At 61.7% G+C, this 56,909-nt stretch carries 50 protein-coding genes and 3 pseudogenes (1 of these 53 cut by a window edge); 23 read left to right on the top strand and 30 right to left on the bottom strand.

Annotated elements, in window-relative coordinates:
- From ACZ41T_RS03290 to ACZ41T_RS03370, 17 genes and pseudogenes are all read right to left on the bottom strand, one after another.
- Nucleotides 1–541 carry the 5' end (the start) of a right-handed parallel beta-helix repeat-containing protein gene (locus tag ACZ41T_RS03290; protein ID WP_464923053.1) on the bottom strand. It extends 1,736 nt beyond the left edge of the window, so 541 of the gene's 2,277 nt are visible here — the first part of the coding sequence; the start codon lies at nt 539–541; its stop codon lies off the left edge, out of view.
- 22 nt (nt 542–563) lie between these two features.
- Complete coding sequence (locus ACZ41T_RS03295; RefSeq protein ID WP_464923054.1) at nt 564–1,328, bottom strand: glycosyltransferase family 2 protein; 765 nt, start codon at nt 1,326–1,328, stop codon at nt 564–566.
- Nucleotides 1,329–1,391: 63 nt separating this feature from the next.
- Nucleotides 1,392–2,237 (bottom strand): class I SAM-dependent methyltransferase, encoded by an 846-nt coding sequence (locus tag ACZ41T_RS03300; protein ID WP_464923055.1) that lies wholly within the window; start codon nt 2,235–2,237, stop codon nt 1,392–1,394.
- Nucleotides 2,238–2,454: 217 nt separating this feature from the next.
- Nucleotides 2,455–3,684, bottom strand: a complete 1,230-nt coding sequence (locus tag ACZ41T_RS03305) for a glycosyltransferase family 4 protein (protein WP_464923056.1) — start codon at nt 3,682–3,684, stop codon at nt 2,455–2,457.
- Nucleotides 3,681–5,189 carry an oligosaccharide flippase family protein gene (locus ACZ41T_RS03310; RefSeq protein WP_464923057.1) on the bottom strand — a complete coding sequence of 503 codons (1,509 nt, stop codon included), beginning with the start codon at nt 5,187–5,189 and terminating at the stop codon, nt 3,681–3,683. Before ACZ41T_RS03310 ends, ACZ41T_RS03305 begins: the two co-directional genes overlap by 4 nt.
- A gap of 1 nt (nt 5,190) precedes the next feature.
- Entirely contained in the window at nt 5,191–6,600 is a 1,410-nt protein-coding gene (locus tag ACZ41T_RS03315; RefSeq protein ID WP_464923058.1) for an O-antigen ligase family protein, read from the bottom strand.
- Nucleotides 6,601–6,820: 220 nt separating this feature from the next.
- A pseudogene (locus tag ACZ41T_RS03320) lies at nt 6,821–7,507 on the bottom strand (GDP-L-fucose synthase family protein); the annotation flags it as partial.
- Nucleotides 7,504–8,049, bottom strand: a complete 546-nt coding sequence (locus ACZ41T_RS03325; RefSeq protein WP_464923059.1) for an ORF6N domain-containing protein — start codon at nt 8,047–8,049, stop codon at nt 7,504–7,506. The gene ACZ41T_RS03325 and the pseudogene ACZ41T_RS03320, both read right to left, overlap by 4 nt.
- A 3-nt stretch (nt 8,050–8,052) precedes the next feature.
- Complete coding sequence (gene gmd, locus ACZ41T_RS03330; protein ID WP_464923060.1) at nt 8,053–9,138, bottom strand: GDP-mannose 4,6-dehydratase; 1,086 nt, start codon at nt 9,136–9,138, stop codon at nt 8,053–8,055.
- Between the two features lie 47 nt (nt 9,139–9,185).
- On the bottom strand, nt 9,186–9,881 hold the full coding sequence (gene epsI, locus ACZ41T_RS03335; protein ID WP_464923061.1) for an exosortase-associated protein EpsI, B-type: 696 nt from the start codon (nt 9,879–9,881) through the stop codon (nt 9,186–9,188).
- On the bottom strand, nt 9,878–10,798 hold the full coding sequence (gene xrtB / locus ACZ41T_RS03340) for an exosortase B (protein WP_464923062.1): 921 nt from the start codon (nt 10,796–10,798) through the stop codon (nt 9,878–9,880). Before xrtB ends, epsI begins: the two co-directional genes overlap by 4 nt.
- 177 nt (nt 10,799–10,975) lie before the next feature.
- Nucleotides 10,976–11,863 carry a chain length determinant protein tyrosine kinase EpsG gene (gene epsG / locus ACZ41T_RS03345; RefSeq protein ID WP_464923063.1) on the bottom strand — a complete coding sequence of 296 codons (888 nt, stop codon included), beginning with the start codon at nt 11,861–11,863 and terminating at the stop codon, nt 10,976–10,978.
- 277 nt (nt 11,864–12,140) lie between these two features.
- A complete protein-coding gene (gene epsF, locus ACZ41T_RS03350; protein ID WP_464923064.1) occupies nt 12,141–13,529 on the bottom strand; it encodes a chain length determinant protein EpsF in 1,389 nt (462 codons plus the stop codon).
- 12 nt (nt 13,530–13,541) lie between these two features.
- Nucleotides 13,542–14,336, bottom strand: a complete 795-nt coding sequence (gene epsE / locus ACZ41T_RS03355) for a polysaccharide export protein EpsE (RefSeq protein ID WP_464923065.1) — start codon at nt 14,334–14,336, stop codon at nt 13,542–13,544.
- Between the two features lie 448 nt (nt 14,337–14,784).
- Nucleotides 14,785–16,143 carry an XrtB/PEP-CTERM-associated polysaccharide biosynthesis outer membrane protein EpsL gene (gene epsL / locus ACZ41T_RS03360; RefSeq protein ID WP_464923066.1) on the bottom strand — a complete coding sequence of 453 codons (1,359 nt, stop codon included), beginning with the start codon at nt 16,141–16,143 and terminating at the stop codon, nt 14,785–14,787.
- Nucleotides 16,121–16,261 carry a hypothetical protein gene (locus ACZ41T_RS03365; RefSeq protein ID WP_464923067.1) on the bottom strand — a complete coding sequence of 47 codons (141 nt, stop codon included), beginning with the start codon at nt 16,259–16,261 and terminating at the stop codon, nt 16,121–16,123. Before ACZ41T_RS03365 ends, epsL begins: the two co-directional genes overlap by 23 nt.
- Before the next feature lie 95 nt (nt 16,262–16,356).
- Nucleotides 16,357–17,319 (bottom strand): EpsD family peptidyl-prolyl cis-trans isomerase, encoded by a 963-nt coding sequence (locus ACZ41T_RS03370; protein WP_464923068.1) that lies wholly within the window; start codon nt 17,317–17,319, stop codon nt 16,357–16,359.
- A 722-nt stretch (nt 17,320–18,041) separates the two neighbouring features.
- Between ACZ41T_RS03370 and ACZ41T_RS03375 the strand changes: the two genes are divergently transcribed.
- Both ACZ41T_RS03375 and ACZ41T_RS03380 read left to right on the top strand, forming a co-directional pair.
- Nucleotides 18,042–18,926 carry a class I SAM-dependent methyltransferase gene (locus ACZ41T_RS03375; protein ID WP_464923069.1) on the top strand — a complete coding sequence of 295 codons (885 nt, stop codon included), beginning with the start codon at nt 18,042–18,044 and terminating at the stop codon, nt 18,924–18,926.
- A gap of 358 nt (nt 18,927–19,284) precedes the next feature.
- Nucleotides 19,285–19,878, top strand: coding sequence for a hypothetical protein (locus ACZ41T_RS03380; RefSeq protein ID WP_464923070.1), 594 nt, complete (start codon nt 19,285–19,287; stop codon nt 19,876–19,878).
- A gap of 3 nt (nt 19,879–19,881) precedes the next feature.
- Here ACZ41T_RS03380 and ACZ41T_RS03385 read toward each other — a convergent pair whose 3' ends face one another.
- The 5 genes from ACZ41T_RS03385 to ACZ41T_RS03405 all read right to left on the bottom strand — a co-directional run bounded on the left by ACZ41T_RS03385 (nt 19,882) and on the right by ACZ41T_RS03405 (nt 25,233).
- Nucleotides 19,882–20,424: a YaeQ family protein gene (locus ACZ41T_RS03385; protein ID WP_464923071.1), complete on the bottom strand. Its 543-nt coding sequence runs from the start codon at nt 20,422–20,424 to the stop codon at nt 19,882–19,884.
- Nucleotides 20,425–20,721: 297 nt separating this feature from the next.
- Complete coding sequence (locus ACZ41T_RS03390; RefSeq protein WP_059758104.1) at nt 20,722–20,928, bottom strand: cold-shock protein; 207 nt, start codon at nt 20,926–20,928, stop codon at nt 20,722–20,724.
- A 164-nt stretch (nt 20,929–21,092) separates the two neighbouring features.
- On the bottom strand, nt 21,093–21,569 hold the full coding sequence (locus tag ACZ41T_RS03395) for a retropepsin-like aspartic protease family protein (protein ID WP_464923072.1): 477 nt from the start codon (nt 21,567–21,569) through the stop codon (nt 21,093–21,095).
- Nucleotides 21,570–21,756: 187 nt separating this feature from the next.
- Nucleotides 21,757–22,242, bottom strand: a complete 486-nt coding sequence (locus tag ACZ41T_RS03400) for an aminoacyl-tRNA deacylase (protein WP_464923073.1) — start codon at nt 22,240–22,242, stop codon at nt 21,757–21,759.
- A 549-nt stretch (nt 22,243–22,791) separates the two neighbouring features.
- Complete coding sequence (locus ACZ41T_RS03405; RefSeq protein WP_464923074.1) at nt 22,792–25,233, bottom strand: Lon protease family protein; 2,442 nt, start codon at nt 25,231–25,233, stop codon at nt 22,792–22,794.
- A gap of 244 nt (nt 25,234–25,477) precedes the next feature.
- Here ACZ41T_RS03405 and ACZ41T_RS03410 point away from each other — a divergent pair, with 244 nt between their 5' ends.
- The 4 genes from ACZ41T_RS03410 to ACZ41T_RS03425 all read left to right on the top strand — a co-directional run bounded on the left by ACZ41T_RS03410 (nt 25,478) and on the right by ACZ41T_RS03425 (nt 27,648).
- On the top strand, nt 25,478–26,638 hold the full coding sequence (locus ACZ41T_RS03410; protein ID WP_464923075.1) for an MFS transporter: 1,161 nt from the start codon (nt 25,478–25,480) through the stop codon (nt 26,636–26,638).
- Nucleotides 26,639–26,692: 54 nt separating this feature from the next.
- Nucleotides 26,693–26,980 carry a hypothetical protein gene (locus ACZ41T_RS03415; protein WP_464923076.1) on the top strand — a complete coding sequence of 96 codons (288 nt, stop codon included), beginning with the start codon at nt 26,693–26,695 and terminating at the stop codon, nt 26,978–26,980.
- A 63-nt stretch (nt 26,981–27,043) separates the two neighbouring features.
- Nucleotides 27,044–27,325, top strand: coding sequence for a type II toxin-antitoxin system RelE/ParE family toxin (locus tag ACZ41T_RS03420; protein WP_464923077.1), 282 nt, complete (start codon nt 27,044–27,046; stop codon nt 27,323–27,325).
- 5 nt (nt 27,326–27,330) lie between these two features.
- Nucleotides 27,331–27,648: an addiction module antidote protein gene (locus ACZ41T_RS03425; RefSeq protein ID WP_464923078.1), complete on the top strand. Its 318-nt coding sequence runs from the start codon at nt 27,331–27,333 to the stop codon at nt 27,646–27,648.
- A 39-nt stretch (nt 27,649–27,687) separates the two neighbouring features.
- Here the strand turns inward: ACZ41T_RS03425 and ACZ41T_RS03430 are convergent, their stop codons facing one another.
- On the bottom strand, nt 27,688–29,412 hold the full coding sequence (locus ACZ41T_RS03430) for an adenylate/guanylate cyclase domain-containing protein (protein WP_464923079.1): 1,725 nt from the start codon (nt 29,410–29,412) through the stop codon (nt 27,688–27,690).
- Between the two features lie 249 nt (nt 29,413–29,661).
- Entirely contained in the window at nt 29,662–30,774 is a 1,113-nt protein-coding gene (gene aroC / locus ACZ41T_RS03435; protein ID WP_464923080.1) for a chorismate synthase, read from the bottom strand.
- A 370-nt stretch (nt 30,775–31,144) separates the two neighbouring features.
- Here aroC and tal point away from each other — a divergent pair, with 370 nt between their 5' ends.
- The 5 genes from tal (at nt 31,145) to ACZ41T_RS03460 (ending at nt 36,921) form a co-directional block, all read left to right on the top strand.
- Nucleotides 31,145–32,224: a transaldolase gene (tal, locus tag ACZ41T_RS03440; RefSeq protein WP_464923081.1), complete on the top strand. Its 1,080-nt coding sequence runs from the start codon at nt 31,145–31,147 to the stop codon at nt 32,222–32,224.
- A gap of 96 nt (nt 32,225–32,320) precedes the next feature.
- Entirely contained in the window at nt 32,321–33,430 is a 1,110-nt protein-coding gene (locus ACZ41T_RS03445) for an S-(hydroxymethyl)glutathione dehydrogenase/class III alcohol dehydrogenase (RefSeq protein ID WP_464923082.1), read from the top strand.
- Between the two features lie 8 nt (nt 33,431–33,438).
- Nucleotides 33,439–34,293 carry an S-formylglutathione hydrolase gene (gene fghA / locus ACZ41T_RS03450; protein ID WP_464923083.1) on the top strand — a complete coding sequence of 285 codons (855 nt, stop codon included), beginning with the start codon at nt 33,439–33,441 and terminating at the stop codon, nt 34,291–34,293.
- Between the two features lie 173 nt (nt 34,294–34,466).
- On the top strand, nt 34,467–35,060 hold the full coding sequence (locus tag ACZ41T_RS03455; protein WP_464923084.1) for a CBS domain-containing protein: 594 nt from the start codon (nt 34,467–34,469) through the stop codon (nt 35,058–35,060).
- 196 nt (nt 35,061–35,256) lie between these two features.
- Nucleotides 35,257–36,921 carry a thiamine pyrophosphate-binding protein gene (locus tag ACZ41T_RS03460; RefSeq protein WP_464923085.1) on the top strand — a complete coding sequence of 555 codons (1,665 nt, stop codon included), beginning with the start codon at nt 35,257–35,259 and terminating at the stop codon, nt 36,919–36,921.
- A 128-nt stretch (nt 36,922–37,049) separates the two neighbouring features.
- Here the strand turns inward: ACZ41T_RS03460 and ACZ41T_RS03465 are convergent.
- Nucleotides 37,050–37,232 (bottom strand): annotated as a pseudogene (locus ACZ41T_RS03465) (transposase); the annotation flags it as partial.
- Between the two features lie 48 nt (nt 37,233–37,280).
- On the opposite strand from ACZ41T_RS03465, the pseudogene ACZ41T_RS03470 reads away from it, so the two are divergent.
- A pseudogene (locus ACZ41T_RS03470) lies at nt 37,281–38,339 on the top strand (IS3 family transposase).
- Nucleotides 38,340–38,507: 168 nt separating this feature from the next.
- Here the strand turns inward: ACZ41T_RS03470 and ACZ41T_RS03475 are convergent.
- Together ACZ41T_RS03475 and ACZ41T_RS03480 are read right to left on the bottom strand one after the other, a co-directional pair.
- The gene (locus ACZ41T_RS03475) at nt 38,508–39,794 is read right to left on the bottom strand and encodes an FCSD flavin-binding domain-containing protein (RefSeq protein ID WP_464923086.1); all 1,287 of its coding nucleotides are present in this window, start codon (nt 39,792–39,794) and stop codon (nt 38,508–38,510) included.
- Between the two features lie 7 nt (nt 39,795–39,801).
- Complete coding sequence (locus ACZ41T_RS03480) at nt 39,802–40,122, bottom strand: c-type cytochrome (protein ID WP_464923087.1); 321 nt, start codon at nt 40,120–40,122, stop codon at nt 39,802–39,804.
- A gap of 548 nt (nt 40,123–40,670) precedes the next feature.
- Here ACZ41T_RS03480 and ACZ41T_RS03485 point away from each other — a divergent pair.
- A protein-coding gene (locus ACZ41T_RS03485) for an IS3 family transposase (RefSeq protein ID WP_464923088.1) occupies nt 40,671–41,818 on the top strand; the annotation gives its coding sequence in 2 pieces (ribosomal slippage) (nt 40,671–40,932 and nt 40,932–41,818; 1,149 coding nt in all).
- Nucleotides 41,819–41,916: 98 nt separating this feature from the next.
- A complete protein-coding gene (locus ACZ41T_RS03490; protein ID WP_464923089.1) occupies nt 41,917–42,774 on the top strand; it encodes a toll/interleukin-1 receptor domain-containing protein in 858 nt (285 codons plus the stop codon).
- A 259-nt stretch (nt 42,775–43,033) separates the two neighbouring features.
- On the opposite strand, the gene ACZ41T_RS03495 is transcribed toward ACZ41T_RS03490, so the two are convergent.
- The 3 genes from ACZ41T_RS03495 to ACZ41T_RS03505 form a co-directional block, all read right to left on the bottom strand.
- Complete coding sequence (locus ACZ41T_RS03495; RefSeq protein ID WP_464923090.1) at nt 43,034–44,587, bottom strand: IS1182 family transposase; 1,554 nt, start codon at nt 44,585–44,587, stop codon at nt 43,034–43,036.
- 243 nt (nt 44,588–44,830) lie between these two features.
- Complete coding sequence (locus tag ACZ41T_RS03500; protein ID WP_464923091.1) at nt 44,831–47,890, bottom strand: efflux RND transporter permease subunit; 3,060 nt, start codon at nt 47,888–47,890, stop codon at nt 44,831–44,833.
- Nucleotides 47,887–48,930, bottom strand: a complete 1,044-nt coding sequence (locus tag ACZ41T_RS03505) for an efflux RND transporter periplasmic adaptor subunit (protein ID WP_464923092.1) — start codon at nt 48,928–48,930, stop codon at nt 47,887–47,889. The genes ACZ41T_RS03500 and ACZ41T_RS03505 overlap by 4 nt, the downstream gene beginning before the upstream one ends.
- A 352-nt stretch (nt 48,931–49,282) precedes the next feature.
- Between ACZ41T_RS03505 and ACZ41T_RS03510 the strand changes: the two genes are divergently transcribed.
- From ACZ41T_RS03510 to ACZ41T_RS03550, 9 genes are all read left to right on the top strand, one after another.
- Complete coding sequence (locus tag ACZ41T_RS03510) at nt 49,283–50,881, top strand: GGDEF domain-containing protein (protein WP_464923093.1); 1,599 nt, start codon at nt 49,283–49,285, stop codon at nt 50,879–50,881.
- Between the two features lie 328 nt (nt 50,882–51,209).
- Complete coding sequence (locus ACZ41T_RS03515) at nt 51,210–51,926, top strand: flagellin N-terminal helical domain-containing protein (protein ID WP_464923094.1); 717 nt, start codon at nt 51,210–51,212, stop codon at nt 51,924–51,926.
- A 72-nt stretch (nt 51,927–51,998) separates the two neighbouring features.
- Complete coding sequence (locus tag ACZ41T_RS03520) at nt 51,999–52,361, top strand: flagellar protein FlaG (protein WP_464923095.1); 363 nt, start codon at nt 51,999–52,001, stop codon at nt 52,359–52,361.
- Nucleotides 52,362–52,376: 15 nt separating this feature from the next.
- Entirely contained in the window at nt 52,377–53,795 is a 1,419-nt protein-coding gene (fliD, locus tag ACZ41T_RS03525) for a flagellar filament capping protein FliD (RefSeq protein ID WP_464923096.1), read from the top strand.
- A 15-nt stretch (nt 53,796–53,810) separates the two neighbouring features.
- On the top strand, nt 53,811–54,245 hold the full coding sequence (gene fliS, locus ACZ41T_RS03530) for a flagellar export chaperone FliS (protein ID WP_464923097.1): 435 nt from the start codon (nt 53,811–53,813) through the stop codon (nt 54,243–54,245).
- A 13-nt stretch (nt 54,246–54,258) separates the two neighbouring features.
- The gene (locus tag ACZ41T_RS03535; RefSeq protein WP_464923098.1) at nt 54,259–54,588 is read left to right on the top strand and encodes a flagellar protein FliT; all 330 of its coding nucleotides are present in this window, start codon (nt 54,259–54,261) and stop codon (nt 54,586–54,588) included.
- A gap of 11 nt (nt 54,589–54,599) precedes the next feature.
- Nucleotides 54,600–55,673: a flagellar hook-length control protein FliK gene (gene fliK / locus ACZ41T_RS03540; RefSeq protein ID WP_464923099.1), complete on the top strand. Its 1,074-nt coding sequence runs from the start codon at nt 54,600–54,602 to the stop codon at nt 55,671–55,673.
- A complete protein-coding gene (locus ACZ41T_RS03545) occupies nt 55,657–55,950 on the top strand; it encodes an EscU/YscU/HrcU family type III secretion system export apparatus switch protein (protein WP_464923100.1) in 294 nt (97 codons plus the stop codon). Before fliK ends, ACZ41T_RS03545 begins: the two co-directional genes overlap by 17 nt.
- Before the next feature lie 4 nt (nt 55,951–55,954).
- Nucleotides 55,955–56,716, top strand: a complete 762-nt coding sequence (locus tag ACZ41T_RS03550) for a flagellar brake protein (RefSeq protein ID WP_464923101.1) — start codon at nt 55,955–55,957, stop codon at nt 56,714–56,716.
- Nucleotides 56,717–56,909 lie beyond the last annotated feature (193 nt).

A 56,909-nucleotide genomic window follows, 5' to 3' on the forward strand; every position in this document is an offset into this window, starting at 1 on the left:
CCAAACCCCGGTTGCGAATGGACTCCAGTCCGGGGTCGTGGATCGTTTTGGCCGAGGGCCCCGACAATTGCGCGGCACGTAGCCAGCCTGTGCGGGGATAGCGCGCTGGCGGCAGGTAGTGGCCGTCGACATACAAATCCGCAACGTCGAAATCCACCTTTGCGGCATAGATGCTCCCACCCACATGGCGCCAGCCGGTCAGCGGCACCGCTGCGTCGATCACGGGGTCGCCTTCCGCCTCACAGCCCTTTCCGTACGGCCTGACGACAATCGGCCGCTCCGCCGCACCGCCACGGGTCAGGGCAAGCGTCTCGCGCCAGACACTGCCGCACTTGAGATGGATTGTGTCTCCAGGTTCCAGCGGCGCGGTGCCGACACGGCGCAGGCTGCGCCATGGCCCGTCGTCAGCAGAGGCGTCTTCTCGCTGGCCTGACCATGTGTCGTTGCCTGCTTGTGCATCCACGAAATAAGCGGTGGCACACTGCGCAGGTAGTCCGATCCCGCAAGCAACCGTGGTGAGAAGAAGGAGAAAACCCTTCATCCACCCGGCAGGCTGGATACACTCAGGAACCCGCATAGGACGTGAATTCCGGGTGACCAAGCCGGGCCAGCACTTTGCGCCGCAGCCGATAGCCCAATTCCCCGATCCGGTATGCCGGCTGATTGGTGAACTGCAGCCGCACCCGCATCCGTTCTGCACGGGTAAGGCCGAGGTTTGCCGCACTGAGTCCGCCCGTGTCGTAATTGACGATGGCGCGCGGCAGATAACGCACCTGGGCGCCCCCCCGGAATACCCGCAGCATCCAGTCGTAATCGGCATTGATGCGGTATTCCAGATTGAACCGGCCAAAGCGTTCGAACACGCGCTTGCGTGCGAACACCACCTGATGGCACAGATCGCCGTACAGCAGATTGCGCGCATTCACCCGCTTGAACCGGCGGAGGAAGGCACCCTCTGCGGTTCGATAGACTGCATCACCGTACACCAGATCGATTGCCGGATCGGCCATGAAAACAGCCAGCGCAGCCTCGACCACCCCCGCGTCCACAAAGCTGTCGTCGGCATTCAGGAAGTGGATGATCTCGCCCCGCGCCAGGTCGATGCCCTTGTTCATGGCGTCGTAGACGCCCCTATCCGGCCCGGAGACCATCGTGCCGGTGATGTCGGCATAGCCTTTCACGATATCCTGGGTGCCGTCTTTGGAGCCGCCATCCACCACCACGCTTTCCAGCGGGCGCCAGGTCTGGGCGCGCACGGAATCCAGCGTCGCGGCAATGGTGCCGGCCGCGTTGTAGCAGACGGTGATGACGGTAACCAGAGGTTTCATGTAGACGCCAGATTGACTTTAAACGAACCAACCAAGAGTTTGAAACCGTCATCAAATATCAAATTAATTCCCACGTACGGCCTCAATGTAAATTGAATCAGGCTTTCTGGGCACGCCATCTACTGTATCAAGTAGATACGTATTAAATAAGACAATCTGGCTTTGATGCGCCTGTACTAAATTGATCTCCGAGAACCCATGGCTTTTGAGAAAACGCGCCAAGCTATATCTGTCATACATAACACGGTGTATTTCCCCGGAGTTTCTGAACATGCCTTGCCTAAATGATTGAAGTGCACCTTTTCCCATAATTAATCTGATTGACAACTCCACGGCTTTGGTTCTGAGTTTCTTTGTAATCCGCCTTATCTTTCCTGTATATGAAGTCATCCTCGTGTTGTTTATTTGCTTTTTTCCATGCATCCCCTTGCTGGATTCAATTGCCTCAATCGCATCTAATCCGCCTCGCGATCGAACAAAAGCCAAATCCTGAATCTTTTCAGATGACCATAAAGCACCTAGTTCCCCACCAGGCGTCTCTCTTGTCAATTGATCATACATTTCAAGAATCGTATAGTCATACCTGAACTCGTGATCGTGGTTTGTTACAACCAATTCATCGAGATATCTCAAATAATTTCTGCATATGGCTTCGAGATCAGGCACCACTAGACGTAGCACTCCACCAGCCTTCAATACACGCTTACACTCAGAAACAAAATAATCAGCCTCGTTTTTTCTCAAATGTTCTAGCACATGAGATGAGTAACAGACATCGATAGATTTATCATCGAAGGGTAGCCCTTGGGTAAGATCGTGTTCAGTTACTTCAGGGAATCTTGAAACAATGTCAATGTTTACCCAGCTGGAATGAAATACATTCCCACATCCAACGTTAATCATTTTCATTGCCATTACCAGCCTTTCTTAATTCGTGTTCTGCAAACTTCTCAAGTCTGAGAATTTAGTAATGTGTATCAGTGAATTTATTCCGGTACATAATCAGAATATGAGGCAAGATGTTCTCCACGCTAGTCCGAAAAGAGGCATCGCACGCCATCGACCCTGCGCTCTAGGCGACGGATATCGGCAACGCCCGAGCTGACGTGTTCAAATGTCGTACTGTTCATTGCGACCGCCCATGACGATAAACCGCTTCCACTTCGGCCAGACATGCACGAACATCGCCGGCAACTTCCTCTGCAAGCCCTGCGACCGGCCTCTCAACCGTATCAGGCAATGCCTCCACCAGTGCTTTCATATTGTCAAAAAGGCTCAATTGCCCGAGATACTGTTCATAGGCCTTCAACTCCGGCGTGCCGCCCCGCGCTAGCGTGAGCACCGGCCGGCCGAGAATAAGCGCTTCAAGCGTCGTTTGCCCAAAAGGCTCCTCCCACACCGAGGGCACCACCGCCACCCTCGCCCCCTGGGTCAGGCGCACCACTACGCTGTAAGGCGTCCAGCCGAGGAATTCGACCCAGTTGCCGGCAAAGCGCTGCCGCAGATGGTCCAGATCCGGCCCGTCGCCGGCCACGGTCACCCGCCGCCCGGGCGGCAGACGCCCCTCCAGCGCGGCCAGGAAGACGCCCACGCCCTTCGCAACGTCCACCCGTGCGGCGATAAAGATATCAGGCTTGGCCGGTCTGCCGTCGCTTCCGGCCAGCGCCGCAGCAAGCACCCGGCGGTCGATGAAGTTATGCACCACATGCGATTGGGTCCCATTCAGCGGCCCCAGAGCGCGGGCGAGGTTGTCGCGCAGGAACCGCGACACGAAGATGACCTTGTGGCGAACGAAGGCCTGCTTGACCGCGGCCCGCCAGCGCCTGACGCTGGCCGCGGACAATGTGCGCTGGATCAGGTTGGGATGGGCGGTTGCACACCCTGCGCAGACACGTGGATCGGTCTCGCGGCACACGTCGCCGTTGCGGAAACGGGTATGGGTCAGGCAGTCGCTGCCCTGGTCGTGACGCGTCTGCACGAAATTGACGTGCGCCGGAATGTAGTTGGCCACGATGGGCAGGTGGCCGTGGTAGTGGATGACGTCGTAGCGGTCGGCCACCTTGAGGATGGCGCGGGCGAAGCGGCGGGCAAGAAAGGCGCGGCGGTAATAGTTGAAGAAGCCGAGCTGCTTTTCCTTCCAGTGGGCATGCTTGACGTTGAGCGCCGGGAAAAACCGTCCCTGAAAGGCCACATCGCCGGCCTGGTCCTCGTAAGGCCAATGGTTGTTGCCGAACAGATCGACCTGATGCCCCGCCGCGATCAGGGCGTTGCCCAGGGCGACGGCATGCTTGCCCAGGCCGCCCAGCTTGGGATGGGGAATGTCCTCGGAAACCAGCAGGATGCGCATGCCGCTCATGCCAGCCGCCGGCGCAGAAGCCAGTTGCGCAGGGTGGCCTTCTCTTCCTGCCGCAAGACCACCCAATAGCCCAGCAGGCCGATGAGCGCCACCATGGCGCAGCCGGTCATCAGGCTGCCTGCCAAACCGGATCCCAACGCGTGACTGCACCACCAGCCGAGCAGGCCGATCCCCACGATGCTCGTCAGGACGGACAGGTAACCCTGCAGGAACAGTTCGGTAAGCGTTATCGGTATGGTTCTGCCATGGGCATAGATCAGGAAACCCGGGGCTATCAACAATGCAGCCACGAGTTGGCTGACGGCCGCACCCAATATGCCCCATTGCCCGACCATCACATAGGCCAGACTCGCCCCCAGAATGGCGCGGGTGACGGCAAACAAGCCCGTGACCTTGGGATGGCCCAGTCCGTCGTTGATCATCGAGGGCAGATTGGTCAGGGAATCCACGAATGTCGCCATCGCCAGCAGGGCGAGCACGGTGGCGCTACGCCGGGCGAAATCCTCCCCCATCCAAACCGTTAACAGCGAATCGGCCAGGACGACCAGGAGAATCATGATCGCGCCATTGAGAAACACGGTATAGCGGACAGCCACCAGGTAAAGCCTGCGCAGCCGATCGATTTCGTCCCGGGCTGCCAGGGTGCTGGATGCCGGAAACATCACCGCGCTGATGCGGAACGTCAGGTTGAAAACGCGGCTCACCAGTGTGTAGGCCACGACGTAGAAGGTCAGCCACTGCATGCCTGCCAGGGCGCCGACGATCAGTTTGTCCGCCTGCGCGTAGGTGACCGCGGCAATGCGTTGCAGGTAGGCAAAGCCGCTGAAGCTCAGAACGGTGCGCGTGATCTCGGCCCGTGGTGCAAGCCATCGATATTCGGGAAGCAATTTGCGTATCCGGTGCCAGAGCAACCCGACGTTGAGAACGCTTGTAACCACCCGCAGCATGACCACCGCCACCAGATCCCCCCCCAGCACGACCACGACCACGGTAAGAAGAGGAATGAGCATGCCGAAGCCTGCCTCGAATCTTGCCGATATGTCGTAGCGGCCCAGGCTTTGGGGAATGCTTTGCAGGTATAGCTGGAGCTGGCTGAGCAGGAAGCCGACGCCGCCGATGCGCATGGCGTCGGTCGCCATTTCGTGCAAAGCGGGCGGCACCTTGAACACATGACCCACCAGCCAGGGCGCCGCAGCCACGATGACTATTCCACCGATCAAACCAATGCCGACGTAGATCGCCGTGCCCAGCGAAACCACCTGGTTGATCTTTGCCTTGTCCGCCTTGGCGTGATACTCGGCCAGATATTTCACCGAACCCGCGGTGATGTTGATATCGATGATGGCAAAGTAGCCGACGATGGCCACGATGAGGGCGAAGATGCCGTAGGCGTCCTCGCCAAGGCCGGACACGATGATCGGCAGCGTCACAATCGTGACCAGTGCCGGAAGCGCCCCTCCCAGGAAGTTGGCAAAGGAGTTGCGCATGACCTCGGCCCGCTTCATATCATGCCGCCTTGTGCGCCGCGGCAGCCGACATGGCCAGATAAGGCAGGACCAGCACCAGGCCCAGCAGTTGCATGGTTCGGTATTCGATGACGGGGGTGCCGAACGCGAGCGTCGGCATGAACATCAACAGCCCGGCCAGGCCTGTGGCCGCAAGGGCGCGCCAGCGCGGCGACTGCATGGTGTATTGGGCCTTGATGGCATCCTTGGCGGACGTCAGCAGCACCGCCACGAACAGCACCAGCCCGATCAGTCCGGTCTTGAGCCAGACATGCAGAAACCCGCTGTGCATGAAACTGAAATAGCCGCGGTGGAAGGCCACGCTCGGGTCGCGGGAGTAAGCATATTCCCCCCAGGAGCCGACGCCGAGGAAGATATTCTGATAAATGGTGCTCATCGCCAGTTTCAGTTCATACAGGCGCCTCGACTCCAGCGACAGGCTTCCGCCGACGGTCGCCTCCGGGAACATCATCGCGATCAATCCCGCATGCCCCCCCCCCTCATAGCGTTGGGCCCAGCCGAACGCGAGCGTGACCAGAACTGCAATGACCACTGGAGTGAACACCAGGAAATTGATGCGCTTGCGATGCAGGAGGACAAACACCAGCCCCATGAGCAGCAAGCCCAGCCAGGCCGTGCGGCGATACGAGAACAGGATGGTGAAGAGGGAGGCGACGACGACCAGCCAGTAGAACCATTTTGCACGGGTGTCGAGGCCGGTCTCGCACTCGACCAGCCTCCAAGCCGCCAGGAAACCTGCAATGGCCGCCAGAATGCTGTAATTGATATCGAAGAAGGTGAGCTTGACGGCAATCTGCTGCACGTTTTGATAGAAGTTGGCCGGGTCACCGCCCAGAAAGGCAAAGCGGAACAGGCCCCACAGTTCGACCGCAACAATGCACACGAGCATGAGGGTGACCAGTTCATTGACTTGCCGCTCGCCACGGAAGACCCGCAACATGACATAAACGAATACAGCCATGTTGATCAGGTACAGGACGCCGGATTTCGAGACGATCAGAAAGAAAGGGATCTCGTGGAAAAGGCCCACGACGACATGCCCGGCGAACAGTACGACATACGCAAACAGATATTTCCGGATGGCGGCCTGGGGCGCCGCGCTCCGGGTCCATAGAGAATGGAAAAAGACTGTCAGTGCCAGCCACCAGAGGTACAGGTTGACGAAGCCGAAATAAGTCTTACCGGCGCCTCGACCGTAAATCGTCCTGGTCAATTCATCGCTGACTATCCCGTAGGTCGAACCGGTGAATACGATGAGCACCAGGAGGTAGATGTATACGAGATACTTTAAATATCTTCCGCCCAATACCGCCGAGCTGACGATGGTGAAGCCCAGCACCAGCGGCACTAGAATCAGACCCGTCATGAACGCGATCTGAAATGCACTCATGGCCTGCTCCGCTCGACTGTTTCAGGGAAATTCAGCATATCGTCAATGCGCGCCATTGCTGAAAACAGAACGTTTGAACCCGTCAACCACGCCCATGACGGGCTGGTCGAGCCTGTTGACCCGTGACAGTCGTTGCAGCCTTGCTGAGAGCTCATCACGGTGTTGATGGGCCAGTTGATTGAACCGCGCAGTCACCCAATCGTACAGTTCGATATCCAGGCGGTTGGTTTCCCGGGTGGACGCAGGCATCGGCCATGTCTTCGCTGTAGAGGAATTCGCGTTTAGGTGTACCGCTGCCCCAAACCGTGACGCTCGGCGCATTCGCCAGCTTCGCTTCGTGGAAGCGGCGGATCAGTGCGGGGATGACGTGGGAGTTTTCCGGGTGGTAGTTGTCGCCTGGGCCGTACAGATTGGTCGGCATGACAGCGAGATACTGGGTTTTGTATTGCCGGTTGTAGCTCCAGCACATTTCGATGCCGGCAATCTTGGCCAGGGCATAGGGGCGGTCGGTGGGTTCAAGCTCGCCGGTGAGCAGGTGCTCTTCCTTCATCGGCTGCGGCGCCAGCTTGGGGTAGATACAGCTGGAGCCGAGAAACAACAGGCGCCTGACGTTGTTCTTATACGCAGCGTGGATGATGTTGGTCTGGATGGCGAGGTTGTCACGGATGAATTCAGCAGGGTAGGTATTGTTGGCGTGGATGCCGCCGACCCTGGCTGCGGCGAGAAAGACGTAGTCGGGTTTCTCGGCGGCGAAGAAGGCTTCGACCGCGGCCTGGCTGGTGAGGTCGAGCTCGGCGTGGGTACGGGTGACGAAATTGTCGAAGCCACGGGCAGCGAGGTTGTGCATGAGTGCGGTGCCGACGAGACCGCGGTGGCCGGCGACATAAATCTTGTCTCCAGCTTTCATTTTTTTGCCTTTCCAGTGGTATCGCTGGTGATAAAACCGATGGGGCGCTTGCTTTGCTCAGGCGGGGTCATAAGTTGCCGGATTGCATCAATAAGCCCGGCAATCGCTTGGTCATGGCTACCGACTTTTCTCTCAAGGGCTTCGAGCTTAGCTGCCAGCTCCTTATGAGTGGAGAGCATTTCACGGAGCTTGACGAAGGTGCGTACTACGAGAATGCCAACATCGGCAGCTGTTTCAGAATTCAGCACGCTGGAAAGCATCAGTGCACCATGCTCGGTAAAGACATACGGTGCGTAGCGACGGCCACCTCGACCCTTTGAGGTCACAAATTGTGATCTCAAAGCCGTCCATTCCTCATCCGTCAACTGAAACATGAAGTCGGGCGGGAAGCGCCGGGAATTGCGTTTGACCGCCTGCACCAGAACACGAGTCTCGACGCTGTATAGGGAAGCCAGATCAGCATCCAGCATAATCTTGTGCCCACGCACAAGGTGAATGCGCTGGGCAATCTCCTCCGGAACAAGACTGCTTGGTTTATTCATGGATCACTCGTGATAATCCATGGTCTTGTAACCGTGCTTCTTCACCAGTTCGTCGCGCTCGGCGGCTTTCAAATCTTCGCGCACCATCTCAGCCACCAGTTCGTCGAAGCTGATCTTCGGGGTCCAGCCGAGCTTGTTCTTGGCTTTGCTGGGGTCGCCGAGCAGGGTTTCGACTTCGGTGGGGCGGAAGTAGCGGGGATCGACGGCGACGATGCATTTGCCGTGGGCGTCGTAGCCCTTTTCTTCTACGCCCTGCCCTTCCCAGCGGATGTTCATGCCGAGCTCTTTGGCGGCGGCGTTGACGAAGTCCCGGACCGAATACTGCACGCCGGTGGCGATGACGAAGTCTTCGGCCTGGTCCTGCTGCAGCATCAGCCACTGCATTTCGACGTAGTCCTTGGCGTGGCCCCAGTCGCGCTTGGCGTCCATGTTGCCGAGGAAGAGGCAATCCTGCAGGCCGAGCTTGATCCGGGCGAGCGCGCGGGTGATCTTGCGGGTGACGAAGGTTTCGCCGCGCACGGGGGATTCGTGGTTGAAGAGGATGCCGTTGCAGGCATACATACCGTAGGCTTCGCGGTAGTTGACGGTGATCCAGTAGGCGTAGAGCTTGGCGACGGCGTAGGGGCTGCGCGGATAGAAGGGGGTGGTTTCCTTCTGCGGGGTTTCCTGGACGAGACCGAAGAGTTCGCTGGTGGACGCCTGGTAGAAGCGGGTTTTCTTTTCGAGGCCGAGGATGCGGATGGCTTCGAGGATGCGCAACGCGCCGAGGGCGTCGGAGTTGGCAGTGTATTCGGGTTCTTCGAAGCTGACGGCGACGTGGCTTTGTGCGGCGAGGTTGTAGATTTCGTCGGGCTGCACCTGCTGGATGATGCGGATCAGGCTGGACGAATCGGTGAGGTCGCCGTGATGCAACACGAAGCGCCGTGTTTTGACTTCCGGGCCTTCATACAGGTGGTCGATGCGGTCGGTGTTGAACAGCGAGGTGCGGCGCTTGATGCCGTGGACTTCATAGCCTTTTTCCAGCAGAAATTCGGCAAGATAGGCGCCGTCCTGGCCGGTAACGCCGGTGATGAGGGCTTTTTTGGTCATGGTGTTTTCGTTGTTATGAATTGGGATGTGGGACGCTGTGCCAATTTTCAGGTGGCCGGGGTCAGGTTGCCGATGATGCGCTGCCGGCCTTCGGGCGACATCGCCTTGAGCATGTCGCGCGCGAATGCATCCTGGGTTTGATAGGCCTTGGCATCGTCGGCCTGAATGCTCGAAATCCTGAACAACAGCCCGTCGGGTATTTTGCCCGTAAGGCCGTATTTCAGTTGCTGCAGCTTCCACTTCGTACCACTAATAGCAACGGTATCGCCAACGGTCGTCCAGTAGGTAATCGGCTCGATGCGTTGTCCCTGCGTTGCCACCAGCCGCTTAACGGGAATGCTGCCATCTACACTAGTAAAGGTACTGACGGTGGGGCTCCTGAGAATCTGGAACCCTTGGGCGGGATAGCAGACCTCCGGTTTGTGCACCGCCATATTGTCGGACTGATCGCCGCCGTAGGCGATCGACAGCATGATGCGTTCGTTGCGCGAGTTGACGTAGGTACGGGTCAGGGTCTGGTTGTAAATCTTGTTGATCAACGCCTCCTGCTCGGGGTTTGCGATCAGCGGCACGATAGTCGCATCGATTTTCCAGTCGCCGAATGTTTTGGGGATCAGCACTTCCAGATCGACCGCGGGGCCGGCGTCGGCGATTTTGGTTGTGGGCTTGAGCGCCAGCGCCATGCCGGCCGCAGCAAACATGCAGACGCCGATGACGAAGTGTTTGAAGCTGATGAGTTTCATGGCTTGCCTCCGGTCGCACGGGCACGCGCACGGTCGGGGAAGATGAAGCCGAGCACCCAGTCGAGCAGGAACAGGAACAGCAGGCCGATGACGAACAGCATGATGCCGGCAAAGTCGTGCAGGAAGCCCTGCCCCGCCTCGTCGCCCAGGTGGTAGGTGACGAGGATCAGGACCATGACGCGGACGACGTTGGCGGCAAAGGCGATCGGCAGGATGGCGGCCATGATGAGGAGGTTGCGCGCGGTGCTGGTGTGCTGCATCAGGTACAGGTAGAGCAGGCCCATAGCGGACAGGCTGAACATGGAGTGCAGGCCGGAGCAGGCGTCGGCCACCAGCAGCTGGTATTGGCCGACGGTGAGGAGGATGACGCCGCTGCGCGCGATGGGGTAGCCGGCGGCGTACAGAATCTGTTCGGCGATGACCGAGATGTATTGCTTGAGGGGGCCGGTGGCGGCGTCGACAATGAAGCCGGGCAGCGGGACGATGAAGATAAGGAAGAACAGGGCGAACCACAGGGCGCGCGCGGCGCGCATGCCCAGGGTGATGAGCAGCATGCCGAGGATGACGGGAATCTGCGAGCCGACTTCGAACAGCAGGATGTCCTGCGAACGGCCCAGCGCGTAGGCCAGCAGGCCGACGACGAGCAGGGTCCAGCCGACGGAGGTTTCGACGCCCGAGGGCTTGGCGGCGTCGACCATGAAGTCGGCCATGAACACGGCGCGCTGCTGCCAGATGAGGAACAGGGTGACCACCAGTACGATAGGGCCGTGGGCTTGCTCCTCGGAGTTCCAGATTCCATGCGCCAGCATCCAGTAGGTGGGCACGTACAGCACCAGCAGGCCGATGATGATCGGCCACCAGATTTTGAGGGGGGCCAGGGCGTCGAGCACAGAAGCACGGGGGGCAAGCGTGTTCATTATCGATGAGTCCGGAAAACAGGATGCATTCTTGCTGTCATTGCGAGGCATAGCCGAAGCAACCCAGCCTGAGTGGGATCGCACGACTGGATTGCTTCGCTTCGCTCGCAATGACAACCCGGTGCGATGGGAAACCTGATAGGCGAAAATATCATGGTCGCAGAAAACCTCAATCGCTCAGTCCAGGACGACGGCGCCCACAACCTGTGCGCCGGTGAGGGTGATTTTTTCTTTCAGCTCGGCCAGCGGGGCCAGGCGGCTGACGTTGCGGCGGGCGGCGAGCAGCATGCCGCCGGCGCGCGCTGCAACCGGCTGGAAGTCCGAGCTAAGCTGCGACGGCGCGGTGTCCAGCAGGATGATGTCGTAGCTGGTTTCCAGGCCGGAAAGCAGCGCGCCGAACGACGGGCGCGCCAGCAGTTCGGCCGGGTTGGGCGGCGGCGAGCCGGCGGGCAACACGGTCAAGGTGGGAAACGACTTGACCGTGCGCACCTGCAGCGAGGGCACGCGCTCGGCCAGGATGTCGGACAGCCCCATGCCGCTGCCCAGGTTGAAGATATCTTGCTGCCGCGGCTGCCGCATGTTGGCGTCGATCAGCAGCACCTTGCGGCCCATTTGTGCAAACAGCACGGCCAGGTTGGCGGCCAGGTAGCTTGCGCCTTCGTCGGCGCGCGCGCTGCCGACCGCCAGAGTTTTATGGCCATCGTGGAACCAGCGCATCAGCAGTTCGGAACGCACCGAACGCAGCGCTTCGGCTTCCTTGCTGTAGGGGTCGGTGGCGGCGGTGAGCTCGGGGCTGAGGCTCGCTTCCGAGGCGGGAATGTAGGGGTATTCGAACTGGTGCGACAGCGCCTGCTGGATGTCGGCCTCGGTCACCAGGCCAAGCTTGAGCGCGGCCTCGCCAAAGCGCAGGTTCTGTTCCTGCTGCAGCTTGAGCACACGCTCCATGTCCTGCAGCTTGAGCTTGCCGGCATCCTGCAGCAGCTTGCCGATGTTAGAGTCGACACGGATGCTGGAGGTCGTCTCGGCGAGGCTGCTGGGCTCGTGGGTGCTTGAGAATGAATTCATGTGAACCTCGGCTTATGCGGAGTGGGGTGCGGGTGTTCTGGTAGCAGTGGTTGTAGGTTGGGCTGCAAAGCCCAACAAAATACGGTGTGGTCTGTACCCGTCGGGAATGAATGGCATGTGTGTGATGTGTTGGGCTTTGCAGCCCAACCTACGACACGGTCATTGCGAGCGAAGCGCGGCAATCCAGCGCCTTGGCTGACCGGACATTTCTGGATCGCCACGTCGCTACGCTCCTCGCGATGACAAACTAATAAGGCTACGGTCCGGCGCATGACGCTCAGGCGACCGCCGGGCGGTTGCGGCGGAACAGGCGGCGCAGGGCTTCGAGGCGACGGCCTTTTCTGCCGACCTCGGCCAGCACGGGAATTCCCAGCCAGGCGGCGATGTCCTGACCGGAGCGCACGCGGCGATCCAGCAGTTCGACCAGGAAGCCGATGCCGACGCCGAGCAGGCTGCCGAGGAATACCGACAACAGGATGTTGAGGAAGACGCGTGGCTTGGAATGCTTGGTCGGGGGAGCGGCCGGATTCAGCACGGTGGCATCGGTCTGGGTGGACTGCGCTTCCATGTGGCTCTGGCCGTAGCGCTGCAGGGCGGAGTCGTAGATGCGCTGGGCGTTTTCCAGATCGCGCGCCAGCAGGGTGCCTTCTTCACGCTGCTGCTTCATTTCCAAAACTTTGGCCTTTTGCCGTTCGAACGCGGCGGAAAGTTCGTTGAAGCGCTGGCGGGCGGCGTCGGCGGTGGCACCGACACCGCGCGTAGCGATGTTGAGTTCGTTGGCGAGCTTGGCCTTGTAGCTGTTCACTTCGGCCTGCAGGCGGATGAAGTCGGGATGGTTGGCGCCGACGCGATTGGCCAGCTCGGCCAGATTGCCTTCGCCTTGCGCCACTTGCGCCTTGAGGCCCTGCACCACCGGGTTGTTGATGACTTCAGGCAGGCTGGCGCTGTCGCGGGTGCGCGAGCTGGCATCGTACGAGGCCGATTGCGCGGCCACCATCTGCCCGGCCAGATCGGCCATGCGGCGGGTTTCGACATCGAACCGCTCTTCGGATTCGACGATGCCCTTTTCGCGCTGATAGGCGTTGAGGTTCTGCTGCGCCTGGTCGAGTTTCTCGCGCAGCTGGACGATCTGCTGGTCGAACCAGGCGGCGGTTTGTTTCAGGGGCGCAAGCCGAAGCTCCAGGCTGGTTTCGATGTAGGTTTTGGCGAAGGCGTTGGCCATCGCCGCAGCAAAACGCGGGTCGGTTGCCGTAAATGCGATGTTGATCACGCTGGACTCGCGCGAAGGCTCGACGTCCAGTTTCTGCAGCAGCAAATCGCTCAGCCATTGGTTGATATCGCCTTCGCCTTGGGTCGCCTCGATGAACTGCTCGCGGGTGCCGGGGCTGTCCGCCAGCTTGAGGTCACGCACCACTTTCTGCGCGACATTCGAGCTCTGGATGACCTCGACCTGGGTGGCCATGTAGCCGGGGAACATCTGCGACGGCAGCAACTGGCCGGTAAACGGGTCCTTGCTTTTGGAATCGATGATCAACGAGGTGGTGGCGGTATATTCCTTGGGCAACAGCAGGCTCACCACTGTGGTGACGGCAACGGTGAGCAGCAGCACGCCAAGGATGATCCACTTGCGGGCGTTCAGGATCAGCAGGAATTGGGTGAAATTCATGGTGGGCGTCCCTTAGAACAGGCTTTCCTTGACGTAGATCACGTCGTCTTTTTTGACCGGGTCGGCCAGGCTGGCATCCAGCTGCTGTAGTTCTCCGCTGGCGTTGCGGCGCATGATCTTGAGGCCTTTCTGGGTGCCTCGGACGGTGACGCCGCCGCCCATCGAGAGGGCCTGCACCACGCTCATGTTCCGTTCCAGGCGGAAGGCGCCGGGGCGCTGGACTTCGCCGTAGATGTAGAACATGGGCTGGCGCGCGACGTTGACGATGTCGCCGTCCTGCACCATTTCGTTGCTGGCTTCGCCGCCCGGCTGGAACAGGGCGATCATGTCGATGTCGCGGTATTCGGGCTTGCCGTCGCGGGTGCGTACCAGGGTGATGGTGTCGGCGCCGTCGCTCGCAATGCCGCCCGCCAGCGCCAGCACGTCGGTCACGCGGCTGACTTTTTCCAGCGTGTGCCGGCCCGGCCGGTTGACGCGCCCCAGCACCGAAATCTGCTGGCCGCGATACTGCACCACGTTGAGGGTGACGAAAGGTTCGTTGATGAAGCCGCCCTTGCTCAGGCGCTGCGCGATCTCGGTTTCGCCTTGGGCGGGGGTCACGCCGGCCATTTTGACGTCGCCGATCAGTGGAAAGGAGATGTTGCCGCTATCGCCCACACGCGCCTCGGTGGCGAGGTCGGGCTGCCCGTACACAGTGATGCGCAACACATCGCCGGTGCCCATGCGGTAGTCGTTATCCGCGCTCCACGCGGGCGCCGCCAGCAGCAGCGCGCACATCATCAAAACACCATGCCACAACTTCGTCATTGTTCTCTCTCTCCAATCGGCGCCCGCTACAAAGGCAGGCCGCGCTCCAGCTTGGAATTGTTTAAAGATACAAGCGGCCTCGCCCGCACGGGCGGGCAGTCATTCTATCCTTGTCCATGGTCAAAATCGTCCATTCAGCTTCAAGCCAGTCTGGGGCGCAAGAGCCATGCCCACCAGCCGCCGCCGTGCGGCCGCCACGACCAAGCCAGCAGTGCGAGGGCGGGCCTCGCTCCCTCCGATGAAGCCCCTACCCTGCGGCATCCCACAGGTGGCGTCGATAGGCGGCTTAGACACAATGCCCCACAAGGCGCAAAGGGCAAATGCTCGCCAAGCTCACGCTGCGTCATCTTTGGGGGCTGCCGCCCGCATCGCGGCTGAAGTCGCTCCTACGGGGCTGGGCAACGCCAACAAAAACGATGAAAGTGCCAAAATAAAATTTTTCACCACCCTAAAAGTCAGCCTGCACGCTCATGAAAACCAAATGAAACGTGTAATCGCTGACAGGTATGTTGGAATCCCGCCGTCCGGCCTGCAGGCCGAGATCGATGGTGGCCATGCGAACCGGGGTGTAGCTCAGCGACAATGAGCCGCTCAGAATGTCTTCGTCGCGCTGGATGCCGCCACGGCCGGTATCTCCTTCGAAGCTGCGATTCACGTAACTGGTGTTCGCACGCAGGGTGATTTTGGACGTGGCCAGCCAGGCTGCGCCGAGGCTGGTCCCGGTGTCGAGTCGGTAGCTGGCGTTGAAATCATCAGAGTTCGCAATTTCGCGATAGATCGCCCAGCTCAGGATGGTTTTGCCGGTGAGGGAATAATCTGCCGACAGGCGCCCCGCCAGGCCGGAAAAATCGCGTTGCGACAGACTGTCGTTCTCGCGCTGGACGTAACCGATTTTGCCGCGCGCGATCAACTTGCCGGTCACGCTCCAGTCACCCAGCAGGTTGTATTCGGTCTGCGAGTAGAGACGGTCAAGATTTGCGGCATCGCGGTTGGGATATTCACCATCCATTTGATGCAACTGGCCGCGCAGCTTGCTGCCCTTGGGAGTGGTGTAGCCCAGCGTGGCTGTCACGCTTGTGTTTTCGTAATCCGATGGTGCATGCTGCACCGTACTATTGGTCGACTTGGCTGCGGCCGCGCCCAGCCCCACGCTCCAGCGCGGGTGAAACTGCCAGTCGGCGTTGGCGAACTGGTTATCGCGGGTGACCTGATTATTGACGGCCACCAGGGAATACCAGTCAGCAAAGCTGGTTTGCGTCACGGTTTCGGTCGCGCCCACCTGACCTGACCAGCGGTTGCCCAGCCGCCAGTTCCACTTCAATTGATAGTCCGAGCCGTCGTAATCCAGCGAGGTATAGCGCGAAAAACGCACCTGATTTTTGCTGGTGCTGGCCGTGATGTGCTGGCGGCCCGGCTGCCAGTCCACATTCAACCCGGCACTTAGCACGCTGTATTGATCCGACGCCGAATCATGCGTAATCAGAATGGGCCCCTCATCTTCCACAACGGCAATGGTTCCATCCTTGTCCAGCCGAAACAGGTTGCTGTCGTAATAGCGTGTGTAGGAGACAAAGGGGCGAAAGGTGTCACCCTCCTTCGCCTGCGCCGGCAGGGCGAGCATTGCGGCCAGCGCCAAGCCCATCAATGGCAGCATGGATCTCTCAAGAAACGCCATGTAAGCATTTGATTTCGCAGGATGCACTCTCTGTGCATTCATTGACGCTCGAAGGTGCCCGGAGTGCACCCTGCTCCGGGCATCTCGCGCCCGGAATGAACAATCCCGCTCAAAGCCGATGACTACGCTCACCAGAAACTCCACCGGCCGGCAAGTCGAAATCCGGCACCCAGTCGGGCAGCAGGCCTTCCAGCGCCAGCAGGGCGATGTACAGCCCGAACGGCAGGCTGCGGGCGAATATGGGGGACATATAAAAACAGGTTCAAGTTACAAGATGCAAGATTCAAGAAAAAGCGGCGCGCGCATGCGCACGCGCCCCCTTGTCTCTTGCGTCTTGTATCTGGCTTACTTCAGCCCGGAGATGCCTTTGCTGATCGCGGCGGCGTCAGCGTCGGCAGCGGGTGCCGCATCCGTCGCCGGGGCGGCAGCGGGTTCGGCTGGTGCCGCTGCCGCTTCCTTGCCGGCGTCGACAAAATCACCCATGTATTCGATCGTAGCGGCAGCTTTCAGCGTATCCAGCTCGGCCTTGGCCGCCTTCTGGCGTTCCTGTGTCCGCAGCAGACGCGCAATGGCGGGTTTGGCCTGCTCCAGCGTCACCGGCTGCATCTGCGAATCGGCCAGAACGATCACCATCAGGCCGTCCGGCATATTCACCACCATGGCCTGACCGTCGGGCATTTTGGCCAGCCGGGGCAGCATCTGCAGCGGCAACTGCTCGGCCGTTTTTACGCCCTGCGCCGATTTCACCGACAGGTTTTCAGCCTTCAGCCATTTGACAAAATCGTCAAGCGTTCTGGATGTGCCCAGCTGCGCGCGAATCGCGTCGTACTTGTCTTTCGGCGCCTTGATCGAGATTTCCTGCAGGCGATAAATCTTGCGCTTGGCAAACAGCTCCGGGTGCTGGTCGAAATAGTCCACCACTTCGGCGTCGGACGGCTCGGCCGGCTCGCCCAGCTTGCGACTCATATAGGCCTCGGCCAGGATCTGGCGGCGCGAAGCGTCCATTGCCTGCATCACCGTGGGGTCGCGGTCCAGCTTGTCGGCCAGCGCCTTCTGCGCCACCACTTCCTGATCGACCAGGTTGCGCACCACCTGCAGCGAAGCCGCCTTGGTCTGCTCCTGATCGAGATTGGGGATGCGCTGCAGCGCGTAGTTCACCTGATGCACCGTCAGTTCGGTGCCGTTGACCTTGGCCGCCACCTGGGTGGGGGCCTTTGCGTCGGTTGCCGCTTCGTCCTTCTTGTCGCCGCAGCCGGCAACCAGAACGGCAACCAGAACGGGCAGATACAATTTCTTGAAACCGTGCATTTTCGTCTCCCTCTTCATCCAGATTTTTGGAAATTATGTGGTACAAATGTTACACCAAGCGTGCCGCCGCCGGAAAACGCGGATTTATTCCATCGTCGCGAGGCCCGCAGGGCCATGATGATCCGGAGTTCGTTGATTCTGCTGACATTCCGGATTACTTCGCGACTTCATTCCCTCCGATGCACGCAATGACGATGTATTAGCCAGCGTTTCCGAATGGGCGAAAAAACTGGCTATGTCACTGTTGGCTGTTGACGCTATGTCCTGCTCCCTCCGATGCGATGAAGCCTCTACCCTGCGGCATCTCGCAGGCGGCCCCGTGGGAGCGGCTTCAGCCGCGATGCGCCGCAAGGCGCAAAAAGCAAATGCTCGCCAGGATCTTGCCGCGCCACCTTTGCGGGCTACCGCCCGCATCGCGGCTGAAGCCGCTCCCACGGGGCTGGTCAGCACCTATGGCGGTAGCGGCGTCCTCGCCGCAAATTTCGCACCAGGCTGCTGTCGGCAAGGTATTGCCGACCTACGGGTGTGCCCGACACGAATTTAGCATCATGGCCATTTTCCGCATCGGACCGGGGCGGGCCTCGTGCAACGGCACGGGACCTGATGGGGTACCCTTCGGCTTTCTCCTGCCATTGCCGAGCCATGAACGAACTGCTGCAAATGCTGGAATATGCTCGACGAACCAGGATCGAGCTCACGATCCAGACCCGGCTCGGTGCGGCATGAAGCGCCCCCGCCCCGCTGCCGCCCCCGCGTCCAGGCAAAGTTTCAGCGACCCGCTGGCGGATGTGCTGCGTCCTGGCCAGTCGATCGAGCTGCTGAAGGAACTGCACATCCTGACGCGCGACGGCAAACTCAACCAGGACAGCCGCCGCAAGCTGAAGCAGGTGTATCACCTGTGCAATTTCATCGAACCACTGCTGAACGAGGTGCTGGCCCGGCAGGACACGCTGACGCTGGCCGACCACGGCGCGGGCAAGTCGTACCTGGGTTTCATCCTGTACGACCTGTTTCTGAAGGAGCGCCCCGGCAGCCATACCTTCGGCATCGAAACGCGCGACGATCTGGTGGAGAAGTCGCGCGAGCTGGCAGTACGGCTGGGATTTGCGCGCATGACGTTCCTCGACGCAACGGTGACGGAATCGATCGGATCGGATCGATTGCCGCCCACCGTCGACATCGTCACCGCGCTGCATGCCTGCAACACGGCAACCGACGACGCGATCCGGTTCGCGCTGGCCAAGCAGGCCCGCCACATCGTGCTGGTGCCGTGCTGCCAGGCCGAAGTCGCGGCTGTCCTGCGCCGCCACAAGAACGAATCGTTCGGCAAGACGCCGCTGTCGGAAATCTGGCGCCATCCGATCCACACGCGCGAATTCGGCAGCCATCTCACCAACGTGCTGCGCTGCCTGCAGCTGGAATCGCACGGCTACCAGATCACCGTGACCGAGCTCGTCGGCTGGGAGCATTCGCTGAAAAATGAGCTCATCATCGCCACCCGGACCGACGCGCCGCGCGGGAATGCGCGCGAACGCCTGCAGCAGATCCTGCAGGAACTCAACCTGCAGGATCTCGAAGAACGTTTTCTCGGCCCACAGTCATTCTGAAAAAAGCCTATGCTTCGATAAGCGTGTGCTTTGTCTGGATTGCCCGATGCGACTGCCTGCCCTGACGTTTTTTTGGCTTTTTCATCGTTATTCGTTGGTGTTGGCCAGCCTCGTGGGAGCGGCTTTAGCCGCGATGCGGGCGGTAGCCCGCAAAGGTGGTGCGGCAAGACCCTGGCGAGTATTTTCTCTTTGCGCCTGGCGGCGCATCGCGGCTAAAGCCGCTCCCACAGGGCCGCCAAAGTCATCAACGAATTGCTGTGATACGACACGCTGGCGCATCGCGGCTAAAGCCGCTCCCACAGGGCCGCCTGCGAGATGCCGCAGGGTAGGGACTTCATCGCATCGGAGGAGGCAAGACATGACTTCAACAACCAACAGTGACATAGCCTTTTTTTTCCCTGCACTGGTTCTGCTCGCCGCCCTGGCGGGCTGCGCCACACCGCAGTACCAGACGACGGTTCGCCTGATTCCGCCGGCCGATGCGCAGGGCCGGGCCTGCGTGGCGGACTGCGAGACCCAAAAGAACGCGTGCCAGGCCGATTGCCAGGCCCGCTACCAGGCCTGTGTGAAGGACATCGAGCCGCAGGTGGAAGCGCGCTATGCAGAGGCGCTGAAGCAATATGAACTCGAGCTGAAGCAATACGCCGCGGCGCTGCACCGCTATGAAATGGATCTGCATTTCGGATGGATGTACAGCTATCCCTACGGCTACCCCTACAGCTATCCCTATCGCTACCCCTACTGGAGGGATCCTTGGCCCGTGATGTATTTTCCGCCGCCGTATCGCGAGTCGGCGATGCCGACGCGAGAAGGCGTACGGGCGCGGCTTGCAGCCGATAACTGCCAGGCCGACTGCGGCTGCCTGCCCGCCTACGACGCCTGTTTTGTCGGCTGTGGCGGGCAGCGCGTGAGCGAAACGGTGTGCATCAAGAACTGCCCGCCGGAAAAATGACGCTCAGCGTGCCGCCTGGAGCGAAATCAGCTTCACCGGCACGCTCTCCTTGTCGGTATTGATCCAGATTTCGCCGTCCTGCACCATGCATTGCAGGCGCATGCCGCGTTCGGCCAGGGCGGCCAGCGCCTGGCTGGTTTCGGCGGACAACTGCAGCACGGTCAGATTGGTAAAGCGCGTGAGCTTGCTGGCAATCTGCTTCCACCACACGTCGCAGCTGCTGCTGTAGCACAGCACCACGACCTGCCCGGCACGGCCGCAGGCGCGGCGGATGCGCGCGTCGTCGGGCTGTCCGAGATCGATCCACAAATCGATTTCGCCGGCCAGGCTCTTCACCCACACTTCCGGCTCGTCGACCTCGAACAGCCCCTTGGTGAAGGCGATGCCGTCGCGGGCGTAAAGCGCATAGGCCAGCACCCGCGCCATCATGCGCTCGTCGGTCTCGGAGGGATGGCGCGCGATGGTCAGCGCGTGGTCGGCGTAGTAATGCCGATCCATGTCGGCAATTTGCAACTCGGCTTTGTAGATGATGGCACGCAGGGCCATGTTGGTTTATCCCATTTCAAAAGGCTATGCCACTGTTGATTGTTGAAATCATGTCCGCCCCCTCCGATGAAGCCCCTACTCTTTGGCAGGCAGCGCCTACGGCGCTAAACAACACCAATAATCCGGATTGTTTATTAGAGCGAGATGCCTTTGGGTAGGGTGCACTTCGTGCACCGAATGACACACCGAAGGTGCACGGAGTGCCCCCTACGGGGCCGGACAATACCAACACTAACGGTGAAATGAGCCATAAAAAAACCCCGGCGAACCGGGGTTTTTCACATCAGGTCGGAAAGATTACGACACGACCTGGATGTTCGAAGCTTGCTTGCCCTTGGGGCCAGTCGTCACTTCGAAGCTGACGCGCTGGTTTTCCTGGAGGGATTTGAAGCCGTTGGAGTTGATTGCGGAGAAATGTGCGAAAAGGTCCTCGCCGCCGTTATCCGGGGTGATGAAACCAAAACCTTTTGCATCGTTGAACCACTTAACAGTACCCGTTTCCATCTTTTGTTTCCTATCTATCTAAAAAAAATTGGGCGACATGCCCTATCGATCGAATTTCAAGGAAAACGCTTACCAGAGGTACCGCAATTTAAAGCTTGAATCCAACAGACGGGCGTATTAATAACACAGAAGCGCAGCGCGTCAAAGCATTTTTTCAATTACGCTCAATCACTTACCAAGGCACGTAGTATCAGGGTATCGCCGCGCTGGGTGAATTCCAGATGCTTCAGCACGCTCATCCCCAGCAGCACCTGATCGCCCCCCATGCCGGGGTTGAGGCTGGCCGGTACGCCGCGCAGATTGAACGGCCCGAACGCCAGTGCATCCAGTCGGGTGGCACGGGTGGTGACCGTGCCGTTGGCGGTGACCGACTGCTGGCGCGCACCCGCCTTGAGCCCCAGTTCATCCGCCAGGTGCGCCGGCACCGACACCAGCGTGGCGCCGGTATCGAGCAGGAAGGTGACGGGCTGGCCATTGATGGCGCCCGGGAAAAAATAATGGCCGTTGCGGCTGCGCTTCAGCACCAGCTCGCTACCCGGCGCAATCTGCAGTTGCTGGTTGGGGTTGTTACGCGCCTGCAGGCTGTTTTCGAAGTAGAAATAAAACAGGCCCAGCAACAGCAGGCTGGCAGCCAGCGCCATTCCCCGTCCAAGACGACGATGAGGGTTGTAAGCGGATTCGGATTCTTTTGAGTTCACAGCGCGTGAGACAGATCAGGCGGTTCATGGTTCGGCGCGCCGGGCGCGCTAGGATGACCCAAGCCTAATTCAAATCCCGTGCGCAGGGGAAGGGCCCGTGTGCCCAACCGGCGACCCGCGCACACCCGGCTCAGGCGACGTGCTGCATGCGCGGCTGGCTGAAGTGGCAATGCGGTGCGTCGCCGAAAGCTTCGTGCAGGTGGCGGGTCTGAATATGCAGCAGGCGCTTGTGGTCGCCGGCCTCCAGATAAATATCCGGCTGCGCCATCAGCGCGTCGTCCCACACCATTTCCACGCCCCAGGCATTCGGCAGGCCCGGCACCACGCCGGGTTCACACTCGGGGAACAGGCGGCTGACGCCGGCCTCGTCGGCCAGGATGAATTCCACGCCGACATCCTGCCTGAGCTTGCCGAGCTGGATTTCCTGGTCGGCGGGAATCATCGCCACCATCTGGCATTCCACGCTGTCGAGCAGCACGCCCTTGGCCACCCGATCGAGCGACACCCCGGCCGCACGTGCGGTTTCGACGCTGGTCCGGGTGTGCGGATGCATCACGATTTCGAACGGAATCATGTGCTGGTCGAGAAAACGTTCCATGCGATGAAGGGCATTCATGATCGGCTCCTTGCAGGACGATTGGATGATTTTCAATATAGATCACCCTCTGCCGCCTGCCAGCGTGAGGCAACACACGCTGATTAATTTAGGCTCTTTCATCGTTTTGTTGGTGTTGGCTAGCGTTGTTGGAGCGGCTTCAGCCGCGATGCGGGCGGCAGCCCGCAAAGGTGGCGCGGCGAGGCCTTGGCGTGCATTTGCCCTTTGTCCTTTGCGGCGCATCGCGGCTGAAGCCGCTCTACGACAATCGCCTGCGGGGTGCCGAAGGGTAGGGGCTTCATCAGAGGGGGCAAGACATGACTTCAACAACCAGCAGTGCATAGCCTTAATTTATTGCGCGGCACGCAGCGACACGGTGATCGCGAGCAAGCCCGCTCTACAGGGCTGCGGGAAATGGTTCGGAACTTAGGGAAGCACTGATTAATTCGATATGGCCGTCATTGAGCGCAGCGAAGCAATCCAGCGTATCGATTAAGCGGGCATTTCTGGATTGCCGCGTCGCTGCGCGCCTCGCAATGACAAATTAATCAGCGGTTCCTTAGCGTTTTTTTAGCGCCGATGCGGTTGCTCGCCCGCGCGAAAATGCCGCCGCGGCCGCTTGGGATATTCCTGCTTCTGGCAAGCGCGGCGAAATGCCAGCAGGGTGTCCTGCGCGTATCCCAGCACGCTGCCGCGGGGGTAGTGCCCCGCCGCGTTCAGTTCGCCCGCCGCCACGCCGGCCAGCAGCGCGATGCCTTCGGTCACGTGATCCGCGACATGAATGTGGAAACGCCCTGCGCCGACGGCTTCGACCAGCCGCGGCGCCAGCATCAGGTGGCGAAGGTTGCGGGCGGGGATCAGCACGCCCTGGCTGCCGTCGAAGCCGGCAGCCTCGCACACGCGGAACCAGCCCTCGATCTTTTCGTTGATGCCGCCCACCGGCAGCACCTCGCCGTGCTGGTTGAGCGCACCGGTGACGGCGATGCCCTGTTTGAGGGGCAGGCCCGACAGCGCCGACAGCAGGGCATAGAGCTCGGCGCACGAGGCGGAATCGCCTTCCACGCCGTGGTACTGCTGCTCGAAAACGATGGATGCATTGAGCGAGAGCGGTGCCAGGTGGGCGAACAGCGCCGCCAGGTAGTTCTCCAGGATGAATACGCCCTTGTCGTGAATCGGACCGGACAGTTCGACCTCGCGCTCGATGTTGAGCAGGCCGTCCTCGCCCGCGTAGGTACGGGCGGACAGCCGTACCGGCAGGCCAAAACGATAATCGCCGAGGTCGATCTGGGTGAGGCCGTTGAGCTGACCCAGCCGCTCGCCGGCAAGCGCGATCAGCACGTCGCCCTCGGCGATCTCCTCGCGCAGGCGCTGCTCGGGATAATCGTGGCGCGCGGTGTGCGCCGCCAGCGCCGCCTCGACGTCGGCCACCGAAACCAGACCTGGTCCGCGTGCGCGGCAGGTCGCCGCACTTTCCACGACCAGTGCCTCGGCGCGGGCAAAAATCGCGCTCTCGCGCGCCTGGTCGCCCGCCTCGCGGTGCGATTCCTCGATCAGGCGCGCCACTGCCGCCGCCGAAAAATGCGGCAGGCCGAACTCGCGGCAGGCATGGGCGACGAAAATCGCCGAAGCGCGGCGGCTGTCGGCCGTGGCGACGAAGCTGTCGGCGAAATCGACCTTGGCGCGGAAATGGCGGACGAATTCCGGCGCCGCCTCCTGCAGTTCGTAGTACTGCTCGCGCGAGCCGATCAGCACCAGCTTGACCTCGACGTCGACTGCTTCCGGCACCAGCGACACTGCGGCAATCGGCGAGAACGACACGCCAGGCTCCTCGATCTGCAGCCGCCCGCTGCGCAGAAAGCGCCGCAGCTGCTCCCACACCAGAGGATCGGCCAGCACATCGCGCAAATGCAGCATCAGAAAACCGCCATGCGCCTGCAGCAGGCTGCCGGCACGGATGCGCGAAAAATCGGTGACCAGCACGTCGTTTTCGGACTGGTACTCGATGCTGCCGAACAGCGCGCGGAACAGCGGGTTGTCCTCGACGATCACCGGCGCACCGTCGAGGCCGCCATTGTCGACCACCAGGTTGACGCGGTAGCGCGCCAGTATGGAATTCAGCGCTTCCAGCCGGTCCTCGTCGTCCTCGCCGCCGCTGAACAGTTCCAGATTGTCGAACACGTCCTGTTCCAGCGCGTCGAGCCAGGCGTTGAGCTTGGCGGCGTCCTTGATCTGCTTCTTCAGCCCGTCGCGGATTGCCTGCAGTTCGCGCTCGACCAGCGGCTTCACGGTCTGCCGCCGCAGCGCCGCCAGCGCCCCGTTCATCGCGCGCTCCAGCGGCTGGGTCTTCTCGATGTAGCGGGTGATCTCGGCGCGCAGTTCCTGCTCGGCCTGCTCCACTTCGGCCCGGCGCGTCTTCGGCAGTGCCAGCACCTCGTCCTCGGTGAGCGCCTGCCCCTTCTTGCCGACCAGCGTGAACAGCATGCGTCCGGCCTCGCGGTGCAGCGAAAAGCTGCGCGCCTCGGCAAACGCCGACAGTTCGGCGTAATGCCGCTCCATGTCGGCCTTCCAGGCCTTCTCGATGCGTTCGCTCTCGGCCTTGTGGTCCTGGCCATTCAGTCGCTGCGGGATTTCATCCTGCAGATTTTTCACCGCCTGCGCCAGCGACTGGCGCAGCTGCCGCCCCTCGCCGGCCGGCAGGCGCAGCGCCAGCGGCCGCTCCGGCGCGTCGAAGTTGTACAGATAACAGAAATCGGGCGGCACCCGCTTGCCCGCCGCCACCTCGCGCATCGCTTGCTTAAGCAGCGAGGAGCGGCCGCTGCCAACCTCGCCGAGCACGAACAGGTTGTAGTTGGGCTGGTCCATGCCAAGGCCGAAACGCGCGGCCGCCTCGGCGCGCGCCTGACCGATCCACGGCAGCGGTTCCTGCAGCAATTCGGAGGTGTCGGCAAATCCCAGCGTGGCGGGGTCGAGGGTCAGGCGAAGGTCGGCGGGAGACAGGGCGGCAATCGGCATGGCGTGGGTTTTGGATTTTGTGGGTTCTGGATTATTGCGCAAGACCGGCCCACAGCGATTTCGTAGGGTGCGCTTTGCGCACCAACAATATTAACGGTGCGCAAAGCGCACCCTACGATATAAACCCCGTGCTTTGTCATTACCAGCGATACGGGGCAATCCTTGCTGTGGTTCGCACGTGCCTGGATTACCCTAAAAGACTCCGATCCACTACATTCGCAAAAACTCTCTCGCACGCCACCCGATGAAACCCGCGCAGCCTTCCTTCTTCGTCCTGATCGCCCTGATCGGGGGCCTCGCCATCTTCAGCTCCACCCTGTCGAAAACCCCGGTGCTGCCGCTGTTCGCCGCGTCGCTCAACGCCACCCCGGCGGAAATCGGCTGGATCGTCATGGCGTCTACGATCCCCGGCGTGCTCATCAGCTACCCCGCCGGCGCGCTGTCGGACTATCTGGGCAAGCGGCGCATGCTGCTGGCGTCCCTCATTGTGTTTGCCAGCGCGCCCTTCCTCTATCTGCTGATCGAAACCGCCTGGCAGCTGATGGCGGTGCGCTTCTATCACGGCTTCGCCACCGCGATCTTCGGCACCGTGGCGAGCGCGGCGATCGCCGAACGCTACAGCGCCGACCGCGCGGCGCGGCTGTCCACCTATTCCTCGGTCACCATCGTGGGCCGCTCCATCGCGCCCTTCCTCGGCGGCGCGCTGATCTCGCTGGCGAGCTTCGGCGCGGTGTACGTCGCCTGCGCGATCGCCGGCGTGCTGGCGCTGGCGGCCGGGCTGCTGCTCAAAGACTACGAGCCGCGCCCGACGACGAAGCTGGAGCTGCCGCATTTCTGGTCGAGTCTGAGAACGGTGCTGCGCGACCGCGGCATCATGCTGGTGAGCCTGGTGGAGGCGGCGCAGTACCTGGTGTTCGGCGCCGTCGAAGCCTTCATCGCCCTGTTCGCTGCCTCGCACGGCATCCCGGCGTGGCAGATCGGCGTCATCCTCGGGGTGCAGCTTCTCAGCATCGTGTTCGCCAAGCCGCTGATGGGCCGGGTGTCCGACCGCATCGGCCGCCGTCGCGTCATCCTGCCGGGCTTGCTGATCGGCGCGGCGAGCGTGGTACTGCTGCCTTACTTCCCGAACTTCATCGGCCTGTCGGCGCTGAGCCTCGCGTTCGGCCTCGGCTTCGCCACGGTCACCTCGTCCACCGTCGCCCTCGTCGCCGACCTCACCAAAGACGGCCGCTACGGCTCGTCGATGGGCGTGCTGCGCACCGTGATGGACGTCGGCCAGTCGATCGGCCCGGTACTCACCGGCTTCATGGTCGGCGTCGCCGGCTACACCAGCGCCTTCACCCTGCTGGCAGCAATTCTGGTGGCGGCCGCGCTGATGTTGGGGCTGCTGCTGCGCGACGGGTAAGGTCGCGTTTGATCGGCTATAGTGAGCCGATCCGCTTCTCCCAAGGAGATTTCCATGCGCATCCGTACCCTGCTCACCTTGCTGGCCTTTGTCCCGGCCTGCTTCATTCTCCCGGCCGCTGCCGATTCAGGCGTGGACCTCACGCCCGCCACGCAGCAGACATCGATTTCAACCGAGGCCTGCCTCGCCAATGCCAAGGGCACGCATCTCGCCCAGCTCGATTGCTGCAAGGGGCACAAAGGCATCTGTGGCTGCCGCGCCGGCAAGCTCGTGTGCTGCGATAGCTCCATCAGCACCGAGCCGGGGTGTACGTGTCACGGGGATGAAGGAATCGTTGAATAAGGCCGTTCAAATCATTCTTGACACATGTAGCCCATAGGATACACTTCGGCTACGCGCGTATCGATGACCGAGGTCTATCGGGATTGGATCAATGACCTGAAGGATCGAGCCGGCCGCGCCCGCATTCAAGTGCGCGTGGACCGGTTGGCTCACGGCAACCCCGGGCAGCATCGCAATCTCACGCACGGCATATCGGAACTGAAGATCGACGTCGGCCCCGGCTACCGTGTGTATTACACGGAGCGAAATGGGGAATTGATCATCCTGCTCGCCGGCGGTGACAAATCGACCCAGCAGCAGGACATTAAAACAGCCGCCGTGCTTGCCAGAAATTCGCAGGAGTAACCCAAATGCCCAAGACTGCCACCAAACTGACCGCCAAGACGAAGACCGTGCCTTATGACGTGGCCGAGCAGCTGCGCACCCCCGAGGAAATGGCCGCTTATCTCGACGCCTGGCTGGAAGAAGCCCCGGACGATGCCGCAGGCATTGCCCGCGCGCTGGGCGACATCGCCCGCGCCAAGGGCATGTCGCAAGTTGCGCGCGATGCCGGACTCAGCCGGGAAAGTCTCTACAAGGCGCTCAGTGAGAACGGCAATCCAAGCTTTGCGACTGTACTCAAAGTCGCGCGTGCACTTGGCGTGCGACTGCATGCGGAAGCCGCTTGAAAACCAGGTTGCCGGCTGGCGCTTCGCCAGCCGGCCGTGTTATTTGCTCAGCGCCACCCAGACCCCGTCCCACCCAGCTTCCGGCGGCACCTGCCTGAAAGCCGCAATCCGTTCCAGCATGACCCGACTGGGCTGATCCTTCGGTTCGATCGCAAGGCATTCGCGGAAGGCTGTCTCGGCCGCATCCCAGTCCTGCGCGCGGTAGCGCGCCAGCCCAGCCTCATACGCCTGCACGCGCCGTTTGTCGCTGTCGCTCAGCTCCGCCGCCAGCCCCAGCAACTCGTACACCCTGACCGGCTCCAGTTTGCCGACGACGCGCAGGCTGTCGATTTCGCGGAAGGCCAGGGTGTCGCCGGCCAGCGTGTGCGTCGGCTCGCTCACCAGGATGCGGGTGCCGTAAAACTTGTTGGCCTGTTCCAGGCGCGAGGCGAGGTTCACAATGTCGCCGATGACGGTGTAGCCGCGTGAGGTTTCGGAGCCGATGTTGCCGACCGTCACTTCGCCGCTGGCGATGCCCATGCGGACGTTGACCGCGGGCAGGTTGTCGCGGACGCCGAACATCTCGGGCAGCCAGGCGCGAAAAGCTTCCAGCTGCGCCATCTGCTCGAGCGCGGCGAGGCAGCCCAGCCGCGCGTGGTCGGCGGGATCGGTGAAGGGCGGTCCCCAGAAGGCCATAACCGAGTCGCCGATGTATTTGTCGACGATGCCCTGCCGGCTGCGGATCACCTCGGACATCATCGAAAAGTAGCGGTTGAGGAAGCGCACCGAGGCGTCCGGCGTGAAGCCTTCGCATAGACGGGTGAAGCCTTCGAGGTCGGAAAAGAACACGGTCATCACCTGGCGCCCGCCCTTGTCCGCGCCGATGCGGTTTTCCAGCAGGCTCTTCACGATGCGCGGATCGACATACTGGCCGAAGGTTTCGCGGATGCGTTCCTTCTCGCGCAGCCCGACCACCATGTGGTTGAAGGAGGTGGCGAGTGTGGCGAGTTCGTCGTGAGTGTGTACCAGAATTTCGACATCGAGGTCGCCCGCCTCGACCGCGCGCGTGCCGCCCACCAGGCGCTTGACCGGATCGACCAGCGAGCGCGTGACGAAGGCCGCAAAAATCAGCCCGAGCATGGTGGCGAGCGCGGTGATGATCCAGTTGAGGGTAGTGGCGCGCGCCTCCTCCACCTTGGCCTGCAGTGCGGTGTCCTGGGTCAGCTTGTTAAGCAGGTCGATGGTCTTCTGGATTTCGACGTCGATCGTGTCCTTCTCGCGCAGCAGGTTTTCGCGGACGATTTTCTGCGAACGCGGGGTGCCTTCTTCCGCCTCGATCTGGAACAGGCGGAAAGTCATGTGAAAGTGCTGGCGTGCGGTCTGGATCGCGGGCAACTGCTCACCCAGCCTGGCGAGGGTCGGGCGGTCGAGTTCGATGCGCTTTTCCGCCTCCGCCTCGGCGAGGAATCGCAGCGAGGAATCGACGATCTGGTCGGCGTTGACTCCGCGCATGTCGAAGCCGTTCGATTCCTTGGCGAGAAATTCAGGGTCGGGGCGCGCCACGTCCATGCCCGCCAGCACGCGCTCCATGTGCACCATCTGGTCACGAATGAGGATTTCCACGCTGGCCACTTGCTGCTGCAACGGCAGGTAGTAATCGGAAAGCGCCCGCACCTGGTTGTTGAGGTTGCGGAAATTGAGCACCGACAGCCAGGTGACGACCACCATCAACGCCAGCAGGGCGGTGGTGATGCTGAAGATTTTCAGGCTGATGGGCAGTCGCATGGGGTCAGGTACGGAAGGCGCAGGAATTTAAACATAGCAGCCTGGCCGCCAAAATTCAGGGGAGACGCGCCCTACTGGAACTTTAGGGAACCGCTGATTAATTTGTCATTGCGAGGCGCGCAGCGACGTGGCATACGATTCCATATGGGCTTCAGCCCATAGTGGATCGGAGTCCTTTAGGGCAATCCAGAAATACCCGCTTAATCGATACGCTGGATTGCTTCGCTGCGCTCGCAATGACGGATTAATTTAATCCGCGTCATCCTGGATCGCAGCCGGAACCACCATCGTGCCAGGCGCCACGTCGCCGCACTGCGCGCGGTGGCGCAGCGCGTGGTCCATCAGCACGATCGCCATCAGCGCCTCGGCGATGGGGGTGGCGCGGATGCCGACGCAGGGATCGTGGCGGCCATGGGTGACGACTTCGACCGGCTGGCCATCGAGGTCGATCGAACGGCCGGGCAGGCGCATCGACGAGGTGGGCTTGATCGCGATGTGGGCGACGACGGGCTGGCCGCTTGAGATGCCGCCGAGCACGCCGCCGGCGTGGTTGCTCAAGAATCCTTCGGGGGTAATTTCGTCGCGGTGCTCGGTGCCCAATTGCCGGGCGGCCTGCATGCCGTCGCCGATTTCCACGCCCTTGACGGCGTTCAGCCCCATCAGTGCATGGGCGAGGTCGGCGTCGAGCTTGTCGTACAGCGGCTCGCCCCAGCCGGGCGGCACGTTCTTTGCCACCACGCTGATTTTCGCCCCGACCGAATCGCCGGATTTGCGCAGCGCGTCCATGTAGGTCTCAAGCTCGGGCACGATGGCGGCGTTGGGCGAGAAAAAGGCGTTGTTGCCGATTGCGTCCCACGACTCGAAGGGGATGTCGATCGGCCCCAGTGCGCTCATGTAACCACGGATGACGATGCCGTATTTTTCGGCCAGCCATTTTTTGGCAATGGCGCCGGCGCCGACGATGGGCGCGGTCAGCCGTGCCGACGAGCGCCCGCCGCCGCGCGGGTCGCGGAAACCGTATTTCTGCGTGTAGGTGTAGTCGGCGTGGCCGGGGCGGAAGGTCTCGCCGATGTTGCCGTAGTCCTTGCTGCGCTGATCCTCGTTGCGGATCAAAAGCGCGATCGGCGTGCCGGTGGTCTTGCCCTGGTACAAGCCGGAGAGGATTTCGGCGGTGTCGGACTCGCGGCGCTGGGTAACATGGCGCGAGGTGCCGGGCTTGCGGCGGTCGAGGTCGTGCTGGATATCGGCCTCGGCGAGCACCATGCCGGGAGGGCAGCCGTCGATCACGCAACCGATGGCGGGGCCGTGCGATTCGCCGAAGACGGTGACACGGAACAGTTTGCCGAGTGTGCTGCCAGACATGGGAATAAGCCGGAAAATGAGCCGAAATAATGCGCCGAAGTCTAGCACAGGCGCGGCTTGCGCCGCTGGTGCGGCACTGGCCGAACTTACGGTCACAAGACGGCTCTATATTTGGCTGCTACCCTTTAAGCTTGAAACCGCAGTTGAATCACAGAGGAACTGAGCGCACAGAGGAAAAACAACACCTTGCATGGGTTGAGTGCGCCCACCCGATGGGTGAAGGCCGGGTTGATCGACAAGCCATTGATTTCCTGCCGTTCTCCGTGCCTCTGTGTCCCAAGGGATACCGTCCCTGCGGGACATATCTCTGTGGTGGGGCTTTAAGACAAATCAGCATTTTCTGAACTTCATCCAACCGAAAGGACCGCCCATGAACGCCGCCCAACACATCGCCACCCTCGGCCAAAGCCTGTGGCTCGACAACCTGTCGCGCAGCCTGCTCCGCGACGGCACGTTGGCCACATTGATTGCCGAGGACGGCGTGTCGGGCGTGACCGCGAACCCGTCGATTCTCCAGAAGGCGCTCGCTACCAGCCCGTACTACGCCGACGATCTGGCGCGGCTGAAAGCCGGCGAGCCGGATGCCGAGCGACGCTACGAAGCGCTGATGATCCCGGACATCCAGGCTGCCTGCGACCTGCTGCTGCCGACCTACGAGGCCAGCGGCGGCAACGACGGCTACGTCAGCCTGGAAGTCGCACCGCGCTGGGCCTACGATACCGCGCGCTCGGTGGAAGAAGCGCAGCGCCTGTCGGCCGCGGTCGATCGCCGCAACCTGCTGGTCAAGGTGCCGGGCACCCCCGAAGGCGTGCGCGCGTTCGAGGCGCTGACGGTGCTCGGCGTCAACGTCAACGTGACCCTGCTGTTCTCGATCGCGCAGGTCAAGGCCGTGTTCGACGCTTACCTGCGCGGGCTCGCCGCACGCGTCGCGGCCGGCGCCGACGTGCGCCGCAGCAAGACGGTGGCGAGCCTGTTCCTGTCGCGCGTCGACACCCTGGTCGACACGCAGCTGGCCGCCATCGGCACCGATGAGGCCTTGTCGCTGCGCGGCCGCGCGGCGGTGGCGATGGCCAAAATCGCCTATCGGGACTATATGCAAACTTTTCACGGCGCGCCCTTCGCTGCGCTGGCGCAACAAGGCGCGACGCCGCAGTACCTGCTGTGGGCAAGCACCGGCACGAAAAATCCGGACTATTCCGACCTGCTCTACGTCGAACCGCTGATCGGCCGCGAGACCATCAACACCCTGCCCGAGAAGACGCTCGCCGCGCTGCTTGATCATGGCAAGCCTGCGCTCACCCTGGAAACCGGGACGGACGAGGCCGCCGCGCAGCTTGCCGCACTCGCGCACCTGGGGGTGAGCATGGACGCGGTCGGCGAACGCCTGCAGATCGACGGGGTGAACAGCTTTGAGGCGTCGTTTACCAAATTGCTCGAACAGACCGCGTAGGGCAGCGCGCGCGTTGTCGCCGCGCGGCCGATGCGGCCTCATCGAAACCGGGTCTTCGCACCCACTACCGTTCACACATCAAAAATAGGAAACACCATGAAAGCTCGCGCCGCTGTTGCCTGGGAACCCAAAAAGCCGCTGTCGATCGAGGAAGTCGACGTCGAAGGCCCGCGTGAGGGCGAGGTGCTGCTGCAGGTCGTCGCCAGCGGCGTCTGCCACACCGACGCCTTCACCCTGTCGGGCGACGATCCGGAAGGAGCGTTCCCCTGCATCCTCGGCCACGAAGGCGGCTGCATCGTGGTGGAGTGCGGGCCGGGGGTGAAAACGCTGAAGCCCGGCGACCATGTCATTCCACTCTACATCCCCGAATGCGGCCACTGCGAATACTGCGCCTCGCCCAAGACCAACCTGTGCCAGTCGATTGCCGCCACCGTGTGGACCGGCTACATGCCCGACGGCAGCCGCCGCTTCTCCAGGAACGGCAAGCCGATCTTCCACTACATGGGCTGCTCGACCTTTTCCGAATACACCGTGGTGCCGGAAATCGCGCTCGCCAAGATCAACCCCGCAGCGCCGCTGGACAAGGTCTGCCTGCTCGGCTGCGGCGTCACCACCGGCATCGGTGCGGTATTGAACACCGCCAAGGTCGAAGCCGGCTCGACCGTCGCCGTGTTCGGCCTCGGCGGCATCGGCCTGTCCTGCATCCAGGGCGCGGTGATGGCCAAGGCCGGGCGCATCCTCGCCATCGATCTCAACCCCGACAAATTCGAGATGGCGAAGGCGCTCGGCGCAACCGACTTCATCAACCCGCGCGAGGTCAACGGCTCGCTCCCGGAATACATCCGTGATCTGACTAAAGGCGGCGTCGACTATTCGTTCGAGTGCATCGGCAACGTCAACGTGATGCGTGACGCGCTCGAATGCACGCACATGGGCTGGGGCGTATCGACCGTGATTGGCGTTGCCGGATCGGGGCAGGAAATCCGCACCCGGCCGTTCAACCTGGTGGTCGGCCGCACCTGGAAAGGCAGCGCGTTCGGCGGCGTCAAGGGCCGCTCGCAGCTGCCGGGCTACGTCGACAACTACCTGGCCGGCAAGATCGAACTGGACAAGCTGGTCACCCACACCATGCCGCTCGAAGACATCAACCGCGCATTCGACCTGATGCACGAAGGCAAAAGCATCCGCTCGGTCATCATTTTCTGAGGTCGACGATGAAACACGTTGAACGCGCCAAGAAAATCGAGTCCATCAAGGAGTTCGGCGGCTGGCTCGAACGCTGGCAGCACGAATCCGAAACCTGTCACTGCACGATGAACTTCTCGGTCTACCTGCCGCCGCAGGCGGCCACGCAAAAGCTGCCGGTGGTGTATTGGCTATCAGGGCTGACCTGTACCGACGACAACGTGCGGGTGAAGGCCGGCGCGCAGCGCTACTGCGCCGAACTGGGGCTGATTCTGGTCATGCCCGATACCAGCCCGCGCGGCGACGCCGTGCCCGACGTGCCCGAGCGCTACGACCTCGGCCAGGGCGCCGGCTTCTACGTCAACGCCACCCAGGCGCCGTGGTCGACGCACTATCACATGTACGACTACATCACCCGCGAACTGCCCGCGCTGGTCGAAGCGAGCTTCCCTGCCCTTCCCGGCAAACGCGCCATCAGCGGCCATTCGATGGGCGGCCACGGCGCGCTGATCTGCGCACTGAAAAATCCCGGCATGTATGCCTCGGTCTCGGCCTTCGCGCCTATCTGCAACCCGGTGATCGGCCCCTGGGGGCAGGGCTGCTTCGCGGCCTATCTCGGCGATGACCGAAAATCCTGGGAAGCCTGGGACGCCACCTGCCTGGTCAACGCCGATGCACCGCTGCCCCCCGCGCTGATCGATCACGGCACCGCCGACGAATTTCTGGCCGAACAGCTGTTTCCGCAGAATCTGCAAGCCGCCTGTGCCGCGCGCGGCATCCCGCTCACGCTGCGGATGCAGGACGGCTACGATCACAGCTATCACTTCATCGCCACCTTCATCGGCGAGCATCTGGCGTTTCACGCGCGGACGCTGGCGGCGTGAAAGCGGATCGACAGCGCTACGCCTGGCACCGCTGCGGATCAAGCAAGCACAATTTATATCCCGCAAAAGAATCTTGAATAGACAGGCGAGCCTGTCGGGGACACGATCACACTTTCCCCGTCTACTTTTAATCAGCTGGGGTGTATTCCGCAACCATGACAAGGAGACCCGCCATGACCACAACGTATACCCGCCTGCCTTCCCGCAATCTCGACAAGGTCGCCGGTCTGCTGCGCCCCGCCTGTGTGTTGCCGGAGCGGGTCGGCCTGGACAATCCGGCGCTCGACGCGATGACCGATTTCCGCCGCCTGACCGCTTTCATCGCCACCCCCGGCGACACCATCAAGCAGGCTGAGGAGCGCATGATCCGCCGCAAGGTGCGCCTGCTGTTCGTGATGGACAACGAGGATCGCGTCGCCGGCCTGATCACCAGTACCGACATCCACGGCGAAAAACCCATGCAGGTGGTGCAAAGCCGCGGCATTCTCCGCCACGAAGTGCTGGTGGCCGACATCATGACCCCGGTGGAACGTCTGGAAGCAGTCGACTTCGACGACATCGCCCACGCCCGCGTCGGCCACGTGCTGGAAACGCTCAAGACACGCGGCCGCCAGCACGCGCTGGTGATCGAAAACGTGAAAGGCAAACAAATGGTGCGCGGCCTGCTGTCGCTGTCGCAGCTGTCCACGCAGCTGGGCGTCACCATCGAGACCACCGAGGTGGCGCACACCTTCACCGAGATCGGGCAGCACCTCACGCAGGACTGATCCGCGCAGCTGCGACAGGGCAGGTCGATAGGCGTGGATTGTGGCCAAAAATGCCGCCAATCCACGCGGGCTGCGCACCCGTTTCGGGCTTCACGCACCCCCTGAGGTTTTCCCGCGCGGCGTCTTGTGCTCAAATCCGGGATTTTCTGTCGCGTCATCCGCGCGCACCGGCAGAACACGAGACCCCGTACAGCACATGAATATTTCCGTCAGCGAACTGATCGTCCGGTATCTGGAGCGCCTGGGGATCGACCACATCTTCGGCATGCCGGGCGCGCACGTGCTGCCGATCTACGACCGCCTGCACGACTCCGGCGTGAAGAGCGTGCTGGTCAAGCACGAGCAGGGCGCGGCCTTCATGGCGGGTGGCTACGCACGGGTGTCGCTCCGGCCGTCCGCCTGCATCGCCACGGCGGGGCCGGGGGCGACCAACCTCATCACCGGAATCGCCAACGCCTATGCCGAGCGGCTGCCGGTGCTGGCGATCACCGGCGAGACCTCCACCTACATCTTCGGCAAGGGCGGGCTGCAGGAAAGCACGGGCGAAGGCGGCGCCATCGACCAGGGCGCGCTGTTTGCCAGCATCACCCGCTACCACAAGCTGGTCGAGCGCACCGACTATCTCGGCCAGGTGCTGAACCAGACCACCCAGGCGCTGCTCGGGCGCGAGCCGGGGCCGGTGCTGCTGTCGATTCCCTACAACGTGCAGAAGGAGCTGGTCGACGACGGCGTGCTCGAGCAGATCCATTTTCCCGGCAAGTCGGCGATCCGGCACACGACGCCCACCGCCGAACTCACCGCGCTTTTGCACGCCGCGCACAGCCCGGTGATTGTCGCCGGGCACGGCTGCATCCAGGCCGGCGCGCGCGACGTCGTCGCTGCGTTCTCCGAACGCTTCAACATCCCGGTCGCCACCAGCCTCAAGGCCAAGGGCGTGGTGGCCGAGGGCACCCCGCTGTCGCTGGGCTGCCTCGGCGTAACGTCCAACGGCGAGGCGTATCGCTATATCGCCGAGCACGCCGACCTGCTGATATTCCTTGGCGCCGGCTTCAACGAACGCACCAGCTACCTGTGGGATGCCAGGCTGCTGGCCAACAAGAAAATCGCCCAGGTCGACCGCGACGCCGCGCAGCTCGGCCGCGTGTTCCAGCCGGACGTGGCGATTTGCGGCGACATCCGCGCGACAATGGAAGACGTGTTCGACGTGTTGGAAGCCGACGGCATGCCGCCCAAATCCCGCGATCTACTCGATAGCCACCAGGCCGCCTCCGCGCAGCCGACGGGCGCGGACGTCGCTGCACAAGCGGAACCCTTCCGCCTGATGCAGGCATTTTTCGGCGGACTCGCCCGACGCTTCCCGCACAACGCGCTGGTGTTCGACGACAACATCGTCTTTGCGCAAAGCTATTTCGACGTCTCCGACCGCAACCACTACTTCCCGAATTCCGGCATCTCGTCGCTCGGCCACGCGATCCCGGCCGCCATCGGCGCGCGCTGCTTTGCGAAAGACAGCCCCACCTTCGCCATCCTCGGCGACGGCGGCTTCCAGATGTGCTGCATGGAAATGATGACGGCGGTGAACTACGGCATCCCGCTTAACGTAGTGGTGATCAACAACGGCACCCTTTCCCTCATCCGCAAGAACCAGTTCCAGCTCTACGGCGAGCGCTACATCGACTGCGACTTCACCAACCCCGACTTCGGCCTGCTCGCGCAGTCGTTCGGGGTCAATCATTACCGCATCGAGAGCGAGGCCGAGCTCGACGCCCTGTTCGCCAACGCCGACCTCACCGGCACAATCAACCTCATCGAAATCCTGCTCGACAAACATGTCTTCCCCCGCTACCTGTCGGCTCGCTAGCAGCCTGTCGGACTTGAACTCCGCACGGCGGCGATTTCCCCAACCGGGGCTGTGTTTGCACAATATTTAGGCATCTTTAGCCGCTCATAGCCTCACGGATGTCGGGTTTGAACGGATTTCTGTACATTTCAGAGGCATGGGGCGGATTTCTTGCGCAACACGGCCATGCGTTTCAAATTCCACGCCAGACAAACCAGCGTCCACTCGCCCTTCGCCTTCTCCAAACCGCGCAACAAGAACTGCCTGAACCCCATCACCGATTTGATGATGCCGAACACCGGTTCCACGGTCTGCTTCCTGAGCGCATACTGAACCGCCCCGGATTTTGTGGAGGCTCCAACTCTTGAGAAGATGGAGCCATGAAGAAACCCGTAAAGTATTCTCCCGAAGTCCGCGAACGTGCCGTGCGCCTGGTCACCGAATGCCGCAAGGATCATCCATCGCAGTGGGCTGCCATTGAATCGATCGCAGTCAAGATCGGCTGCTCGGCAGCCACCCTGCACACCTGGGTGCGCCGGCATGAGACCGACACCGGCCAGCGTCCTGGCGTGACCACGACTGAAGCGCAACGCGAAACCTTCGGGGTCGAGCCGATCTGCCAGGTGCTGCAGATCGCCCCGTCAGGCTACCGGCGTCATGCAGCGCAGCAGCGCAATCCATCCCTACGTTGCGCACGCGCCCGGCGCGATGAATCGCTGATACCGCAGATTGAACGCGTCTGGCAGGTCAACCTGCAGGTCTACGGCGCCGACAAGGTCTGGAAGCAGATGAACCGCGAAGGCATTGAAGTCGCCCGCTGCACGGTCGAGAGGCTGATGCGACGTCTGGGCTTGCGTGGCGTCATCCGTGGCAAGGTCGTGCGCACCACGATTTCTGATGCCAGGACAGCGTGCCCGCTGGACCAGGTCAACCGCCAGTTCAAGGCGGATCGGCCCAACCAGCTCTGGGTATCGGACTTCACCTACGTCTCGACCTGGCAAGGCTGGCTGTACGTGGCCTTCGTCATCGACGTCTTTGCCCGGCGCATCGTCGGTTGGCGGGTGAGCAGCTCAATGCATACGGACTTCGTGCTGGATGCACTGGAGCAGGCGTTGTACGCCCGGCAACCCGAGCGCGACCGCAGCCTGATCCATCATTCCGACCGCGGCTCGCAGGGCGGATTCAACCGGTCGTCGCAACCCCCCACAATTTGAAGGGGGAGTAAAGGCGACAGCTACGACAACGCCCTGGCCGAGACGGTCAACGGGCTGTACAAGGCTGAACTGATCCACCGCAGAGCGCCCTGGAAGACCAAGGAGGCGGTGGAGCTGGCCACGCTGGAATGGGTAGCCGTCGTTCGTGCCGACTTTCAGGATTGCCGGGACGAGTGTCTGCTTTCCAAAACCGCGAACGCGAATTTCCGACCCCAAGCTGTCTGATGCCAAATAAAAGTTGCGGGCGGGCAATCCGGCATAAATTAAGCCGGATTGCCCGAATGAGCTATCGTCAGCGTGCGGGCTGGCTCAATCATGACTTTCTCACCACTCTTTACATGCCTAGCCTGAGCGGGATACCGGCGGCAGAAATGGCACCTCGAAAGCGGGGGCTCAGGTAAACGAGTCGGCCACGATGTTCTGATACCAGCCGTTCGCGTCTTGCGCTTCCTTGGCCCGATACTTGGCGGATTGTTTCAACGGACTCACGCCGAAAGCTCCGGGCAGCGGGGCGATGCCGCCGACAGTCCGCCCATAGACACCAGCGATGGAAAGGCCGTAGGTCGGGCTGGCCAGGGCGTAGCAGGCGTTGACGAAGGAAGGGTCGCCCACCGGTCGTTCGGCCAGCAGGCTGGCGATGGCGGCGGCGCAGACCTTGGCTTCGGAATTGGCGGCGGCGGCCGATTTGGGCAGCTTCCCGGCTATCGAGCTGTCGCCGATCACATGGATGCCCTTCTGGCGGATGGATTCGAAGCTGCCCGCATCGACCGGGCACCAGCCCGTTTCATCTGACAGCCCAGCCTTGTCGACGAAGTCGCCGGCTTTTTGCGGCGGGATCACGTTGACCACATTGCCCCGGTGCTGTCCTGCTCTGGTGGAGACGGTCAGGCTCCTGGCGTCTACTTTGGTCGCTCCGCCGCCTTTCGAGCCGGGCACCCATTCGATCATGCCCGGATAAAGAGCCTGCCAGGCTTCCATGAATCCTTCCTGGGCTGCGAAGCCATCGTTCGCGTCGAGTATGAGCACCTTGGACTTCGGCTTGCTTCGCTTGAGGTAATGGGCAATGAGGCTGGCGCGCTCGTACGGGCCGGGGGGGCATCGGAAGGGCGCGGGTGGCACGGTGATGATCACGGTCCCGCCGTTGGGCATCTGCTCCAGTTGGCGGCGCAGTAGTTCGGTCTGCGGCCCGGCTTTCCAGGCGTGGGGCATGACGAGTGCAGCCTGTTCGCTGTAGCCCTCCAGGGCGGCGTATTTGAAGTCGATGCCCGGCGCGACCACCAGCCGGTCATAGGACAGGGTCTCCCCGCTTTCCAGCGCGACCTTTCTCCCGGCTGGATCGATGGACACCGCGTTGCCGTACACCACCTTGACGCCGTGGTTCAGGTGCAGTTTGTCATAGCCAAGGGTGATGGCGCTCAAGGGCTGCAGGCCAGTCACGACAAGGTTGCTGGATGGGGGGGTAACGTAGTTGCGCTGTCGCTCGACCAGTGTGACCTGGATGGCGGGGTCGGCGCGGCGCAGGTATTTTGCGCAGGTCGCTCCGGCAAAGCCGCCGCCAATGACGACCACGCGCTTGTCCTGGCTGGACTGGGCGAACGCCCTGCCGAAGCCGCCAAGGGAAACGACGGCCCCAGCGGCGGCCATTGACAGGAAATCCCTGCGGGTGAAATTTCGTTCCATGGGTTACCTACCTTTTCTTCGGGGGCAAAGATTCGAAATACTTCGCGATCATGCGAATTTGCTCGTCTGTGTACGCCTTCATGAGGGGCGCCATGACCCGCCCTTTGTTCTCCTGCTTGAATTCGAACAGTTCATCCGCAATCTTGTTGGCCGGCTTGCCATAGAGTTCTTCCATTTTTCCCAGAGCCTTGCCATCCGTGCCGTGGCACATGGCGCATGTGTTGGCCATCATTTCGGTAGACGGTGCAGCGGAAGCCGCAGCGGGGTAGATGAATGGCTGGGTGAAAATGCAGGTGCATAGCAGCAGGAATCGAGTCGTCGGTCTCATATCTCCACCCTCCAGAAGGGAATCAATTCAGCATAGACGTTATTCCACACGTCGGCGCTACTTCAATATTCTAAAGAGCAGTCATTACTGAGCGTCCGGTTTCGGTAGGCGATGACAGACCGCGATGGCCGACTTTGAGACGGCCAGGTGAGAATGCCATCAGGCCGAAGTCGGTCTGAACGGCCCGTCCTGATGCCCCCGCATTACGTCAGCAAATGTGCAAGAGCAGTCAGTGAAGCCGGCCCAAGCGACATGGAGGACGCCATCCTCCAGTCGCATCCGGGCACGAAAGACTCAGAGACTGTCGAACGGGCTGGCAACACTCCGCGTCACCTCGATCACATGTGTGTAGGCCCCATGAGGTTCGCTCCTAGTAGTTGAGGGAAAAAATCAGGAGCATAATCCGGAAGCCTCCGTCTCCTTTTGAATAACCTAATAAAGAGACAGCCGGACCAACATCTATATAAGAATCAAGATGATAGACCCAACAAATGGGCTGCTGCCGGTTTCAAAGACACTTTGTTAAGGTGTGAAATCGGAGGTGGTTTATGGTTACAAGACGGCAATTCAGCCGGGAATTCAAGCTTGAGTCAGTCAAGCTGGTTACAGAACGTGGTGTTGCGATAGCGCAGGCTGCACGCGACCTGGATATTAACGAGAACGTGTTGCGCAGGTGGGTCAGGGAATTGGCTCAGGATGCGCAGCATGCGTTTCCAGACGGTGGGAACATGAAGCCTGAGTTGGCTGAAATAGCCCGACTCAAGAAAGAAAACGCCAAGCTCAGGATGGAGCGCGACATCCTGAAAAAAGCCGCGGCCTACTTCGCGAAGGAGTCGATGTGAAATTCGGCTTTATGGCGAAACATCGAGGAATCTGGCCGGTGGCATTGATGTGTGGGGCGCTCGATGTCTCGCGAAGTGGTTTCTATGCCTGGTTAGTGCGCCCGCCCAGCCAACGTAGCCTGAACAACCAAATACTAAGCATCCACGTCCGACAGAGCTTCGTTGGCAGTGACCGCACCTATGGCGCCCGGCGGGTGTGGCACGACATTCTGGAGCTGGGCATGAGCTGTGGGTTGCACCGTGTTGAGCGCCTCATGCGCGAGCAGGCGCTACGGGCACGCCCTCGGCGACGGGGTTTGCCCATTGACCGTGGTCAGCGCAGTGCGATTGCCGACAACGTGCTAGACCGCCAATTTCAGGCTGAGGGCCCCAACCAGAAATGGGTGGCGGACTTCACCTACATCTGGACGGCTGAGGGTTGGCTATACGTAGCCGCTGTCCTGGACCTGTACTCAAGACGGATCGTGGGTTGGTCCATGCAGGCCAGCATGACGTCTCAACTGGTGGCTGACGCATTGATGATGGCTGTTTGGCGCAGGGGCAACCCGGTGGAGTTGTTGCACCACTCGGATCAGGGAAGCCAGTACACCAGCGAACACTTCCAGCAGTTGCTCAGGGAACAGGGAATCACATGCAGTATGAGCCGTGCTGGCGAGGTGTGGGACAACTCGGCCATGGAGAGTTTCTTCTCATCCATGAAGACGGAAAGGATTGCTCGAAAGGTATACCGAACCAGGTCGCAAGCGCGGGCTGATGTGTTCGATTACATCGAAACGTTCTACAACCCACGGCGTAGACATTCAACGCTCGGGTACGTCAGTCCTGTACAGTTTGAGGAAACGCAATTAGCTTAGGTTGGTGTCCACGGAACCGGCAGCAGCCCAAAATGCCTGTCTCTTTATTAAAAAACGTCCGGACCCATGGGTCTCTCTATTAACTGTCAGGTTTGCTGATGTCGCTCTCTGTACCATCGTCTGATAAGCGATTTCAGGCTACCGTCACAGGCCTGATCGCAACCAATGGAGCATTACGGTGGCATCTCGGGGAACGCCCTGTGTTTTCCGCCAGTGATGACGAAGGTCTACTGATCACCTTTCCACTACATTCAGAGGTCAAGTCCCGCCATGCACTTCGCCCAATACGCGAAGCATTGGCGCAAAATGGCGTGACGTGGCTAAGAGAGGAACGGGGACGCTGGATCGCCGAACTTGACGACCTATTTGCCTTCTTAGCGGGCCTGCGCCGTCATCCATGGCTCAAAGGTCGCATCGAGCCAACTGTGGAAATCGACGTAGAGGAAGAGTTAGTTTTCGGGGAGATTCGCAGAGAAACTGTTGTGCGTTTTCTGTTTACCAAGACCGAAGTCGAGGCATCGATGTCAAAGAGAATTTTCTTAAGTCACAAAGGAGTGGACAAGCCGCTCGTGCGCGAGTACTTCCAGGTACTCAAGACAATCGGCTTCGATCCTTGGCTTGATGAGGACGCCATGGTTGCGGGTGTCCCCCTTGAAAGGGCTTTGCTGAACGGAATGAAGGATTCGTGCGCGGCGGTCTTCTTTGTCACGCCGGATTATCGCGATGAGGACTTTCTGGCATCAGAGGTTAATTACGCGATGATCCAGAAACGGGAGAAGGGCGAGCGATTTGCGATCATCACCCTCGTGCTTAAGGACTCTTCCGGAAAAAAGGGAGTTGTACCTGAGCTCCTCCAGCAATATGTATGGAAAGAACCGGACAGTAGCATTGGAGGGCTCAACGAAATATTGCGCGCGCTCCCCATCCAAATTACCCATGTTGGCTGGAAAACCTAACCACTCGGTCAACCGGACCGCCCGCAAGCTGCGCTTGCGGGTTCCCTCCGCGCTTCGCGCTCCGGCGGCCGGTTACCTCAAACGTTGACGCTGTAGAAAAACCCCTTTTCAGCCGAATCGGCGGCGTAAAAAATGGCGTGGAATTTTCCACGCCATTTTCATTTCCTGTTTTGCAACCGGTTAATCGTTCCGGCGAGCTATCTCGATCAAGTCATGGGGGTCTTCTGAGGGGTGTGTTGCGGGCTATCTGCCCCGCCCCCTACTGCGCATACCCGTGATGCGCCAGCTTCTCGATGTTGTGCACCAGGCAGTAGAGCTTCCACTGCGCATCCACTTTCTTCTGGCCTCTGAGGGTGAATCGGTTGAGCTGTTTGTTGTGCCGGATGTTGCCGAACACCGGTTCCACCGTGGCAAAGCGCCGGCCGTATTTCGCTTGCCCTTCAGGGCTGTCGATACGAGCCTTCATTTTGTCGGTGAAGGATTCCGACCCGTCAGCTTTGCCCTGGAAGAAACTCACTTGCCGGGTCTTGGTCCTGGCGGGGGTGCGTAAACATTTGTCCCGTTGTTCGCACGGTACGCAGTCCTGCTGCGCGCCCTGGAACTTGACGGCACTGTAGCCGTTGATCACGCAGTGGCTGCCGTTGCCGTAAAGAATTTTGCCCGCCGGGCAAACGCAGGTGTGGGTGGATGGATCGTAATGGAAGTCTGCGGGACGATAAACAGCGGCTTGCCTCTTCTCTTTCTTGTTGCCGGACTTGTCGTGCAGCGGATGGGGGGCTTGCTTGTGTTTGCCCTGATCATTGAAACGTGGATCGCGTTGCCGCATGCCGTTGTCGGCGATCAGGGCATCAACATTTAGATCAGCCAGTTGCTTGAGGTTGCTTTCCGAGTGGTAACCCGCATCTGCGGTGATCAGGCTGGTTGGGGTGATGAGCGTCTGTTCGTTGTTCAGTGCGCCCTGGATTGCCTTGACCACAGGGACGAGCAGTTCCTGTTCGCTGCCGGTGCCGTGGGCCTGGGCATCGACGATGATCTGGTGTTTGGCATCGACGGCGGCAACGCCGGTGTAGCCTTGAATCACGCCTTTTGAAGTCGCCATCTTGGCCGATTCGTTGTCGGTGCGGTTGCTCTTCCTGATTGTGCCTTTGCTGCCTTTGCGCTCTTCGGGATGGGCGGTGAGCCATTGACGCAGTTGAGCCGCATCGGTTTGCAGGCGGGTGATGCGCAGGTTCTCTTTCTGCCTAAGGTCGGCTTCGATGGGCTGGCTGTCTGCTTCGCGATGTCGTTCTAGCATGACGCGGGCAGCGGTTTCGAGTTTGGCGGCCTGGTGTTCGAAGTCGGCGCGGGTGCCGCTCTTTTGTTTGGATGCATTGCTGGGCAGCTTGACGCCGTCGATGGCGAACATCTCGCGCCCGATCAGCCCTTGGCGATCACACAGGTAGAGGATCTGGGTGAAGACGCGGGCGATATCGTCGGCGAGGTTGGAAACAAACCCGGCAATCGTGGTGAAGTGGGGCTGGGTGTCGCCGGACAAGGCGATGAAGGTGACGTGGTCGCGGCAGACCGCTTCGATGTCGCGACTGGAGATGATGCTCTGGCTGTAAGCGAACAGCACGACCTTGAGCAGCATGGCGGGCGGATAGGCGGCAGCGCCGGTTACGTCATTCTTGAACCGGGCATCGAAGCTGGATAAATTCAGTTCGTGATCGATGAGGTGATTCAGTGCGTGTTCGAAGGTGCCCGGGAGCAGTTGCCGTTGCAGGTCTACGGCAAGAAAACGCGGGCTGGTGTCGATGTGTTTGTAGCGCGCCATGCGGTCGGAACCATCACAAAATCAATGACGCGATGTTGATGCAGACGGGGGGCTGGGGCAAGATGCGGGGATTGATATTTTTGGGGCTTTTTCTACAGCCTCGTTGAATGGTGCGTTGACCGGTAAGCGCCGAATACCGGTCATATAGAGCGGTTAGCCTGAAAGGCCGCTCAAGCCGAATTACTGACTTGCACGTTTCACCGTACCTTAAAAGCAGCCAGTGGGTTTTTCAACCGCCTGCCCTCAAGCCCGCGAGGCACCCAACCGGAACCACAGCGCGTACAACGCCGGCACGAACAGCAGGGTGATCGCGGTGCCGACCGCGACGCCGCCGATGAGGACGTAGGCCAGCGGGCCCCAGAGGCTGTCGAAGGTGAGCGGCACGAAGGCGAATACCGCGGCCAGCGCGGTCAGCACCACCGGGCGGGCGCGGCGCACCGCGGCTTCGACGACGGCTTCCAGCGCGGGCATGCCTTCCTCGAAGTTGTCGGCCACCTGCTGCGTGAGGATCAGGGTGTTGCGCATCAGGATGCCGGCCAGGCCGATCAGGCCGAGCAGTGCGACGAAGCCGAACGGCTGGTTGAACAGCAGCAGGGCGATGACGGTGCCGATCAGCCCGAGCGGCGCGGTGGCGACGACTATGAAGGCGCCCGAGAACGAGCGCATCTGCAACATGACGAAAATGAGCATGAAGGCCACCATCATTGGCTGCAGCTTCTGAATCGACACGTCGGCCTTGCCGGACTGCTCGACCGAACCGCCGATGTCGATCCGGTAGCCGTCGGGCAGTTTCTCACGGACCGTTTCGAGCTTGCGCCAGATGGCTGCGGTGACGTCGTTGGGCTGCGCGCCCCGTACTTCTGCCTGCACGGCGAGGAAGGGCTCGCGGTTGTAGCGCTTGATCACGGGCGCCTCGTAGCGCACCTCCAGCGTACCCAGCTGACTGAGCGGAACCTTACGACCCTCGCGCGTGAGCACCTCGAAGGTGGCCAGACTGCCGGCATCGACCAGGCGCCGGCCGGCGGCGCCGCGGGCGACCACCTCGACGGTGCGGATGTCCTGGCGAAGCTGGGTCACCGGCGTGCCGTCGAGGTGGAATTGCAGCTGCCGCGACACATCGAGCGGCGTCAGGCCCAACAGGCTCAGGCGCTGCACGTCCATGGCCAGATGCAGTACGGGCGCCCGCTCGTCCCAGTCCAGGTGGGGGTCGCGAATGTTGGGATCGGCGGCCATGACCTCGCGCACCTGATGGGCGATGCGACGCAACTCGAGCGGGGCCGAACCGACCACGCGAAAGCTTACCGGCCAGATCACCGGCGGGCCGAACAGCAGGCGATAGACACGCACCCGCGCTTCGGCAAACTCGCCGCGGGCGATATGCGCCTCCAGCTCGGCCATCACCTTGTCGCGCTCGGTAGCATCGTGCGTCACGGCGATCAGCTTGGCGAAGGCGGGATCGGGCGGCTCGGGGTTGGCGGAAATAAAGAAGCGCGGCGCCCCGGCGCCGACGTAAGCCGACAGGGTCTTGACCTCCGGCATAGGAGCGAGAATGGCCTCGAGCTTGCGCATGGTGCGGTCGGCATACTCGATGCTGCTGCCTTGCGGCAGGTAGACGCTGACCAGCACTTCCGGGCGGTCGGACGCGGGGAAGAACTGCTTCTGCACCGGTCCGGCCAGCCCCGCAATCGCCAGCACCAGCACCGCCACCGTGCCGGCGACCACGGTTTTCCGGTGCGCCACGCAGCCGCTGATGATGGCACGCAGCCGGCGGTACAGCGGCTTTTGATAGATATCGGCCTCGCCGTGCTCGTGCCTGGCAAAGTCCGGCAGTAGCTTGACGCCCAGATACGGTACGAAGGTCACGGCCACAAGCCAGGACACCAGCAGCGCCACCCCCAGTACCCAGAAGATATTGCCCGCATATTCGCCCACGCCCGATTGCGCAAAGCCGATGGGGAAGAAACCCGCCACCGTCACCAGGGTGCCGAACAGCATGGGGGCGGCGGTCACGCTCCACGCATGCGCGGCGGCGCGCACGCGGTCCCAGCCCTGCTCCATTTTCACCAGCATCATTTCGACTGAGATGATGGCGTCGTCCACCAGCAGGCCGAGCGCGATGATGAGCGCACCGAGGGTGATGCGGTCGAGGTTGATGCCCATCAGCTTCATCACGAGGAAGGCGATGCCCAGGGTAAGCGGCACAGCGATGCCGACCACCAGGCCGGCTCGCAGCCCGAGCGCCAGGATGCTCACACCGACCACCACCGCGACCGCGACGAGGAATTTGATCTGGAACAGGTTGATGGCGCCGGCGATGGCCTCGGCCTGGTCGGTCAGCACGGTAAGCGAAATGCCCAGCGGCAGTCGGGCGCGCTCGTCCTCGACAAAACGCGTCAGGCGCTTGCCCACTTCAAGGCCATTCTCGCCGGCCTTGATCACCACCCCGAGCAATACCGCATCCTCGCCCCGCGAGCGCACCAGGTAGCTCGGCGGGTCCTCGTAGCCGCGGCGGATGGTGGCAATGTCGGACAGGCGCAGCATCCGTTCGCCGATGCGGATCGGTACCGCCGCGAGCTGCGCGGGATCGGACAGATCGGCATCGATCCGCAGGTACAGGCGCGGGCCGGCGGTTTCGATGCGCCCGGCCGGAACCAGCCGGTTGTTGGCATCGATGGCGTCGGCGATGGCCTGCGGCGTGATGCCCAGATTGACCAGGCGCGCATTGTCGAATTCGAGATACACGCGCTCGCTGCGCTCGCCGAGCACGATGGCCTTGTGCACGCCCGCGGTGCGCTGCAGGCGGTCGCGGATGGCTTCGGCCTCGCGCGTGAGCTCGCGCAGCGGCATGCCCGGCGCGGTCAGCGCGATCAGCTTGAAATAGACATCGGAAAAGTCATCGTTGACGAGGGGCCCGATCACCCCCTGGGGCAAATTGCGGGCCTCGTCCTGCATGCGCTTGCGCACCTGGTAGAGCAGGTCGGGAACCCTGGCCTGCGGGGCGTAGTCCTCGAACTCGACCTGCAGGTCGGCGCGTCCCGGTCGAATCGTGGTTTCGATGCGGTAGAGATACTCAACCTCCTGAATGCGCTTTTCCAGCCGGTCCACCACCTGCTCTTGCAGCTCCTGCGGCGTCGCCCCGGGCCACACCGCCGAGACCATCATCACGCGCACGGTGAAGGACGGGTCCTCGGCGCGACCCAGCGACAGGAAGGCATAGACGCCGCCGATCACCGCCAGAATCAAAAAGAACAGCGTCACCGCGCGCTCGCGCACGGCGAGCGCGGACAGGTTGGGAAAGCTCATTGCACCAGCTCCCGCACCGCCATGCCGGGCGTGAGCAAATGCGTGCCCAGCGCGATGACCTTGTCGCCCGCCTTCAGGCCACCCTGCACCCGCGCCGCCTCGGCATCCAGCGCAAGAATCCCGACCGCCACCGGCTGGGCGCGCCCGTCCACCACCTGCCACACGCGCGGGCCTTTGCCACGCTCATCCAGCGCGGCAATCGGCACGCTGAGCGCCTGATCGTCGCCCCCCGGTGCGGCAAAGGCAGCGCGCACCACCGAACCGAGCGCCAGAGCATCACTCCCCGTCAAGACCGAATAGCGCGCCCGCCAGGTGCGGCTTTGCGGATCGACCGCGCCGGAGACCTCGCGCAAACGCAACGGCAACGGCGCCCCGTCCGCACGAACCAGCTGACCGATGGCAGGCGGTTTGACCGCATCCGGAAAGAACACCTCGATTTCCCGCTCGCCTTCGCGCGCCAGCGTCGCCACGCGCTGGCCGGCCTCCACGACCTGGCCGGATTCGCCGCTCACCTCGACCAGCACGCCCGCCGTCGGCGTGCTCAGGCGGGCGTAGCCCAGCGCATTGCGCGCCTGCGCCAGCCTCGCGCGGACCGCATCCAGGCGAGTGCGGGCCTCGCGTTCGGCAAGTTCGCTGCGGTCGAGCGCCTGCGCGCTTACGAAATTCTGGTCTTTAAGTTGCCGCACCCGCCCCAGGTCGGCACGCGCCGTGGCCAGGGCCGCCTCTGCGGCGGCGACATCGGCCTGGACGGCTTGCGAAGCTTGCTCGAGATCGCGCGCGTCCAGCTCGAACAGGATTTGGCCCGCACGCACCGCCTGGCCGGCATCCACCCGCCGCGCACTGATACGCCCGTCCACCTGAAACGCCACCGGCGTCTCGTAACGCGCCCGCACAGTACCGGTAAGGCCCAGAACGCCCGCCTCCGCGGACGTCACCACCGCAGTCTTGACGAAAGGCGCGTTAACCCCGCCTGCGGAAGGTTCCTGGCCCCCGCCACAGCCGGAAATTGCGACACAAACCAGAGCGAGCAAAGCTTTCATTCGATGCATTTCGGCACCTGACATGGGAGAGAGGTTGAACGGTGGCATATGGTAACCGCAGCGCGAGTGACGTTCGTCAAGCCGTATAGGTGTCCCGCCCCTGATTTCGCACCCCGCAACCCCACTCCGGCTCACCGGGTGGGAGCCAATCACCACGGAAAACAAGAGACAAGGAGCGGCGTCCCGCGATTTTCAGGCCGGTGCAAACACCACGGCTTTTGTCCGGGCGACTCTCCTCCTCGTAGTCATTTGAGAAATGCCGGGGTTTTCCTGCCCTAATCCTCACCTCACCCCGCCCCTGTCAGCTTTACCATGCGAGGCAGTGCAAAAGGCCCAAGCAGGGTACGCAAACATGGCAGAACCCACCGACAAGATCAATCTTTCGAACCCCACCGAGGTGGCGCGCGAGACCCTGCGCCGCCTCGCCCTGCGGCGGATTTCCCCGACGCCGGACAACTACCAGACGCTGTACGACGAAATCGTCGGCGTGCCGACTGCGCCGGCCAACAAGGCCTCCGCCGAAACGGCGCTGGCCGGACTGGTCAACGACCTGCAGGAACACCACCCTGCGCTGTCGGCCCAGGTCGCCAGCCTCAACAAGGCCATCGGCAAGAGCGACTGGCGGCAATGCAGCTGGCAGCTTTCCGAAATCGCCGTGCAGCTGAAGCCGCAGCAGGTCAGACCGCCGATGGTCGACAGCGGCGATCGCACGCAGGATGAAAACCTGGCCCAGCTGCGCGAACTGCTGGCCAAAACCCTGGAATTCGGCGTGGTGTCGCAGCTGTCGCATAACCCGGCGTTGATGGAAAAAGCCCAGCAGCTCGCCGTTGCAGTGCGCGAGGCCAGCAGTGCCGTCACCCTGCGCAACGCCGCATCCGGCCTGAAATCGCTGTGGATCGGCATCGAACTGCAGGCAACCGACGCCCACGACCAGCAGGAAACCCTCAAACGCATTTTGCTGCTGCTGGTGGAAAACATCGGCGAGCTGCTCGACGACGACACCTGGCTGCGCGGCCAGCTCGACATGGTGCAGCAGGTCATTGCCGGGCCGATGAAAACCAGGTCGCTGCAGGAAGCCGAAAAGCGGCTCAAGGAAGTCATCTACAAGCAGGGCCTGGTCAAGCATGGCCTGCGCGAGGCCACCGCCACGCTGAAAGCCACCATGACCACCTTCGTCAGCCACATGAGCGATGCCGTGGCGGCGAACGACGAGTACCAGGGAAAAATCGCCTCCCACATCGAGCGCATCAGCAACACCGAGGATGTGGTGGAACTGAACCGCATCCTCGAAGGCCTGCTGGAAGAAACCCGCGCGGCGCAGGTGGCTAGCCTGCGCGCCCACGAGCAGCTGACCCAGGAGCGCGACGCCGCCCTGCAGGCCGAAGGCCGCATCAAGCAGCTGGAAACCGAACTTGAGCAGATGAGCGCCCTGGTGCGCGAAGACCCGCTCACCCGCAGTCTCAACCGGCGTGGGCTGGACGACGAATTCGCACGCGAGGCCTCGCGCGCCGACCGCTACAGCACCCCGTTCTGCCTCGCCGTGCTCGACATCGACAACTTCAAGGCGCTGAACGACAAGCGCGGCCACCAGACCGGCGACGAAGCGCTGATCCACCTGGTCAAGATCGCCCGGGAAGAGCTGCGCCTTACCGACCACATCGCACGCATGGGCGGCGAGGAATTCCTCATCATCCTGCCCAACACCCCGCTCGACGAAGCCGCGCAGATCATTACCCGGCTGCAGCGCAGCCTCACCAAGAAATACTTCCTCGACAACAACGAAAAAGTGCTCATCACCTTCAGCGCCGGCGTCGCCGAGCGTGCAGCAGGCGAGCCGCAGGAAGCCAGCATCGTCCGCGCCGACGCCGCCATGTACCAGGCCAAGCAAAGCGGCAAGAACCGCGTGTGCCTGGCGCCCGCCGCATCCGTCGCACCGGCGGTAGCCGGCTAGTCGGACAGGGCAGGAATGCGCGTGCACAATCACGAATTTGCAGGAGGGTTTAGCCCCGGCAGGTGCGCCAATCGCGGGTAAACCCGCTCCTACAAAGGACGGCTACGCTGTTGTGGAGGACCGCCTCGCCCCGAATGTCGCACGATGCGCTTTTGATGACCAACCCGGATTACACGCGTACACCATGAAGTTTTTTGCAAAGCAGCCTTAACTTTCTCCAACCCCCGACGATTCCTCACACAACGGCGGTTCATGTGGCCCAAGCGGGCAGACCAAAGTTGACGGCATCAGAGACCGGAACAATCGACCCACTTAAAGGAGAACTACCATGGCACAAGTAATCAACACCAACGTCGGCGCCCTGTTTGCTGGCGCAGCACTGAACAAATCGGCGGCCGGCCTGCAAGTCGCCCAGGAACGCCTGTCATCCGGCCTGCGCATCAACAGCTCCAAGGACGATGCGACCGGCCTGGCCATTGCCACAGGGTACGATTCCCAGATTCGCGGCGCGAACATGAATATTCGCAACGCCAATGACGGGATTTCCGCAGCGCAAGTCAATGACGGCTACCTGGCCCAGGTCACTGAAAACACCCAGCGGTTGCGCGAAATTCAAGTACAGACCGGTGCTGTCACCAATGAAGAAGCTACCGCCCTCATCGCTGAAAACACCCGTATTTCGAATTTGGTTACCGCCAGCACAGCAGTGGTGGTAGATGCTAGTGGCGCAACGGCCGGTGGCAATGGTGGCACGTTTACCTCTGCAACGGGTTTTGCCGACCTTGCTGCATTCGACACCGAACTAACCGCCATCTCCACCGCCCGTGCAAATTTCGGTGCCGACATGGCAACGCTTGGGTCCGCTGTGGCCAGTCTCCAGACCGCTTCGGTGAACCTGTCGGCCTCCTACAGCCGCGTGATGGATACCGACTACGCCGCCGAAACCACCGCCCAGGCCAAGAACAACATCCTGCAACAAGCAGGCACGGCGGTACTGGCGCAGGCCAACCAGACACCGCAAAACGTGCTGACCCTGCTGCGTTAATTGGATATATAAATAAGGCACCAATCTCTGACCGGTTTAGCCGGTCAGAGATTTAGCACAAAGGATGTCGCCATGATTATCCAGAATATTCCCAACACGGGTCAGGCCATACAGCCGGGCCAGGTCATACAGCCTGACATGCTCGCTCACCGTGCCGAGCCTGTCAGGTCTGTCGCCGCCCCCCAGGTCCAGAGTACCCCGCAGCCTTCCGTTGAAGCGTTGAATAACGCAGTCGCGACGATCAACCACGTGATGCAGAATGCAAACCTTGACCTCAAGTTCAGCGTGGATATCGATTCCAATAGAACCGTGGTTAAGATGGTGGACACCAGTACGGGTGAATTGATTCGCCAATTTCCATCCGAATCTGCCCTGGCAATCTCGCACGGAATTGAGCAGTTCCAGCAGGGTTTGCTGATTAAACAGAAGGCTTGAGTCGGGAGGCTTACCATGGCAATTACTTCTTCAAGCACAACCGCACTCGATGTCCCCACCCTCGTCTCGCAACTGATGGCGGTCGAGCGCCGGCCCATCGACAAGCTCGAAGCCAGGATCACCAACTACGAGTCGAAGATTTCTTCCTACGGCACGCTCAGCAGCCAGGTATCGAGCTTTCAAACCGCAGCGAAAGCCCTGAACACCGATCTGCAAAAACTCACCGCCACGCCGTCCGATGCCAATGTTCTTGCCGCCGCGGCCGGCAGCACCGCGGCGCCCGGCACGTATGCCGTGAACGTGAGCCAGCTGGCGCAGTCGCACAATCTGGTTGCCGCGGGGCAAGCCAGCAGCACCGCCGCCATCGGCGACGGCACGGCCACCACGGTCACGTTCGACCTTGGCACCATCAGCGGCGGCACGCTGACCGACGGGATATACAGCGGCGCCGCCTTCACGTCCAACGGCGCCGCCGCCAGCATCACCATCGATAGCAGCAACAACACCCTGGAAGGCATACGCGACGCGATCAATGTTGCCGCCCTGGGTGTCACCGCGACCATCGTCAACGACGGCAGCGGCACGCCCTACCGCCTCGCGCTGACTTCGAACAGTTCCGGTGCCAACAACAGCATCAAAATCACCACCAGCGGAGGGGACGGATCCATAGATAGCCTGCTGGGCTATGACCCGGCCGGCACACAAAACCTGACCCAGACTCTTGCCGCGCAGAATGCCAACCTCACGGTGAACGGCATCGCGATCACCAGCGCGTCCAACACCGTCAGCGAAGCCATCCAGGGCGTCACGCTGACGCTCAAGAACACCACGACCACGCCGGCCAGCCTGACGGTTGAGCGCGACACCGCGGCAATCAACACCGCAGCCTCCGATTTTGTCGACGCCTATAACGCCCTGGCCAGCCAGATCAAGTCGCGCTCCGCCTATGGCACCGACGGCACGGGGGCGGGCACCCTGGCGGGCGACAGCACCTTGCGCCTCATGCAGGAGCAGTTACGCGGTATTTTCAACACACCCGCAAGTGGCGGCACGCTGACCTCGCTTTCCCAGGTCGGCATTGCATTCCAGAAAGACGGCTCCCTACAACTGGATAGCAGCAAACTGAATAGTGCAATCGCAACCGATTTCAGCGATGTGACCAATTTGTTCTCGTCATCGACGGGCTTCGCCACCCGGCTGGAAGACTGGGCCAAGTCCACGCTCGCGGCCGGCGGCCTGATCGAAACGCGCACCCAGAGTTTCGACAAAAGCGTCAAAAACCATAATGAGGAAATCGACCGGCTGGAAAACCGGATGTCGGCCCTTGAAAAAAAATATACCCGCGAATATACCAATCTGAACCTCCTGCTGAGCAGCATGAACAACACCAGTACCTATCTGACCCAGCAGTTGGGCAACGACTCTGGCAAATAAATCAGGAGTAAAGACGTGTACACGAATCACAGAAACGCCGCCCATGCCTATGCCAACGTCGGCCTGGAGACCGGCGTCGTCGCGGCCAGCCCGCACCAGCTCATCGTGATGCTGTACGAAGGCGCCGAGCTTGCAGTGCGGATGGCGATCAGGCACATGAACGAGGGCAACATCGCGAAGAAATCCGCCGCCATCAGCAAAGCCAGCAGCATCATCCTGGAAGGCCTGCTTGCCGCACTCGACCCCAAGCAGGGCGGCGAGATCGCACAGCGCCTGGCTGCGCTGTACGGCTACATGAACCAGCGTCTGATGCTCGCCCACGTCAACAACCAGGCCGCGCCGCTGGAAGAAGTACTGGGCCTGCTGCGCGAGTTGCGCGGCGCCTGGCAACAGATCGCCCCAACAGGCCAGGCCGCGCTGGAGCCTTCCCGCCACGCCTTTGCCGCCTGAACCGGAGACCGCCATGACCAGCGACGAAATGCTCACCACCTACGAATCCATCTCCGAATTGATGGGCACCATGCTGAATGCCGCCCGCCAGGGCGAGTGGGATGACCTGGCCGCGCTGGAGCAGCGCTGCCGCGGCTACGTCGGCAGCCTGATGCAAGCCGCGCCGCTGCCGCTGAACGAAAACGAGCAGCACGCCAAGCTTGCGATCATCCGCACCATCCTGCAGAACGACGCCAGCATCCGCGCGCTCACCGAGCCGCGGATGCACGAACTGCAGCAAAACCTGCACATAACGCGAAGCGGGCAGCGCGGTGTCCGGGCTTACGGCGCGCAGCGGGCGTAAGCACAGGTTCAATGTTCCCGGTTCAGTATCTGGCCCGCGTTCTGGATGTCCCGCCCGCGCCGGACAGTCCCGGGCGACCGCTGTCCGGGCTGGTGGCGGTCCAGCCGGTACTAAACGCCACCCAGCGCGATCAGGCTGCACCACGTGCCGCATTCGACCAGCTGACGATCGGCCAGACGCTGACCGGGCTGGTGAAGAGCCAGGCGAAGGGCATCTCGATAGTCGAAGTCGAGGGGCAAACCGTTGCGATGCGGCTGCCCCACCCGGCCGCGCCCGGCGACACCCTGCGCCTGCGCTTTGCCGGCCACATGCCGCAGGCGGTGTTTCTGCTCGCCCCCCCCGAATCCGCAGCCGGCGATGCCCCGCAGCTGAGCCAGACCGCGCGCATGCTGAGCGATCTGATGCAGCAGCTGCCCGGCCGCAACGACCTGCCCACGCTCACCCCGCCCGGCCCCCTGCTCGACCAGCCGACGGCGAACCCGGCCCTGATCGCGCTCGCGCTGCGCACCGCGCTGGTCCGCAGCGGACTGTTTTACGAGTCGCACCTGGCCGACTGGGCGGTCGGCCAGGACAGCCTGGACGGCCTGATGCAGGAGCCGCAAAACAAGCTGGCGGCGGTCGAGGCCGCGCGCGCCGCGGCCAACCCGCTGGCCCTGCTCGACGCCGCGGAAACGGCCGCCCCGAAGCCGCTCAACCCGATGCATGCCCTGCTGTCGCAGCAGTTGCAGGTGCTGGAGTCGCCCCAGTTCGTCTGGCGTGGCGAAGTGTGGCCGGGCCAGGTGCTGGAATGGCATCTGCGCCACGAAACCGAACACGCGCAGGATCAATCGGCCGCGATGCCCGGCGACGAGGCCGATGCCGGCTGGGAATCGACACTCAAGTTGAGCTTGCCGCAACTCGGCACGGTGACCGCGCACATCAAGCTCGATACGAATCTGGCGTTCAGCATCCGTCTGGTGCCGGAGCAGGCCGAAGTCGAACCCCTGCTGCTGCAGAACCAGGGGCGACTAATGGAACAACTGGCGGCGGCGGGCTGCACGCTGCAGACGCTGGCAGTACGACAAGACGATGCCGCCGACGCCTGACAAGCAGCGTGCCGCCGCCGCGATCGCCTACCGCGAAGGCGATGGCGCGCCGCGCGTGGTCGCCAAGGGGCGCGGCATTATGGCCGACAACATCATCGAGCGGGCGCGCGCATCCGGGGTGTACGTTCACGAATCGCGCGAGTTGTTGGCGCTGCTGATGCAGATCGACCTCGACAGCCGCATCCCGCCTCAGTTATATATCGTGGTGGCCGAACTGCTGGCCTGGCTCTATCATCTGGAAGAAGCTGAGAAGGCCGCCCCGACTCTTAACGCCTGACCCTATGCCCTCCTCTTCGCAACACAACTTTTGTTCTGCCGGCCACGACGAGCTGCTGGCTCGTTACACCTTGCATTCGCGCACGGATATCCTGTTCCAGCTGCGCGCGATCCAGAAACGCAAGCTGCTGGTCAATCTCGACCTGCTAAACAGTCGGCAGATTATCGTCACATCGGTGCTGGCGGTGAACGAGACCAGGAACACGCTGATCCTCGACAGCGCCCGGGGCGATGCGCTCAACCAGGAACTGATGTCCGGCAAGGGCGCGGAGTTCATCGCCCAACTCGATGGCGTCTCGATCTCGTTCGCCACCGGCCCGGTGACGTGGTGCAAGTACGAGGGTCTGCCCGCGCTGCGCATTGCCCTGCCCACGTCGCTGATCCGGCTGCAGCGCCGCGAGCATTTCAGGGTGCCAATGCCGATCGCCAACCCGGTCATGTGTATCGTGCCGTCGGCAGATAGCGACGCCGATCCGATCACCACGCACCTCGTCGACATCGGCTGCGGCGGTGTGGCGATTGCCGAAACCAGCGGCCGTCTCGGTCCCGCAACCGGCCGGATCCTGCCGGACTGCCGCCTGCTGCTGCCCGAGTCGGACACCATCGTCACGTCGCTGGAAGTCCGCAATTCGGCCCAGATCCGCCTGCCCAACGGCGTCTTCCAGACCCGCCTGGGCTGCCAGTTCGTCAACCTGCCCAACGACATGGCGGCGAAGTTGCAGCGTTTTGTCATGGATATCGAGCGCGCCCGGCGCAACAGCCTTTAGAACGCGCCTGCACCAGAAAAAAGCAATTCACCACAGAGACACGGAGGCACAGAGTTAAAAACAAGCAAAAAGACATTTTCCCGTCATCCATCGGTGGGGATAGCAAATTTTTCCGCACCTTTTGCTTTTCTCTGTACCGCCGTGTCCCTGTGGTGAATGAACTGAAGTTTTTAAGATGACTCGAGGAATCCCC

This window comes from Thiobacillus thiophilus (assembly GCF_055378705.1).

What these genes read in the sequence shown, in the direction of transcription:
- fliD (WP_464923096.1), top strand. Translation starts at nt 52,377, where the DNA reads ATGGCAATTACTTCTTCAAGCACAACCGCACTCGATGTCCCCACCCTC.
- ACZ41T_RS03510 (WP_464923093.1), top strand. Translation starts at nt 49,283, where the DNA reads ATGGCAGAACCCACCGACAAGATCAATCTTTCGAACCCCACCGAGGTG.
- ACZ41T_RS03455 (WP_464923084.1), top strand. Translation starts at nt 34,467, where the DNA reads ATGACCACAACGTATACCCGCCTGCCTTCCCGCAATCTCGACAAGGTC.
- fghA (WP_464923083.1), top strand. Translation starts at nt 33,439, where the DNA reads ATGAAACACGTTGAACGCGCCAAGAAAATCGAGTCCATCAAGGAGTTC.
- ACZ41T_RS03490 (WP_464923089.1), top strand. Translation starts at nt 41,917, where the DNA reads ATGTCGCTCTCTGTACCATCGTCTGATAAGCGATTTCAGGCTACCGTC.
- epsF (WP_464923064.1), bottom strand. Translation starts at nt 13,529, where the DNA reads ATGAATTTCACCCAATTCCTGCTGATCCTGAACGCCCGCAAGTGGATC.
- ACZ41T_RS03295 (WP_464923054.1), bottom strand. Translation starts at nt 1,328, where the DNA reads ATGAAACCTCTGGTTACCGTCATCACCGTCTGCTACAACGCGGCCGGC.
- ACZ41T_RS03420 (WP_464923077.1), top strand. Translation starts at nt 27,044, where the DNA reads ATGACCGAGGTCTATCGGGATTGGATCAATGACCTGAAGGATCGAGCC.
- ACZ41T_RS03505 (WP_464923092.1), bottom strand. Translation starts at nt 48,930, where the DNA reads ATGAAAGCTTTGCTCGCTCTGGTTTGTGTCGCAATTTCCGGCTGTGGC.
- ACZ41T_RS03305 (WP_464923056.1), bottom strand. Translation starts at nt 3,684, where the DNA reads ATGAGCGGCATGCGCATCCTGCTGGTTTCCGAGGACATTCCCCATCCC.
- ACZ41T_RS03405 (WP_464923074.1), bottom strand. Translation starts at nt 25,233, where the DNA reads ATGCCGATTGCCGCCCTGTCTCCCGCCGACCTTCGCCTGACCCTCGAC.
- ACZ41T_RS03445 (WP_464923082.1), top strand. Translation starts at nt 32,321, where the DNA reads ATGAAAGCTCGCGCCGCTGTTGCCTGGGAACCCAAAAAGCCGCTGTCG.
- epsI (WP_464923061.1), bottom strand. Translation starts at nt 9,881, where the DNA reads ATGAAACTCATCAGCTTCAAACACTTCGTCATCGGCGTCTGCATGTTT.
- ACZ41T_RS03550 (WP_464923101.1), top strand. Translation starts at nt 55,955, where the DNA reads ATGCCCTCCTCTTCGCAACACAACTTTTGTTCTGCCGGCCACGACGAG.
- ACZ41T_RS03410 (WP_464923075.1), top strand. Translation starts at nt 25,478, where the DNA reads ATGAAACCCGCGCAGCCTTCCTTCTTCGTCCTGATCGCCCTGATCGGG.
- tal (WP_464923081.1), top strand. Translation starts at nt 31,145, where the DNA reads ATGAACGCCGCCCAACACATCGCCACCCTCGGCCAAAGCCTGTGGCTC.
- ACZ41T_RS03365 (WP_464923067.1), bottom strand. Translation starts at nt 16,261, where the DNA reads ATGTCCCCCATATTCGCCCGCAGCCTGCCGTTCGGGCTGTACATCGCC.
- ACZ41T_RS03500 (WP_464923091.1), bottom strand. Translation starts at nt 47,890, where the DNA reads ATGAGCTTTCCCAACCTGTCCGCGCTCGCCGTGCGCGAGCGCGCGGTG.
- ACZ41T_RS03375 (WP_464923069.1), top strand. Translation starts at nt 18,042, where the DNA reads ATGAAGCGCCCCCGCCCCGCTGCCGCCCCCGCGTCCAGGCAAAGTTTC.
- ACZ41T_RS03515 (WP_464923094.1), top strand. Translation starts at nt 51,210, where the DNA reads ATGGCACAAGTAATCAACACCAACGTCGGCGCCCTGTTTGCTGGCGCA.
- ACZ41T_RS03495 (WP_464923090.1), bottom strand. Translation starts at nt 44,587, where the DNA reads ATGGCGCGCTACAAACACATCGACACCAGCCCGCGTTTTCTTGCCGTA.
- ACZ41T_RS03520 (WP_464923095.1), top strand. Translation starts at nt 51,999, where the DNA reads ATGATTATCCAGAATATTCCCAACACGGGTCAGGCCATACAGCCGGGC.
- gmd (WP_464923060.1), bottom strand. Translation starts at nt 9,138, where the DNA reads ATGACCAAAAAAGCCCTCATCACCGGCGTTACCGGCCAGGACGGCGCC.
- xrtB (WP_464923062.1), bottom strand. Translation starts at nt 10,798, where the DNA reads ATGAACACGCTTGCCCCCCGTGCTTCTGTGCTCGACGCCCTGGCCCCC.
- ACZ41T_RS03370 (WP_464923068.1), bottom strand. Translation starts at nt 17,319, where the DNA reads ATGCACGGTTTCAAGAAATTGTATCTGCCCGTTCTGGTTGCCGTTCTG.
- ACZ41T_RS03380 (WP_464923070.1), top strand. Translation starts at nt 19,285, where the DNA reads ATGACTTCAACAACCAACAGTGACATAGCCTTTTTTTTCCCTGCACTG.
- ACZ41T_RS03480 (WP_464923087.1), bottom strand. Translation starts at nt 40,122, where the DNA reads ATGAGACCGACGACTCGATTCCTGCTGCTATGCACCTGCATTTTCACC.
- ACZ41T_RS03430 (WP_464923079.1), bottom strand. Translation starts at nt 29,412, where the DNA reads ATGCGACTGCCCATCAGCCTGAAAATCTTCAGCATCACCACCGCCCTG.
- ACZ41T_RS03475 (WP_464923086.1), bottom strand. Translation starts at nt 39,794, where the DNA reads ATGGAACGAAATTTCACCCGCAGGGATTTCCTGTCAATGGCCGCCGCT.
- ACZ41T_RS03325 (WP_464923059.1), bottom strand. Translation starts at nt 8,049, where the DNA reads ATGAATAAACCAAGCAGTCTTGTTCCGGAGGAGATTGCCCAGCGCATT.
- ACZ41T_RS03395 (WP_464923072.1), bottom strand. Translation starts at nt 21,569, where the DNA reads ATGGCGCTGGCTGCCAGCCTGCTGTTGCTGGGCCTGTTTTATTTCTAC.
- ACZ41T_RS03535 (WP_464923098.1), top strand. Translation starts at nt 54,259, where the DNA reads ATGACCAGCGACGAAATGCTCACCACCTACGAATCCATCTCCGAATTG.
- aroC (WP_464923080.1), bottom strand. Translation starts at nt 30,774, where the DNA reads ATGTCTGGCAGCACACTCGGCAAACTGTTCCGTGTCACCGTCTTCGGC.
- ACZ41T_RS03545 (WP_464923100.1), top strand. Translation starts at nt 55,657, where the DNA reads ATGCCGCCGACGCCTGACAAGCAGCGTGCCGCCGCCGCGATCGCCTAC.
- ACZ41T_RS03415 (WP_464923076.1), top strand. Translation starts at nt 26,693, where the DNA reads ATGCGCATCCGTACCCTGCTCACCTTGCTGGCCTTTGTCCCGGCCTGC.
- epsE (WP_464923065.1), bottom strand. Translation starts at nt 14,336, where the DNA reads ATGACGAAGTTGTGGCATGGTGTTTTGATGATGTGCGCGCTGCTGCTG.
- ACZ41T_RS03300 (WP_464923055.1), bottom strand. Translation starts at nt 2,237, where the DNA reads ATGAAAATGATTAACGTTGGATGTGGGAATGTATTTCATTCCAGCTGG.
- ACZ41T_RS03460 (WP_464923085.1), top strand. Translation starts at nt 35,257, where the DNA reads ATGAATATTTCCGTCAGCGAACTGATCGTCCGGTATCTGGAGCGCCTG.
- ACZ41T_RS03390 (WP_059758104.1), bottom strand. Translation starts at nt 20,928, where the DNA reads ATGGAAACGGGTACTGTTAAGTGGTTCAACGATGCAAAAGGTTTTGGT.
- epsG (WP_464923063.1), bottom strand. Translation starts at nt 11,863, where the DNA reads ATGAATTCATTCTCAAGCACCCACGAGCCCAGCAGCCTCGCCGAGACG.
- ACZ41T_RS03400 (WP_464923073.1), bottom strand. Translation starts at nt 22,242, where the DNA reads ATGAATGCCCTTCATCGCATGGAACGTTTTCTCGACCAGCACATGATT.
- ACZ41T_RS03310 (WP_464923057.1), bottom strand. Translation starts at nt 5,189, where the DNA reads ATGAAGCGGGCCGAGGTCATGCGCAACTCCTTTGCCAACTTCCTGGGA.
- ACZ41T_RS03315 (WP_464923058.1), bottom strand. Translation starts at nt 6,600, where the DNA reads ATGAGTGCATTTCAGATCGCGTTCATGACGGGTCTGATTCTAGTGCCG.
- fliK (WP_464923099.1), top strand. Translation starts at nt 54,600, where the DNA reads ATGTTCCCGGTTCAGTATCTGGCCCGCGTTCTGGATGTCCCGCCCGCG.
- ACZ41T_RS03425 (WP_464923078.1), top strand. Translation starts at nt 27,331, where the DNA reads ATGCCCAAGACTGCCACCAAACTGACCGCCAAGACGAAGACCGTGCCT.
- ACZ41T_RS03385 (WP_464923071.1), bottom strand. Translation starts at nt 20,424, where the DNA reads ATGGCCCTGCGTGCCATCATCTACAAAGCCGAGTTGCAAATTGCCGAC.